This window comes from Arthrobacter sp. NPDC058130 (genome assembly GCF_042884475.1).
Lineage (GTDB): Bacteria > Actinomycetota > Actinomycetes > Actinomycetales > Micrococcaceae > Arthrobacter.
The window spans coordinates 213755-270735 of the sequence record NZ_JBHVTV010000002.1 but is presented as its reverse complement, the minus strand read 5'-3'; the positions used below and the strand labels follow the sequence as shown (position 1 = coordinate 270735).

General features: G+C 67.1%; 51 protein-coding genes (1 of these 51 cut by a window edge). 24 read left to right on the top strand and 27 right to left on the bottom strand.

Features of this window, described 5'->3' with window-relative positions:
• From ACFVTM_RS05385 to ACFVTM_RS05345, 9 genes are all read right to left on the bottom strand, one after another.
• Positions 1-155 carry the beginning of a dihydrofolate reductase family protein gene (locus ACFVTM_RS05385; protein ID WP_390202358.1) on the bottom strand. It extends 394 nt beyond the left edge of the window, so only the first 155 of its 549 coding nucleotides appear in the window; it begins with the start codon at positions 153-155; its stop codon lies beyond the left edge, outside the window.
• 73 nt (positions 156-228) lie between these two features.
• A complete protein-coding gene (locus ACFVTM_RS05380) occupies positions 229-450 on the bottom strand; it encodes a hypothetical protein (protein WP_390202357.1) in 222 nt (73 codons plus the stop codon).
• Positions 447-1652, bottom strand: a complete 1206-nt coding sequence (locus ACFVTM_RS05375; RefSeq protein WP_390202356.1) for an anion permease — start codon at positions 1650-1652, stop codon at positions 447-449. The genes ACFVTM_RS05380 and ACFVTM_RS05375 overlap by 4 nt, the downstream gene beginning before the upstream one ends.
• A gap of 300 nt (positions 1653-1952) precedes the next feature.
• Positions 1953-2639, bottom strand: a complete 687-nt coding sequence (locus ACFVTM_RS05370) for a hypothetical protein (RefSeq protein ID WP_390202355.1) — start codon at positions 2637-2639, stop codon at positions 1953-1955.
• Positions 2640-2785: 146 nt separating this feature from the next.
• Positions 2786-3655, bottom strand: coding sequence for a universal stress protein (locus ACFVTM_RS05365; RefSeq protein WP_390202354.1), 870 nt, complete (start codon positions 3653-3655; stop codon positions 2786-2788).
• A 34-nt stretch (positions 3656-3689) separates the two neighbouring features.
• On the bottom strand, positions 3690-5006 hold the full coding sequence (locus ACFVTM_RS05360; protein WP_390202353.1) for an erythromycin esterase family protein: 1317 nt from the start codon (positions 5004-5006) through the stop codon (positions 3690-3692).
• A gap of 251 nt (positions 5007-5257) precedes the next feature.
• Positions 5258-6106 (bottom strand): hypothetical protein, encoded by an 849-nt coding sequence (locus ACFVTM_RS05355; protein ID WP_390202352.1) that lies wholly within the window; start codon positions 6104-6106, stop codon positions 5258-5260.
• A gap of 1 nt (position 6107) precedes the next feature.
• Complete coding sequence (locus tag ACFVTM_RS05350; protein ID WP_390202351.1) at positions 6108-7811, bottom strand: multicopper oxidase family protein; 1704 nt, start codon at positions 7809-7811, stop codon at positions 6108-6110.
• Between the two features lie 118 nt (positions 7812-7929).
• A complete protein-coding gene (locus ACFVTM_RS05345; protein WP_390202350.1) occupies positions 7930-13305 on the bottom strand; it encodes a peroxidase family protein in 5376 nt (1791 codons plus the stop codon).
• Between the two features lie 578 nt (positions 13306-13883).
• Between ACFVTM_RS05345 and ACFVTM_RS05340 the strand changes: the two genes are divergently transcribed.
• Positions 13884-16232 carry an FdhF/YdeP family oxidoreductase gene (locus tag ACFVTM_RS05340; RefSeq protein ID WP_390202349.1) on the top strand — a complete coding sequence of 783 codons (2349 nt, stop codon included), beginning with the start codon at positions 13884-13886 and terminating at the stop codon, positions 16230-16232.
• A 224-nt stretch (positions 16233-16456) separates the two neighbouring features.
• On the opposite strand, the gene ACFVTM_RS05335 is transcribed toward ACFVTM_RS05340, so the two are convergent.
• Both ACFVTM_RS05335 and ACFVTM_RS05330 read right to left on the bottom strand, forming a co-directional pair.
• Positions 16457-16774, bottom strand: a complete 318-nt coding sequence (locus tag ACFVTM_RS05335) for a DUF6457 domain-containing protein (protein ID WP_390202348.1) — start codon at positions 16772-16774, stop codon at positions 16457-16459.
• Between the two features lie 138 nt (positions 16775-16912).
• On the bottom strand, positions 16913-17917 hold the full coding sequence (locus ACFVTM_RS05330) for a LysR family transcriptional regulator (RefSeq protein ID WP_390202804.1): 1005 nt from the start codon (positions 17915-17917) through the stop codon (positions 16913-16915).
• Positions 17918-18048: 131 nt separating this feature from the next.
• Here ACFVTM_RS05330 and ACFVTM_RS05325 point away from each other — a divergent pair, with 131 nt between their 5' ends.
• From ACFVTM_RS05325 to ACFVTM_RS05280, 10 genes are all read left to right on the top strand, one after another.
• Positions 18049-18927 carry an FAD binding domain-containing protein gene (locus tag ACFVTM_RS05325; protein WP_390202347.1) on the top strand — a complete coding sequence of 293 codons (879 nt, stop codon included), beginning with the start codon at positions 18049-18051 and terminating at the stop codon, positions 18925-18927.
• A gap of 5 nt (positions 18928-18932) precedes the next feature.
• The gene (locus tag ACFVTM_RS05320) at positions 18933-19505 is read left to right on the top strand and encodes a (2Fe-2S)-binding protein (protein ID WP_390202346.1); all 573 of its coding nucleotides are present in this window, start codon (positions 18933-18935) and stop codon (positions 19503-19505) included.
• The gene (locus ACFVTM_RS05315; RefSeq protein ID WP_390202345.1) at positions 19502-21895 is read left to right on the top strand and encodes an aerobic carbon-monoxide dehydrogenase large subunit; all 2394 of its coding nucleotides are present in this window, start codon (positions 19502-19504) and stop codon (positions 21893-21895) included. The genes ACFVTM_RS05320 and ACFVTM_RS05315 overlap by 4 nt, the downstream gene beginning before the upstream one ends.
• Positions 21895-22881 (top strand): XdhC family protein, encoded by a 987-nt coding sequence (locus ACFVTM_RS05310; RefSeq protein WP_390202344.1) that lies wholly within the window; start codon positions 21895-21897, stop codon positions 22879-22881. The genes ACFVTM_RS05315 and ACFVTM_RS05310 overlap by 1 nt, the downstream gene beginning before the upstream one ends.
• Positions 22865-23515 (top strand): NTP transferase domain-containing protein, encoded by a 651-nt coding sequence (locus ACFVTM_RS05305; protein ID WP_390202343.1) that lies wholly within the window; start codon positions 22865-22867, stop codon positions 23513-23515. The genes ACFVTM_RS05310 and ACFVTM_RS05305 overlap by 17 nt, the downstream gene beginning before the upstream one ends.
• Complete coding sequence (locus ACFVTM_RS05300; RefSeq protein WP_390202342.1) at positions 23512-24435, top strand: AAA family ATPase; 924 nt, start codon at positions 23512-23514, stop codon at positions 24433-24435. Before ACFVTM_RS05305 ends, ACFVTM_RS05300 begins: the two co-directional genes overlap by 4 nt.
• Positions 24428-25711: a VWA domain-containing protein gene (locus tag ACFVTM_RS05295; RefSeq protein ID WP_390202341.1), complete on the top strand. Its 1284-nt coding sequence runs from the start codon at positions 24428-24430 to the stop codon at positions 25709-25711. The genes ACFVTM_RS05300 and ACFVTM_RS05295 overlap by 8 nt, the downstream gene beginning before the upstream one ends.
• On the top strand, positions 25701-26501 hold the full coding sequence (locus ACFVTM_RS05290) for an SRPBCC family protein (RefSeq protein WP_390202340.1): 801 nt from the start codon (positions 25701-25703) through the stop codon (positions 26499-26501). The genes ACFVTM_RS05295 and ACFVTM_RS05290 overlap by 11 nt, the downstream gene beginning before the upstream one ends.
• A gap of 9 nt (positions 26502-26510) precedes the next feature.
• Positions 26511-27638 (top strand): XdhC family protein, encoded by a 1128-nt coding sequence (locus ACFVTM_RS05285; protein ID WP_390202339.1) that lies wholly within the window; start codon positions 26511-26513, stop codon positions 27636-27638.
• 115 nt (positions 27639-27753) lie between these two features.
• Positions 27754-28374 (top strand): L-threonylcarbamoyladenylate synthase, encoded by a 621-nt coding sequence (locus ACFVTM_RS05280; protein ID WP_390202338.1) that lies wholly within the window; start codon positions 27754-27756, stop codon positions 28372-28374.
• Positions 28375-28453: 79 nt separating this feature from the next.
• Here the strand turns inward: ACFVTM_RS05280 and ACFVTM_RS05275 are convergent, their stop codons facing one another.
• The 3 genes from ACFVTM_RS05275 to ACFVTM_RS05265 all read right to left on the bottom strand — a co-directional run bounded on the left by ACFVTM_RS05275 (position 28454) and on the right by ACFVTM_RS05265 (position 31349).
• Entirely contained in the window at positions 28454-28717 is a 264-nt protein-coding gene (locus ACFVTM_RS05275; RefSeq protein ID WP_390202337.1) for a hypothetical protein, read from the bottom strand.
• Between the two features lie 316 nt (positions 28718-29033).
• On the bottom strand, positions 29034-29876 hold the full coding sequence (locus tag ACFVTM_RS05270; RefSeq protein WP_390202803.1) for a BTAD domain-containing putative transcriptional regulator: 843 nt from the start codon (positions 29874-29876) through the stop codon (positions 29034-29036).
• A gap of 486 nt (positions 29877-30362) precedes the next feature.
• Positions 30363-31349: a S1C family serine protease gene (locus ACFVTM_RS05265; protein WP_390202336.1), complete on the bottom strand. Its 987-nt coding sequence runs from the start codon at positions 31347-31349 to the stop codon at positions 30363-30365.
• Positions 31350-31533: 184 nt separating this feature from the next.
• Here ACFVTM_RS05265 and ACFVTM_RS05260 point away from each other — a divergent pair, with 184 nt between their 5' ends.
• Positions 31534-32037, top strand: a complete 504-nt coding sequence (locus ACFVTM_RS05260) for an HtaA domain-containing protein (RefSeq protein ID WP_390202335.1) — start codon at positions 31534-31536, stop codon at positions 32035-32037.
• 23 nt (positions 32038-32060) lie between these two features.
• Here the strand turns inward: ACFVTM_RS05260 and ACFVTM_RS05255 are convergent, their stop codons facing one another.
• Complete coding sequence (locus ACFVTM_RS05255; RefSeq protein WP_390202334.1) at positions 32061-32810, bottom strand: ABC transporter permease; 750 nt, start codon at positions 32808-32810, stop codon at positions 32061-32063.
• Positions 32811-32968: 158 nt separating this feature from the next.
• Here ACFVTM_RS05255 and ACFVTM_RS05250 point away from each other — a divergent pair, with 158 nt between their 5' ends.
• Positions 32969-34894, top strand: coding sequence for an alpha-amylase family protein (locus tag ACFVTM_RS05250; protein ID WP_390202333.1), 1926 nt, complete (start codon positions 32969-32971; stop codon positions 34892-34894).
• 356 nt (positions 34895-35250) lie between these two features.
• A complete protein-coding gene (locus tag ACFVTM_RS05245) occupies positions 35251-36729 on the top strand; it encodes a sensor histidine kinase (protein WP_390202332.1) in 1479 nt (492 codons plus the stop codon).
• Here the strand turns inward: ACFVTM_RS05245 and ACFVTM_RS05240 are convergent.
• Both ACFVTM_RS05240 and ACFVTM_RS05235 read right to left on the bottom strand, forming a co-directional pair.
• A complete protein-coding gene (locus tag ACFVTM_RS05240; protein ID WP_390202331.1) occupies positions 36677-37387 on the bottom strand; it encodes a response regulator transcription factor in 711 nt (236 codons plus the stop codon). The two genes, ACFVTM_RS05245 and ACFVTM_RS05240, sit on opposite strands and share 53 nt — an antisense overlap.
• A gap of 97 nt (positions 37388-37484) precedes the next feature.
• Positions 37485-37730: a hypothetical protein gene (locus ACFVTM_RS05235; RefSeq protein WP_390202802.1), complete on the bottom strand. Its 246-nt coding sequence runs from the start codon at positions 37728-37730 to the stop codon at positions 37485-37487.
• A gap of 286 nt (positions 37731-38016) precedes the next feature.
• On the opposite strand from ACFVTM_RS05235, the gene ACFVTM_RS05230 reads away from it, so the two are divergent.
• Both ACFVTM_RS05230 and ACFVTM_RS05225 read left to right on the top strand, forming a co-directional pair.
• Positions 38017-38319 carry a DUF4193 domain-containing protein gene (locus ACFVTM_RS05230; protein ID WP_390202330.1) on the top strand — a complete coding sequence of 101 codons (303 nt, stop codon included), beginning with the start codon at positions 38017-38019 and terminating at the stop codon, positions 38317-38319.
• Positions 38320-38535: 216 nt separating this feature from the next.
• The gene (locus ACFVTM_RS05225) at positions 38536-40857 is read left to right on the top strand and encodes a putative bifunctional diguanylate cyclase/phosphodiesterase (protein ID WP_390202329.1); all 2322 of its coding nucleotides are present in this window, start codon (positions 38536-38538) and stop codon (positions 40855-40857) included.
• Between the two features lie 13 nt (positions 40858-40870).
• Here ACFVTM_RS05225 and ACFVTM_RS05220 read toward each other — a convergent pair whose 3' ends face one another.
• Positions 40871-41818 carry a cation diffusion facilitator family transporter gene (locus ACFVTM_RS05220; RefSeq protein ID WP_390202328.1) on the bottom strand — a complete coding sequence of 316 codons (948 nt, stop codon included), beginning with the start codon at positions 41816-41818 and terminating at the stop codon, positions 40871-40873.
• Between the two features lie 202 nt (positions 41819-42020).
• Between ACFVTM_RS05220 and ACFVTM_RS05215 the strand changes: the two genes are divergently transcribed.
• The 3 genes from ACFVTM_RS05215 to ACFVTM_RS05205 all read left to right on the top strand — a co-directional run bounded on the left by ACFVTM_RS05215 (position 42021) and on the right by ACFVTM_RS05205 (position 43816).
• The gene (locus ACFVTM_RS05215; RefSeq protein WP_390202327.1) at positions 42021-42383 is read left to right on the top strand and encodes a cupredoxin domain-containing protein; all 363 of its coding nucleotides are present in this window, start codon (positions 42021-42023) and stop codon (positions 42381-42383) included.
• Positions 42384-42445: 62 nt separating this feature from the next.
• On the top strand, positions 42446-42847 hold the full coding sequence (locus ACFVTM_RS05210) for a hypothetical protein (protein WP_390202326.1): 402 nt from the start codon (positions 42446-42448) through the stop codon (positions 42845-42847).
• A gap of 189 nt (positions 42848-43036) precedes the next feature.
• Positions 43037-43816, top strand: coding sequence for a CDP-alcohol phosphatidyltransferase family protein (locus tag ACFVTM_RS05205; protein ID WP_390202325.1), 780 nt, complete (start codon positions 43037-43039; stop codon positions 43814-43816).
• On the opposite strand, the gene ACFVTM_RS05200 is transcribed toward ACFVTM_RS05205, so the two are convergent.
• Positions 43708-45327 carry an FAD-dependent oxidoreductase gene (locus tag ACFVTM_RS05200; protein ID WP_390202324.1) on the bottom strand — a complete coding sequence of 540 codons (1620 nt, stop codon included), beginning with the start codon at positions 45325-45327 and terminating at the stop codon, positions 43708-43710. The genes ACFVTM_RS05205 and ACFVTM_RS05200 overlap by 109 nt on opposite strands.
• 30 nt (positions 45328-45357) lie before the next feature.
• Positions 45358-46794, bottom strand: coding sequence for a DUF2252 domain-containing protein (locus ACFVTM_RS05195; RefSeq protein ID WP_390202323.1), 1437 nt, complete (start codon positions 46792-46794; stop codon positions 45358-45360).
• Between the two features lie 274 nt (positions 46795-47068).
• Between ACFVTM_RS05195 and ACFVTM_RS05190 the strand changes: the two genes are divergently transcribed.
• Positions 47069-47404, top strand: a complete 336-nt coding sequence (locus ACFVTM_RS05190) for a carboxymuconolactone decarboxylase family protein (RefSeq protein ID WP_256336262.1) — start codon at positions 47069-47071, stop codon at positions 47402-47404.
• 167 nt (positions 47405-47571) lie between these two features.
• Positions 47572-48150 (top strand): TMEM175 family protein, encoded by a 579-nt coding sequence (locus ACFVTM_RS05185; RefSeq protein WP_390202322.1) that lies wholly within the window; start codon positions 47572-47574, stop codon positions 48148-48150.
• 27 nt (positions 48151-48177) lie between these two features.
• Here the strand turns inward: ACFVTM_RS05185 and ACFVTM_RS05180 are convergent, their stop codons facing one another.
• The 3 genes from ACFVTM_RS05180 to ACFVTM_RS05170 form a co-directional block, all read right to left on the bottom strand.
• Positions 48178-48525, bottom strand: a complete 348-nt coding sequence (locus ACFVTM_RS05180; protein WP_390202321.1) for a GNAT family N-acetyltransferase — start codon at positions 48523-48525, stop codon at positions 48178-48180.
• Positions 48526-48626: 101 nt separating this feature from the next.
• Positions 48627-49673 carry a pirin family protein gene (locus ACFVTM_RS05175; RefSeq protein WP_390202320.1) on the bottom strand — a complete coding sequence of 349 codons (1047 nt, stop codon included), beginning with the start codon at positions 49671-49673 and terminating at the stop codon, positions 48627-48629.
• 71 nt (positions 49674-49744) lie between these two features.
• Entirely contained in the window at positions 49745-51028 is a 1284-nt protein-coding gene (locus ACFVTM_RS05170; protein WP_390202319.1) for a class I SAM-dependent methyltransferase, read from the bottom strand.
• Positions 51029-51214: 186 nt separating this feature from the next.
• Here ACFVTM_RS05170 and ACFVTM_RS05165 point away from each other — a divergent pair, with 186 nt between their 5' ends.
• Together ACFVTM_RS05165 and ACFVTM_RS05160 are read left to right on the top strand one after the other, a co-directional pair.
• The gene (locus ACFVTM_RS05165; protein ID WP_390202318.1) at positions 51215-51559 is read left to right on the top strand and encodes a hypothetical protein; all 345 of its coding nucleotides are present in this window, start codon (positions 51215-51217) and stop codon (positions 51557-51559) included.
• Between the two features lie 111 nt (positions 51560-51670).
• The gene (locus ACFVTM_RS05160) at positions 51671-52036 is read left to right on the top strand and encodes a hypothetical protein (RefSeq protein WP_390202317.1); all 366 of its coding nucleotides are present in this window, start codon (positions 51671-51673) and stop codon (positions 52034-52036) included.
• Here ACFVTM_RS05160 and ACFVTM_RS05155 read toward each other — a convergent pair.
• The 3 genes from ACFVTM_RS05155 to ligD all read right to left on the bottom strand — a co-directional run bounded on the left by ACFVTM_RS05155 (position 52026) and on the right by ligD (position 54205).
• Positions 52026-52163, bottom strand: coding sequence for a hypothetical protein (locus ACFVTM_RS05155; RefSeq protein WP_390202316.1), 138 nt, complete (start codon positions 52161-52163; stop codon positions 52026-52028). The two genes, ACFVTM_RS05160 and ACFVTM_RS05155, sit on opposite strands and share 11 nt — an antisense overlap.
• Before the next feature lie 94 nt (positions 52164-52257).
• A complete protein-coding gene (locus ACFVTM_RS05150) occupies positions 52258-52860 on the bottom strand; it encodes a dTMP kinase (RefSeq protein ID WP_390202315.1) in 603 nt (200 codons plus the stop codon).
• A 322-nt stretch (positions 52861-53182) separates the two neighbouring features.
• Positions 53183-54205, bottom strand: a complete 1023-nt coding sequence (gene ligD, locus ACFVTM_RS05145) for a non-homologous end-joining DNA ligase (RefSeq protein WP_390202314.1) — start codon at positions 54203-54205, stop codon at positions 53183-53185.
• A 78-nt stretch (positions 54206-54283) separates the two neighbouring features.
• On the opposite strand from ligD, the gene ACFVTM_RS05140 reads away from it, so the two are divergent.
• Positions 54284-54958, top strand: coding sequence for an alpha/beta family hydrolase (locus ACFVTM_RS05140; protein WP_390202313.1), 675 nt, complete (start codon positions 54284-54286; stop codon positions 54956-54958).
• 34 nt (positions 54959-54992) lie between these two features.
• Here ACFVTM_RS05140 and ACFVTM_RS05135 read toward each other — a convergent pair whose 3' ends face one another.
• Positions 54993-56222, bottom strand: a complete 1230-nt coding sequence (locus ACFVTM_RS05135) for a macrolide family glycosyltransferase (RefSeq protein WP_390202312.1) — start codon at positions 56220-56222, stop codon at positions 54993-54995.
• Between the last annotated feature and the right edge of the window lie 759 nt (positions 56223-56981).

Sequence of the window (56981 nt, the reverse complement as noted above, 5' to 3'; positions counted from 1 at the left end):
CCCATGGCGATGCAGCCGACGTCGGCCATGAACGCGTCGTAGCTGTCCTGTCCGCCGTCAAATCCGTCGAACTGGAGCAGCCAGGCCAGGTTGTCCTCGGCCGTGGCGATGAAACCGTCGAGTGTGGATGCCACGAAGTACTGGAAGCTCGCCATGGCCCCAGCCTAGCCAATGCGGTGCCGGGTTCCCATCCCGCGAAGGCTCCGCGGGATGGCAGGCGGAAGCGGCCTATTTATGGAAGTAGGGAATGATCAGGTAGAGCCCGAAGAGCACGGCGGCGCCGCACACGGCAAAGCACGCGTAGGCCAGCGGCCGGGTCCACGACGCCGGAGAGTTCCGGATGTCACCGGCGATGGCCGTGAGCCGGACACCGAGGGAGTAGAGGACTACGACTGTCACTGCAGACAGGAGCGTGGCACCTGCCACGCTGAACAGTTCCAACCATTTCATCGCTGGACACGCCCGTTCTTCATCGCCTTGGCGGCTGACTTCTTCTTGCGGAACTGCACGGCCTGGCCGACTTCCTCGATCTCGACGGCATTGTGGTGGCCCACATGCGATTTCCGTGAATGGACGAACATGTAAGCCACTGCGGCGGTACCGGCGACGGCCGCGATGACCACGCCGATGACGCCGGTCTGCACGAGCATGGCCGTCAGCGCGCCGACGATTCCGGCCGCCGGCAGCGTGAACAGCCAGCCGATGGCAATCCGGCCTGCAGTTCCCCACCGCACTGTGGTGCCGCGGCGTCCCATGCCGGAGCCGATCACTGAGCCGGACGCCACCTGTGTGGTGGAGAGGGCGAAACCCAAATGCGACGAGGCCAGGATGGCAGTGGCGGTGCTGGTCTCGGCGGCGAAGCCCTGGGCGGGCTTTACCTCGGTGAGTCCCGCGCCCATGGTGCGGATGATCCGCCAGCCGCCGGAGTAGGTGCCGATCGCGATGGCGAGGGCACAGGCGGCAATGACCCAGAACTGCGGTCCGGAGCCGGCCGGCTGGGTGCCGGCTGAGATGAGGACCAGGGTGATGATGCCCATGGTCTTCTGGGCGTCGTTGGTTCCGTGCGCGAGGGCGACAAGGCTGGAGGTGAAGACCTGGCCGGTCCGGAATCCGCCGCGTTTCTGGGTGAGTTTGTCACCCGTCTCCGGGTCATGCCGGGAGGTGAGCGCGTAGGCGAGTTTGGTGCACAGGTACGCCACTGTGCCGGCGATGACCGGCGCGAAGATCGCGGGAAGTATGACCTTCTGCAGGATCGACTCGAAGTTGACGGAGTGGATGCCGATGCCGGCAATCGCAGCGCCAATCAGGCCGCCGAAGAGTGCGTGCGAGGAGCTCGACGGCAGGCCCTTCAGCCAGGTGATCATGTTCCAGAGGATGGCGCCCATCAGCCCGGCGAAGATAATGTCCGGGGTGATCTGGACGCCGTCCGTGCCTTCCTTGATGATGCCGCCCGAGACGGTCTTGGCGACTTCCGTGGACAGGAACGCTCCCACGAGGTTCAGCACCGCCGCGAGGGCGACCGCTGTTTTCGGTTTGATGGCACCTGTCGCGATGGGCGTAGCCATGGCGTTCGCGGTGTCATGAAACCCGTTGGTGAAGTCGAAGAACAGCGCCAGTAATATCACTAGCGCCACCATTACGGTGATTTCCACCTGTTGCCCAATCTGCAGTGTCCATGGTCAGCAGTTTCACGTCCCCGGTGCCGCATGGCCACAGGGTTCATCCGATGCCTGTCTGGATGAACTCGCGGGGGCCACTAAAGCAGCTTGAAACCTTATCGATGGTACGTGGGAAAGACGGCAGGGCAAAACATGCCAGAAGACCCTAAATTTCGGTCCCTGTGCTGTACGTGGCGTTCATGGTGGCGGTGCGATGCTTCTCACAGTGAACCGGGGCGCTCCGCCCGGCCCCGGTGCCCTTTTAACCGGCCCGGCTGCCCCCTATAAACCGTTTTAAACTGTCCGGCGGACGTCCGGCGCCGGACCGGCGTCGAGCATTGAAGCGATCTTGTCCTCGAGCGCCGCGAGGGTAGCCTCCGGCAGCACGATGAGCCCGTCCAGTTCCCGGCGGGCGCGCCGGTAGGCTGTCTGGCGCTCGGCCGGGGTCGCCGCGGCGTCCGATGCAATCCTTAAGAGCTTCCGGGCGGTCTCCAGCCGCTGCCGTTCCGGCCCGGTGAACTTGCTGTCCCTGATCCGCTTGGCCTCGCGCTCGGCGACGTCGAATGCGAGCTCAAAGCTGGTCACGGCCGCCCGGTATTCCGCAAGCCGAGTGGCCGTCCTGATATCCCCGGCGGCGGCGGGGCGCAGGCCGTCGGCCTCACGCTTGGCACGCAGGAACGCCACGGTCAGGGGCTCCCTGACGTCGGTCATGACCGGATAGTCGATCAGCTTGCCGACATCGAGTTCGTAGTCCAGCCAGCGCTTGTTGACGGTGTCGTGGGCCTTCATGAGGCCCAGCACTTCGGCTTGGCTGGCCTGCTCCGCCTGCGCGGACTGGTTCTTGAGCGTGTAGAGCTCCACCCGACGGCGGTGCCGGCGTTCAGCGGCTTTGGACCAGGTCCGCGCCCACCCGCCGATCAGGCCGCTCATCGGAAAGATGAGCCACCAAAAGTGAGTGACAAAATTGAAGAAGGGGTCCACGGCATCATCCTCCCATCCGATGGCTGCGGCGAAAAGCCCTCCCAGTCGGGGGCGTCCCCGCACTTCAAAGCCAACCTGCCGCCAGACTCAGGCCCATACCGCCGAGTCCCGGCGCAGCGCGGGAACCCCGGATTCCACGCGGGGCATCAGTCCCCGTGCTTGACCTTGTGCACCCGCGTGACGAGCGTGGGACACGGCACAGTCAACAGGACGGCGTGGGCCGTGGAGCCGAGCACCGTCCGGGAGAATCCGCCGCGTCCGCGGCTTCCTATCACCAGGAGCCGCGCTCCGTCGGCGATGTTGACGAGGGCCTTGGCGGGTTCGATGTTGGTTTCCAGCCGCTGATGAACTGTCAGGTCCGGGTATTGCCCGCCAAGCCCGGCCACCGACTCGGCGAGCACGATCCGGTTTTCTTCGACCAAGCTCTCGGCGAGGCCGCTGGACGGCAGCTGTTTCTCCACCCACCGGGCCGGGCTCTTGAACGCGAGGACCACGCTGAGATCGTCTCCGCCCCGGTCCGCCTCCGCGGCCGCGAAGGCGACGGCCTGCAGCGACTCCGCGGAGCCGTCCACGCCGACCACCACGCCCCGGTCCCCCGTGGCCCGTTTCACCGGGATGACAGCTACCGGGCATTCCGAGGCGGCGACAACCTGGAGGGCACGGTCGGTCATGGGGCCACCGTCCAGCCAGCGCTTGCCGTGCCCGCCGACCACCACAAGCGCTGCCTCGGTGGACACGTCCCGCAGCACCGAACCCCCGCTGCCGTGCCGCAGCTGGATGTCCACCTCGACGTCCGGGGCCTGCTCGCGGGCGCTTGCCTGCGCCTTTTGCAGCAGGTCCATTCCCGATTCGCGGATGATCTCGTGGTACTGGAACTCGGGGGACATCCAGCGGTCGTCCACCGCGTGGACGATGAGAACCGGAAGTTTGTCCCGGCGCGCCCGCTCAAGGGCCCAGGTCAGTGCGGCCTCGCTGCCCGCGGACCCGTTGATGCCGACGACGATTTCCTTGCTCATTTTTGGTTCCTGCCTTCGTTGAATCCACGCCGGCCTAGAACCCGGTGGGCTCTGTCTCGAACTCCGCTTCCCGGGGTGGTCCCTCATGGTGCACCGGCCGCAGGGCGGCGGTGTGTTCAAGCCAGATGAGGGCGTCGTAGCGCTCCCCCATCCGGGTCCGTACGTAGTTACCGGCTTCCCGTTCAGGGTTGTACACGACGCCGATCGCCCGGTGCCCGAGCGGTGTGGACAGCCAGGGCCCGGTCCTGTCGTCGCCGAACTCCAGGACGGACGGCACGCCGAGGGCCTGGTGCAGGAAGTCTTCGTGGCTGCCCGGACGGGCTTCGGGCACCGTGACGATGCGCTCGGGGCGTCCCCACCCGTCGGCGGCGATCACGGAACCGCGGTGGGCTGCGAAGCCGACCAGCAGCACCCCTTCCCCCGCGTGCCGGTCGCGCAGCAGCTGACCGACGTTCACCAGGCCATCCTGCGCCATGTCGGTGCCCCGGGCATCCCCGATGTGCGTGTTGTGCTCCCAGACCAGCCCCTTCGACGCCGGCCCGAGGTGCCGGCTGACCCGGTCGATGGTGTCCGCCATATGGTGGTCGCGGACGTTCCAGGACTGCCGGTCGCCGCGGACCATGACACGGTAATAGTGCTCCGCGTTCGCCGCGACTTCGGCGTTCTGGACAGCGTCGAAGGCGTCCTCGTCGTGCGGTCCCGGGCTGAAGACCCGGGCCCTGACCTCTGCCAGGAGGGCCACGACGTCGGGCTCGCAGGACTGCGGCACCAGCCGCGTGTTCCAGGCATACTCGTGAGGGTCTTCATGGTGGGGCAGGAAGCACTGCCAGGCGCGTTTGGCCGCGGGCACCGCGTCCGGAACGTTTCCCTCCAGCCAGCCGATGATTTCGCGCAGCGAATCCCAGAGCGAGTAGACGTCCAGTCCGTAGAAACCGACCCGCCTGCCCAGGGGCCGGCCCGCGTTCCAGCCGCGCAGCCAGTCCAGGAACGCCGCGACTTCCTCATTGGCCCACATCCACGTCGGCCAGCGTTCGAAGCTGGCCAGCAGTGCATGGACTCCCTGCTCTTTCCCCGCCAGGCCACGGACCCACTGGTTGATGCGCCAGCAGTCGGGCCAGTCCCCTTCGACCCCAATCCAGTTGTAGCCTTCCTCCGTGATGAGCCGGCGGCTGAGGGTGTCGCGCCAGGTGTAGAACTCGTGGGTGCCGTGGGACGCTTCGCCGACGGCGACAAAACGGCAATCGCCGGCGCTCCGCACGAGCCCGCTGAGATCGCGGTCGGTTTTCAGCGGCCGGGCGAGATCGTGGATCTCTTTCAGCACGGAGGTCCGGGTAACGGAGTCGGGGTTCATCGCGGATCCTCGATGTGCTGATGCTTCATGGCGCTCCCGTGGACCTTTTAATAGGTGTGGACCTGTGCAACCCGCGGACCGGTGAAATGCGCGGCCCCCTGTGAAGGTGCAGACCTGCGGCTCGCGGTGTACGCCCAGCTTCTGCCCGGGCCTGCCGGGCGCCAAGGGCCAAAAGTCACCTCCGGAACGCGTCGGACACACGTATGGCCGGCCGGTAGCGTTCCCCTTGCTCCGGCCGGCCACTGGTGCGGTCAGTGCCCGGACTCCTCAGGATCCGGCGTCGTCGCGGCGGTGTCATGCGAGTGCGTCCCGCTGTCTTCCGCCGTCGTCTCAGGGTCAGGTGCCGGTTCCGGCTCGAGGGACATGTCCACTCCCTCGCCCGTGGCCGAACGGGGAGCCAGCGTTACAGCTGCGGACTCGACGCCGGCGGCGCGGGCCATGCCGTTCCGCACGGATTCCACCAGCGCGTCGCTGAGCAGTGGTCCCGTGTAGCTGACCGTCAGGGCTCCCTTATCCAACGCCGTGGCGTAGTTGCCGAGCGCATCCGAGAGGATGCCTTCCTCGGCGATGGAACCGGCCACGGCTGCCGGATCCGCGGCGGCGACGGTGAACTTGAGATCGTGGACCAGGACTGAGGCGACGTGGACGTGCTCCACGCCGGGGTAACTGCCCTCAGCGCCGAAGGCGAGCTCAGCCAGCTTCTCCGCGTCCTCGGCGGTGCTTCCGGCCGGCAGCATCACGATCAGCTCCGGAGCCACATGCTCCAGGATCGCTGGTTCGAGCACGTCCGGAGGGATATCGGACAGGACGATGCCGCTGGCGGCGGCCGTCTGCTCGAGTCGTGCGCGGGGTGCGCCCGGCTCTGCGCCCTCGGTGGGGTGGACGGCGATGACCGCGCGGCGCCGCACCATCAGCCCGTCATTGCTCACGGCCGGCCGGCCGTTGCCGACGTCGGTCCCGGTTTCCAGCGAGACGGGCGCGGCGCTTGGCGCAGCCCCGGCGGTCGGCGACGCAGGTGCTGGTGAGGGCGTTCCGCCGGTACAGGCGCTCAACGCCAGCACCAGCAGGGCCGCCGCGCCCAGTTGACCCAGGCGGCGCACGTCAGGTTCCCGCCGGGAATCCAGGCCGGTACACCGGCGGGAACGCGTCAGGCGCTTCGGGGTCCAGAACCGGCGGATCCGTGGTGATGGGGTCGTTGGTCCGCAGATCGCCCACGGAGAACTGCACCATCATGTCGTGGTCCTCGTGGACCAGGTTGTGGCAGTGGATCATGTAGCGTCCGCCATCGTTGCCGGCGCCGAGGTCGAACTGCATGAGCGCCGTGACGGACTCGTTCTCACCCGCATAGAAGACGTCTTTCGGGCCCTTTTCCCAGGCAAACGGCTGGCCGCCGTTGGTGTTCCTGGCAATGATTTTGGCGTCAATGAGGTGGATGTGCACTGGATGGAACCAGCCGCCGGACGCATTGATGATGGTCCATTGCTCGACGTCGAAAGGCTGGGGATTGCCGAACAGCTTGGTGAACCCGGATTTCTCCACATCGGCCCAGGTGACACCGTTGACGGTCCATTGCCCGTGGTCACGGAAGAACCTCAGTTCGCGTTTCGCCTTGGCCATCGCCGGGGTGAGGCTCATGGTGGGGATGCCGCCATAGGCTGCGTTGACGGAGCCGCCGTCGTCCAGGGTGGTCGGGATACTGGAAATGGAGCCAGCCCCCGACCCGGAGTCCGCGACCACCTGAAAGCGCATGATCTTGTTGGTGTTGGCGAAGTCGATGTTGTTCTTGTTGCTGAGGTTGCGCAGTTCGATCAGCTGCCCGGTCCGGTATTTGCGGAAGTCGATGAGCACCTCGTAGCGTTCGGCTGTGCCCTGCCGCCAGGACTTGACCGCCTGGACTTTCGGCGTCATGCCGGCGTCGGTTGCGACCACGTAGACGGGGTCTCCGGTGGAGAGCGTGGGCCGGTAGGAGCGCGAAATAGAGGCATCGAGCACCCGGAAGCGGTAGATCCGGGGCTTGACCTTCATGGTGGGCCACGGCACGCCGTTGACCATGATGATGTCCCCCCACAGGCCCTTTACGTCGTTGTCGTTGTACGCGAGGGACCCGTCCGCCTTGAACATGGCGTCGGAGATCATCAGGGGCACGTCGAATTCCCCCTGTGGCAGTTGGGCACGCTCGTACTTGTCGGACAGGGGGTAGAAGGCCGCGAGTCCTGAATAGACGTTCTGGGCGGTGATGTGATGCTTGTGGTCGTGGTACCAGAGCGTCCGGGCCGTCTGCCAGTTGGGGTAGTGGTAGTTCTTGAAGTTCCCGGGGATGGTGATGTCGTTGGCGTAGCCGTCGTATTGTGGCAGCGACGCGGAGCCGTGCAGGTGGGTGACGGTATCAAAGCGGGCGGGCTGCAGGAGCCCGACCGGGGGCAGGTCGTTGCGGATCCGCACCTCGATCCGGGTGCCCTGCCGGGCCCGGATGGTGGGGCCGGGAAAGATGCCGTTATAGCCGGCGACGGTGGTGTTGAGCCCGGGCACGAACTGGGCCTGGCCGAGCTTCTGGGTAAGGGCGTACCGGGCGAACGGACGAGCCGGGTCGCCGCCGTCAAAGCCCGTCGCGAAGGGGACGAGCTCCGGCGGGCGGCGGAAAACGCCGGCGTAGGGAACCGGCATGTTCTGGGGTGCAAGTTGGCTGGCGGTGATGAGCGGTGTGCTCGGCCCAGTAGTGGAAACGCCGTCGTCGCCGCCTTTGAATCCCGCCAGTCCGAGGGCGCCGACGGCGCCCAGTTTGAAGATTTCACGTCGTGTTGTCATGGCCCCTCCAAGTGGGCAGTAGAGCTGAATGCAGTATCGAAAAGTGATTTTCGAAGAATTGAGGAAGCCGGCTGGCGGGCCGTTGCAGGTCCGCCAGCCGGCGATCTCGTGCTGGTTGTTACAGTCCCGCGCCCGTAGTGAACGTCCAGATACGGGTTGTCAGCGGGTTACCCGCCAGGTCGCGGACGCCCGTGGTGCCACCGGTGACGGTGACGCGGTACTGGGTGTTCGCGAGGAGGCTGGCTCCGGGGTTGATCGTCAGCACCCGGGTGGTGGTGTTGAACGTGACCGCCGAGGCGACCTGGGCTCCGGTGGAGACCCGTTCAATCCGGACCTTGCCGGCAACCGTGAAGCCGGTGATGGCCTCACTGAACGTGGCTGTCACGTTGCTGTTGCGCAGCACCCCAGTGGCTCCCGCGACGGGAGTCGTGGCGCTGATGGTCGGGTTGGGGCCCGTGGTGAACGACCACGTGCTCGTCGCCATGGTGTTGCCCGCGAGGTCACGGATCCCCGAGAGAGTCGCCGTGTACACGCGGTCCGCCGTCAGCGTGGCGTTCGGGTTCAGTGTGGCAACCCGGGTGAGCGTGTTGTAGGACACGACGGCGGGGACCAGCGTGGTGCCGAGCCGCAGCTGGAACGTGGTTCCGCTGACTCCCGTCACCGCCTCGCTGAACGTTGCCGTCAGGTTCGCCGTCTGGCTCACGGAGAGAGCAGCCGATGCCGGCGTCCGCGCAGTCACGGTGGGAGCCACGAACTCGGTCCGTGGTGTCACCGCTGCCGTGCGGCCCGAGAACCCGCTCGTGCCGACCGCGTTGACCGCGGCGACGTCGAACGTGTACGCCGTCCCGTTGGTAAGGCCCGTGACGACGACGGTTCCGACGTTGCCGGTGACCGCCTGGGTGCGTGCCAGGACAGTTCCGGCGAAGGCCCTCACTGTGTAGCCCGTGATGGCGGATCCGCCATTGTTCGCCGGCGCGGTCCAGGTCAGGGTTGCCGAGGCGTTCCCGGCCGTGGCCGTTCCGATGGTCGGCGCTCCCGGTGCGGTGGCCGTCGTCGGGCTCACCGTGTTGGAGAGCGCCGAGAACGGGCTGTCACCGAGGGCGTTGGTTGCCAGTACCTGGAACTTGTACTGGGATCCGTTCGTCAGTCCGGTCACCACCAGGCTGGTGGCGCCTGCCGGGGCGGTGCGCAGGGCACCGACCTGGACGCCGGCCGGGTTGGTGGTCACGTCGAGCACCTTCACCGAGAAGACGTCGGCGACGCCGACCGTCGGGGCCGTCCAGCGAACCGTGGCCTGCCCGGCGCCGGCGCTTGCCGTGCCGATGACCGGAGCGTTGGGCAGAACGGTGTCGGAGAACTGCAGGAACTCGATGTTGCGGATCGTGTCCGTCCCGTCGATGCCTACGTTGTCCACCACCGTGGTGGTCGAGCCTGCCGAGCCGATCGTGCCGTTCCCACCGGTGGTGGTGACGGTGTAGTTGGCCCGCGGTCCGGAGAAGATCGCGACGTCCCGGTTGCCCGTAGTTTCAAGGGCTGTGGGGGTCACGAGTTCCCGGACAGCCACCAGGTTGCCGGGGTTGACGACGCCGGCCGCTACTGCAGCCGCCAGGGTCAGCGGGTTGCCGGTCTGGTACTGGTGCTCCATGAGATCGGTGGTGCCGATCTCCACACCTGCGTCGTCCCGCACACTGATGCGGATCTTCAGGTACCGGTCGCCGTCGATGACGTCGTTGCCGCCGCGACCCTCGATCTTGTCGCTGCCGAGGCCGCCGACGAGGATGTTGCCGTCGCCCCAGACCGGACCGGTCAGCGGGCAGACACCCATCGGTGAGAGTGCTTCGACCGGTGCGAGCGGGGTGGTCGGTGCCGGAAGGATGGCCTGCAGGCCGGCGATCCGGTCGATGCCCGTCTGGTCGAGGACGTCACAGCCACTGAAGCCTGCACCACCTACGGTGCTGGGCACTGCGTCGTCGCCGCGGATGACGTCGTCGAACTTGGAACCGGAGTTGGCTTCCACTTCCTGCCACCGGTCGCGGTTGACCACGACGGGAAGCGGGAGTCCGATGAGGTTGTTGTTGATCTTCATGTCGTCATCGGCGCCCACCGTGTCGTACTGGTGCGTGGCCCAGTCGAAGCCGGCAGCACCGGCGAACCGGTCGATGGCGGCGTTGCTGGACATGATGTCGTCGCCACCTTCGGCGTCGTAGTCGTTCTCACCGACCTGGCCGACGAAGATGTCGTTGCCGGGCTTCGTCTGGGCCGGATCATCGAAGAACGGGGCGCCGTGGTCGCCGATCAGCAGGTCCTGGCCGGAACCACCCTGGATCCAGTCGTCACCGCCGTCGCCGAACGTCGCATCCGCACCGTCACCGGACTGCACGAAGTCGTTTCCTTCGCCGGAGAAGGTTTCGTTGTCGTTGGCGCCGCCGTTCATGAAGTCCTGGCCGTCGCCGCCCATGTTGATGTCGTCGCCGATGCCGGCGTTGAGGTAGTCATTGCCCGGACCGCCCTTGAGGACGTCGGCGCCGGACAGATCGGTGATCCTGTCGTTGCCGTCGCCGCCGAGTGCGATATCGTCGCCGCCCTGGCCTTCAATGACGTCGTTACCTTCGTTGCCGAGGAACGTGTCGTTGTCGTTGCCGCCGGTGACGCGGTCAGCATTGGCTGTGCCGTTGTAAACGGACTGGCCGTTGATGCCGCTGGGATCGACTGCGTTCTTCTCCTTGTACTGGATGGTGCCGTCCGGCTTGCGCAGGAGCACCAGATCCTCACGGCATTCCGACGACGTGTCGTCCGCGACCGTGGCCCCGGATGCCGCGTAGCCTGCCGGAGTACCGGCCAGGTTGCCGAGCTGGAACTTGCAGTCGGCAGTGCCGAATGCGTCAGCCTTGAGTGAGTGCGCGTTGGTGTTGCGCATGATCATCTCGGCAAAGGAGTTGCTCTCCAGCTGTGAGCGCAGGTTCATGCCCGGCGTGCGCGCCAGGTAGTACAGGCGGTCACCGTTCTGGAGATCGGTCAGCTGGTTCTCGAACACGTAGTTGAACGTGCTGCCCAGGAGGCCACCGAAGAGGTTGGTCTTCTCAGCGAGGCCGCCCACCCAGAGGTCGACCCTGTTCAGGCCGGTCTCCTGCGTCGCCCACGGTCCGGCACTGTTCATGAAGTCCGTCATGTCAGCCGTGGGAGGAGGCGCCAGGGTGCCCGGATCAACGATTGCCTTGGCCGCTGCCCGCTTGCCCGCCAGCGTGGTTTCGCTGGTGATGGTCGGGTAGGTGCCGTAGGCGGCCACAAAGTTGATCAGCGATTCCGGGTGCTTCAGGTTCTGCCCGAAGTCCGCCCAGCTGGTGTACGGGGCCAGCTGCGCGTCGCCCGTGTCAGCGTTGATCTGGCGGCGCAGCTCGTTGAGCGGCGGGACGCCTTCGGAACGTGCACGGGTCATGTTGATCGTCGGCAGGTCCAGGGGAAGACCCAGCAGGTTGTTGCGCAGGGTTCCGGTCACGAACTCATCGAGTTCGTTGCCGACCTGGTCGCTCATACCCATGACAAGGCTGCCGGCGGCCTCTTCCGAGGTCAGGGGCCCTGCCGATCCGCCGTTGGTGTACTCGGGCGGGTTCAGGAAACCGTGCAGCAGGGAGATCGAGTTGTCGCTGCCGTCCGCGTTGGTCCGGGCAATCGTCTCGGTCAGCATGGAGTGGCCGAACCGGTAGACGGCGTGGGCGAACTCCGCCCGGACGGCCGCGTTGGTGTCCGAGTGGTACACGTGGAAGGGCTGGATCGCCGGCTGGATCTTGCGGGCGAACTCCTCGAAGACGAGGTGCTGGTATTCCATTTCCGTGACGAACCGGGCCGCCTGGAACAGGCGCTCACCGTTCCACCCGTTGGCACCCGCCGCCAGCTTCCACTCGGCCAGCGCGGCAACGCCCTTGGTCGAAGTGTCGTTGGTGAGGGTGTTCTGGATGTCCGCGACGAGGCGGTCATGCTCGGAGTGGAACACCTGGTGGATAGTGGTCAGGCCGATGTTCTCGTTGACGCGGCCGTCACCGGCACAGAAGTGCGCGTTGAGCATCTCGTCGTCGTAGGTCCCGGCGGGCTGGCTGGCAAAATCTGCCGAGGCCGTGTTGTCAGCGTCCGGAACGGGCGCAACGGGCGGCGTGGCAGGGTTGTGGTCCGTGTCCTGCGGCGAGGGATCGGCGTTGTGCGCGATGTCGGTCAGGAACGGGGTATCGAAGTACCGGACGTTTGCCGGCACCGGAACGGGGTTTGCCGTGTCGCCCTCGACCAGGCCGGTCAGGGTGACGTACTGCGGCAGCCCGCGCGCGGGTCCGGGGATGAACTTGCCGTAGGGGTCCGCGGCGATCATCGGGATGTTGGTGACATCCTTGTCCTCGAGCTTGAGGCCCAGGAAGATCTCGGCCTGGGACTTGACCGTGGCCCACGTGGCCATGCCATTCGCGGTGGGACCTGCGACGCCGCCGAGCAGCTTACCGGTCGAAACCGGCTTGCCGTCGGTGTTGTTGATGTACTCCCGCAGGAACACCTGGTGGGAGGGGTGGGACGTGTAGGTCTGGGACTGGTCCACGTAGGGCGAGTCCGTGTTGGTCGCATCCTGCACGTCATCGGCAGTCCCGAGGATGCCGTCCTGGCCGGGCTGGTTCTGGCCCCGGGTGAGGACCATGAAGGCGTTCGGGCTGTTGGGGGCCACTTCGTCGCCCGTGTTGGGCTTGCCGTCGGGGCCTACCGTGATCAGCGGGTCGTCGGCCTTGAGCGGAACGAACACCGTTCCGCCGCCCTTGACGGTCTGGTCAACGCCGTGGTCGAAGAACTGCCCGAACAGGGTGAACAGCGAGTTGTACGGTGGAGAGAGGCCGACGTCGGTGGTGACGTTGGGGATGAACAGCGTGCCCCCGGTGGGGACGCAGCCGGCCGGCACAGCCTCGACCGGCGGAGTCGCCAAGGGGTCAGGATCGGTGGTGCAGGGGAAAAGCCCCGGATTGCCCTGGGTCCGGACCGGGAACCCTGCAGCGGCGACGGCGGCCGGATTTGTGGCCGTCTGGTCCACGATCAAGTTGCTGATCTCACGTGGCTGGGCGTCGAAGACGTTGCCCGACTTTTGTGTGTAGGAGGTCGAGCCTCCACCAAATGCCGCCGGAGCAGCATCAGCGCTCTTGAATACCGGGGTCGTGTGACGCGGGAAAACCTGATCGGCGGCCCCGAAAGTTTCACGGCCCTTGATCAGGTTGTTGCAGGAGCCGTCAACCGTGCGGAGGCCGTACGACGTGAGGGCGTCGGGAATCTGGTTGGGGCCCGGTCCTACGAGCGCGCCGCACGGGCCGGTGGCCGAGGTCGTATTGGCGACATGGGCTTCGGCGATCTTGATCTGTTTGAGGATAAAGGCCAGGTCGGCCGCGGTAACGGTGAAGCCTGCGCCGACGGGCGCCGGCGCGGCGCTGGCGCCAAGCGCCGTTGTGGTGAGTCCGATGAAACTAAGCAAGGTCATAGCTGTCCCTGCGGCTACTGCGCGGGTTGGCCGGCTAAAGCGTCTTTGGCCGCCGACCTTCCTGCATGCGAACAAATTCATTGCACACCTGCCTCTTAGAGTGAGTGATGGTGCAAGAGTGCTGGGTGATCCCTTGGGGAAAACTGGAACGGGTGAGTAGCTTACGATCCGGACCACAGTCCGGGGATTTTTGGGGCTTCCAGCCACCGGGATCGGAGGCTATTAGTACGCGTACTGGCGCGTTGGGGTACTCGCCCGCACATCGACGGCGGCAGCGTAGCTACCCGGGAACTACTGCGCCGGAGTTCGGTCGGCGGATTACAGACGGGTAACGGCTACCCCTCGAAGACCCGAATATTTGGCCGCTGCTACCTGCGGCTGTCGTTCAGCAGGTTCTCAGCTTGCCCCAAGGTGGCGGTTGTAGAAGGGGTTCATACGGCGTCCAGACGATGCAAAGGCATGCCCCCGGGCCGGTTGCTTGCGGCCCTCCGATCAAGCTGATAGGCCTGACAGTAGGTGCAGAGTGGCAGATGAGCGCGCCGTCCAAACCGGACGGTAGTTGCGGAAGGGAAGTTCACGTGACCCGCAAAACCCCTCAGATCGAGGAACCGTCCGAGAATGAACTGGCCGTCGGAGACGGGCCGAAGAGCTGGGCCGCCGGCGTCCCAGGTGTGTACCACTCCATGAAACCGGCCATCGAGCAGATGGGGCTGAACCGGACCCGTAGGACTGTCATGGCCATGAACCAGAAGGACGGCTTCGACTGCCCGAGCTGTGCGTGGCCGGATCCACACCATCGCAAGGCCTTCGAGTTCTGCGAAAACGGGGCCAAGGCTGTGACCTGGGAGGCAACCCCAGTGGTGATCCCCGAGAGTTTCTGGGCCGAGAATTCCGTCAGCGAGCTGCGCAACCGGTCCGAGTACTGGCTTGGCATGCAGGGCCGGCTGACGGAGCCGGTCTACAAGCCGGCCGGCGAGGACCACTACAAGGCGGTCAGCTGGGACGAAGCGCTCCGGATTGTGGCCGACAAGCTCAAGGGCCTGAACTCCCCCGACCAGGCGGCTTTCTACACGAGCGGCAGGACGTCGAACGAGGCGGCTTTCCTCTACCAGCTGCTGGTCCGCGGCTACGGTACCAACAACCTGCCGGACTGCTCCAACATGTGCCACGAATCCTCGGGCTGGGCAATGGGCCAGACCATCGGCATCGGCAAGGCGACAGTCAGCTTCGACGACTACGCCGAAGCCGACCTCATTATCGTCATGGGCCAGAACCCGGGCACCAACCACCCCCGGATGATGACCGAGCTTGAGGCGTGCAAGAACCGCGGCGGCCAGATCGTGGCGGTCAACCCCCTTCCCGAGGCCGGCCTGCGGCGCTATAAGAACCCGCAGGAGGTCAAAGGCGTGATCGGCCACGGCACCCAGATCGCGGACCAGTTCCTCCAGATCCGGATCGGCGGCGACATGGCGCTGCTGCAGGCGGTGTCCAAGCGCGTCCTCGACGCCGAGGCCAAGAACCCCGGAACGGTCCTGGACCACGCCTTCCTGGCCGAACACTGCGAGGGCCTCGCGGAGCTCAAGGAACACCTGGCCCGGCTGGATGAGCGCGCCGTGCTCGAAGCCACGGGCCTGCGCAGCGAGGACATCGACGAACTCGCCGACCGCTACCTCAAGGCTGAGAAGGTCATCATCACCTGGGCCATGGGCATCACGCAGCAGAGAAAGGGTGTTGCCACCATCAAGGAGATCATTAATCTCCTGCTCCTCCGTGGCAATATCGGCAAGCGCGGCGCAGGCGCCTCTCCCATCCGCGGACACAGCAATGTCCAGGGCGACCGCACCATGGGCATCTGGGAGCAGATGCCGCAGTCCTTCATGGAGGCCCTCGGCAAGGAGTTCGACTTCGAGCCGCCCCGCGAACACGGCACGGACGCCGTCGAGACCATCAACAGTATGCGTACCGGCGAGATCAAGGTTTTCGTCGCCCTGGGCGGCAACCTTGTGTCAGCCATCTCGGACACGAATGCCGCCGTGGCGGCAATGGAAAACACGGAGATGTCGGTCCAGATCTCCACCAAGCTCAACCGCTCGCATACTGTGACCGGCCATGAGGCGCTGATCCTCCCCACGATGGGCCGGACCGAAATCGACATCCAGGAATCCGGTCCCCAGTTCGTTTCCGTAGAAGATACTGTCTGCGCCGTGCACCCGTCCTGGGGCAGCGTTGAACCGGTGTCCCATCATCTGCTCTCTGAGCCGGCCATCGTGAGCCGGCTGGGCAAACTCCTGGTGGGCGAGAAGATCAAGGCCGACTGGGACGGCTATGAGAAAAACTACGACCTCATCCGCGATCACATTTCCCGGGTCGTGGGCGGTTGCAAGGACTACAACCAGCGGATCCGGCAGGAAGGCGGGTTCGTCCTCGCGCACGGTCCCCGCGATTCCCGCACCTTCCCCACGCCCACGGGCAAGGCCGTGCTCACGGTCAACGACCTCGAACTCATCGACCGGCCGGAGGGCACCCTGATCCTGCAGAGCATGCGCTCCCACGACCAGTTCAACACGACCATCTACACGTTCAACGACCGCTACCGGGGTATCAAGAAGGGCCGCCACGTGGTGTTCGTGAACCCTGACGACATCGCCGAACTCGGCCTTGCCGACGGCCAGTTCGTGGACATCCGCGGCGTGTACGACGACGGCGAGGAACGCGTGGTCCGCAAGTTCCGTGTGGTGTCGTATCCCACGGCACGCGGCTGTGCGGCGGCCTACTACCCCGAGGCCAACGTGCTGGTGCCGCTGAACCACACGGCCGAGGGCAGCAACACGCCGGTATCGAAGGCGGTGATCGTCCGGTTCGAGCCGAGCCGGGACCAGACGCCCGACGCGACGGCATCAGCCTCTGCCGGGGTGGCCTCGCCCTAGTCGCAGGTTGCCCAGGCCGGGGCCAGGAGGACATGCCCAGCCCCGGCGCGGGCCACTGGACATAACACCCACCGGCCCATCCCTGCACCCCACCAATGAGCATGTCCCGTGCTGCGCGCTCAGCTTTCCCTCCGGCGCACGCGTTTGCCTGCGACGTCCCGCGACCGGCGCACAAGCGGCCCGCGACCTGCCCGTCCGCGACCTGCCCGCCCGCAACGGCCCCGCTACTGGGCCCTCTTGACCCAGCCTTCCTCGTCCGGGCCGCCGGACTCGCCGTGCTCGCAGAGCCCAATGACTTTGTTCGACGCCGCATGCACGGCCTCCTGCGTGCCCTTGCGGCCCTTGGTGGACGCGGTGCCCGCGGCGTAGCCCACAATGAACGCGCTGATGGCGTCCGCATGCGGCCCGACGGCTTTGACCGATTCTTCAGCGACCTGGACGATCTTCTCGTGGTCGACCTCCAGATCAAGGATCTGCAGTGCCTGGATCAGTCGGCCGCTCCAATGCCGCAGCGAGCTGTCTTCGTCTCTGGACAACGTCATTGTTTCTCCTTCTCGCAGGGTGAATGGATCGTCTAACCCTCAAGGGTTAGCACCCGCCCCGGCAGTGTGCAATGCGATTTGTGCACCGAGACGTGTGAAATGCGCCGTCTTGTGCCCGGCGACCCATCGGCAGGCGCTTTAGCTCCAGAGCGCCACATGGAACTTGGACCCGCGCCGTTCCAACCCGCGTGAACCGCCGGGAGCAACCATGGCCGCGGTGGCGTCGGCGGTGCCGGCAAACCGTTGCAGGGTTCGCGCCATGGTGGTCGCCCGCCGGCGGTCCAGGGTGCTGGCCCACCACAGTCCGGAGATCGGCGTTCCGGCCACTGGGACACGGACCAGGGCGCCGCTGCGGATTTCAGCCCGGACTATATGGCCCAGCGCCAGCATGGTTCCTTCGCCCGCCCTGACGGCGGCGAGTGCCTCGGTTTCACTGCTGAGCCGGACGATCTCCGGAGCCACTGCCTGGGAAGCCAGCCAGCGGCCCTCCTCGCTGACCGCCTGGATGCCGGCGGGCCCGGCAAACCATGGCCGGCGCAGCAGTTCGGCGAGCGCCACGGGTCCGTGGAGCGCGGCGAGGGGATGACTGGCCGCCGCCACGACGATCCGCTGGTACCGCAGGAACGGGACGGAGTCGATGCCGACGTCGCCCGTGCCGTTTGGGAGGGTACCGTTGGGGAGGGAACCGTTGGCACCGGGGGGCCGGGCACCCAACGCGATGTCATAGACGCGCTCCAGCATCAGCGATGCAATATCCTCAGCCTCTTCCACCACCACATCGACGGAGGCGCCGGGAACACGCCGGGTGAAGAGGTCCAGCAGGCGCCCGGCCGCGTGCTCGGCAAACGGCGCCGTCGCCACGATTTTCAGCCGCCCGGTCTCGGTCTGGGCATGTGCCACCTCCCAGCGGGCCCGGTCCGCCAGTCCCACGATGTCCTGGGCGTGTTCGGCGAGGGCCCGGCCGCCGGGGGTCAGTGCTATCCCGCCGTGGGCCCGCACAAAGAGCGGGTCGCCAAGATCCTGCCGGAGCGCAGCCAGGGCCGTCGAAACGGCCGGTTCGCTGACTCCGAGGTGGACTGCGGCAGCGTGAAGTGAGCCCAGCTTGGCCACCAGGGCGAACGTCCGCAACTGTCCCAATGTCATCGCCACGGCTTCATAACCTTTCGCTTATGACGATATTGACAGCCCCGTCAGGCCGGGGCAAGACTGACCTCAATCCGGCGCCATGCAGCCGCACCATCACGCCGCCGGCCAATCGGAGTGAGGTAGGGACTATGCAGATTCCGGCTCCATTTGACTATGTGCGCGCCACTACCGTGGACAACGCCTTGGAACTACTGGCCCGGTATGGCCCGGAATCCCGGGTGGTGGCCGGCGGCCACAGCCTCCTGCCGATGATGAAGCTGCGTCTGTCCCGGCCCGAGTGGCTGATTGACATTAATGACCTCTACGAGCTGGACTTCATCCTCCGGGACGGCAACAAACTGCGGGTTGGCGCCCTGACCCGCCACACCACGTTGTTGGAATCGGGCGAGATCGCCGCGCTGTTCCCCATTGTGCGGGACGCCGAGCTGGTGATCGCCGACCCCGTGGTGCGCAACCGCGGCACCATTGGCGGTTCGCTCTGCCAGGCGGACCCTGCCGAGGACCTTTCCACCGTGTGTGATGTCCTGGCCGCCGAGGCTGTAATCCGCGGGCCGCACGGCGAGCGCATCCTGTCCATGTCCGAGTTTCACCGCGGACCGTATGAAACTGCCGTCGGGCAGGATGAGCTGCTCTGCGAACTCAGGTTCGGCATCCGCCCCCGCACGGGCAGCGCCTATGAAAAGGTCGAACGCCGGGTCGGGGACTGGGCAGTCGGCGCCGCTGGCGCCGCCGTCTCCCTCGCGGCGGACGGAACCGTTAACGAGGCCGCCGTCGGGCTCACCGCGCTGGGCCTGGACCACCCGCTTGCTGAGGCCGCCGCCCTGCTCCGCGGCAAGCGTCCGGAAGAGGAGCTGTTCGCCGAGGCCGGCAGGCTGGCAGCGGCAGCCTGCGACCCGGTAGCCGACCAGCGCGGCCCGGTTGATTACAAACGGCACCTCGCCGATGAGCTCACCCGACGGGTGCTGCGGCGGGCCTGCGCCCGCGCCGCCCAGATGCAGGAAGGCTGAAGCCGATGCAGATCAGCATGACCGTTAACGGCACCGACGTCACGAGCGAGATCGAGCCCCGGGTGCTCCTGGTCCATTACATCCGCGAGGTCCTGGGCCTCACCGGTACGCACTGGGGATGCGACACGAGCAACTGCGGGACGTGTGTGGTCCTGATGGACGGCCAGCCCGTGAAGTCCTGCACCGTCCTGGCCGCCATGGCCGCGGGACATGACATACGCACGGTCGAGGGCCTGGCCACCGGCGGCACCCTCGACCCTGTCCAGCAGGGCTTCATGGAGGAGCACGGGCTGCAGTGCGGTTTCTGCACCCCGGGGATGATGCTCACGGCCCGCGCGCTCCTGGACAAGAATCCGCACCCCGACGACGCCGAGATCCGGCAGGCGATATCCGGGCAGATCTGCAGGTGCACGGGCTACGCCACGATCGTCCGGTCGGTGCAGTGGGCGGCCGCCCATCCTGCCGGTACCGGCCTGGATGAAACACCGGCCGCCGACGAAGTGCTGGACGGCACCGATACGGCAGTCCCGGACGTCGCTGCAGAGACAGCGGAATCAGACACGGAGGTGAAGGCATGACCGTCATCCATGACCGGCCGTCAAACCCGGCCGCCGGCGACGAGGACCGCCCGATCGGTTATGGCCGTATCCAGCGGAAGGAAGACCCGCGCTTCGTGCGCGGCCAGGGCCACTACTTGGACGACATTGTGCTGCCCGGGATGCTGCACGGTGCCATCCTGCGGGCTCCGGTGGCACACGCCCGGCTCGTGTCCATCGATACCACCAACGCCCTGGCGCATCCGAAGGTGGTCGCAGTCATCACCGGCAAGGACCTCCTGGGTCTGAAGCTCGCGTGGGCACCGACACTCTCCGCCGACGTCCAGGCCGTGCTGGTCACGGACAAGGTCCGCTTCCAGGGGCAGGAAGTCGCGTTCGTCGTGGCCGAGGACCGCTACGCAGCCCGCGACGCCCTGGAACTGATCGACGTCGAATACGATGTGCTTCCCCCGCTGGTGGACGCCCGCAAGGCGCTCGCACCGGACGCTCCGGTGATCCGGGACGAGATCGAGGGCCGGACGGACAACCGGATCTTCGACTGGGAGATCGGCGACAAAGCCGAAACCGATGCGGTGTTCGCCAGCGCGGATGTTGTGGTCAGCCAGGAGGTCGTGTACCCCCGGGTCCATCCCGCACCGATGGAGACATGCGGCGCCGTCGCGGATTTCGACGCCGTCAACGGCAAGCTGACGCTCTATGAGACCACCCAGGCCCCACACGCGCACCGCACCCTGTTCGCGATCGTGGCCGGTATCCCCGAGCATAAGATCCGGATCGTCTCCCCCGATATCGGCGGCGGCTTCGGCAACAAGGTCGGGATCTATCCCGGCTACGTCCTCGCCGTCGTCGGCTCAATCGTCTCCGGCCGCCCGGTCAAGTGGGTGGAGGACCGCTCCGAGAACCTGATGTCGACGTCGTTCGCCCGGGACTACATCATGCAGGGCGAAATCGCGGCCACGAAGGACGGCAAGATCCTTGGCCTGCGCACGCACGTGCTGGCCGACCACGGCGCGTTCAACGCCACTGCGCAGCCCACCAAGAACCCGGCCGGCTTCTTCTCCATCTTCACCGGCAGTTACGACCTCAAGGCGGCCTACTGCTCCGTCACCGGCGTTTACACCAACAAGGCGCCCGGCGGCGTGGCCTATGCGTGTTCGTTCCGCGTCACCGAGGCCGTCTACCTGGTGGAGCGGATGGTGGACGTCCTTGCCCGCAAGCTGAACATGGACCCGGCGGAGCTGCGGCTCAAGAACTTCATCAAACCGGAGCAGTTCCCCTATGCGAACAAGACCGGCTGGGTCTACGACTCGGGCGACTACGAGGCCGCCATGCGCCTCTCGATGGAACTGGCCGGGTACGAGGATCTCCGCCGCGAGCAGGCCGAAAAGCGCGAACGCGGAGAACTCATGGGCATCGGGGTCGCCTTCTTCACGGAAGTCGTGGGAGCCGGCCCGCGGAAGCACTTCGACATTGTGGGCCTGGGAATGGCCGACGGCGCCGAACTGCGCGTCCACCCCACCGGCAAGGCCGTGGTCCGCATCTCCGTGCAAAGCCAGGGCCAGGGCCACGAGACCACCTTTGCCCAGATCGTGGCCGAGGAACTCGGCATCCCGCCGGAGGACATCGAGGTGGTGCACGGGGACACTGACCAGACTCCGTTCGGATTGGGCACGTACGGCAGCCGTTCGACGCCGGTCAGCGGCGGCGCCGTGGCCCTCGTTGCACGGAAGGTGCGCGAGAAGGCGAAACTGATCGCCGGGGCCATGCTCGAGACCCGCCCCGAGGACCTCGAATGGGAAAAGGGCCGCTGGTTCGTCAAGGGCGACCCCAGCGTCGGAAAGACCATCGCCGAGATCGCCATGGGCGCCCACGGCACCGTTGCCCTGCCCGAGGGCGTGGACGGCAACCTCGACGCCGAGGTCACCTATGACCCGCCGAACCTCACGTTCCCGTTTGGCGCCTACATCTGCGTCGTCGACGTCGACTCCGGCACGGGACAGGTCAAGGTGCGGCGCTTCATCGCGGTGGATGACTGCGGGACAAGGATCAACCCGATGATCATCGAAGGCCAGGTGCACGGTGGCCTGACGGACGGCGTCGGCATGGCCCTGATGGAGATCATCGAGTTCGACGAGGCCGGCAACTGCCTCGCCGGGTCCTTCATGGACTATCTGATCCCCACGGCCATGGAGGTGCCGGACTGGGAGACGGGGTTCACGGTCACACCCTCCCCGCACCACCCGATCGGGGCGAAGGGCATTGGCGAGTCCGCGACAGTCGGCTCCCCGCCGGCAATCGTCAACGCGGTCGTCGACGCCCTGGCACCGTTCGGCGTCACGCACGTGGACATGCCGTGCACGCCGGCCCGCGTCTGGGCCGCCATGCAGGGCCAGGCCCGGCCGCCGATCTGATGCCCACCGCCGCAGGGACCCTGGCCGCCAGGGCGGATGAACTCGCCAGCCGCCGCGAGCCGTTCGTCCACGCCACGGTGGTCCGCGCCCAGCGTCCCACGAGCGCCCATGCCGGGGACACGGCCCTGGTGCTGCCCACCGGGGAGATCCAGGGCTTCGTGGGCGGGAACTGCGTGGAGGCCTCGGTGCGGGAGTACAGCCTGCAGGTACTGGCGTCCCAGGAACCCCTCCTGCTGCGGGTGCTGCCCGGCGAACCGTCCCGTACGGCCGAGGAAGGCGCCGTCGAAGTCTCCAACCCGTGCCTCAGCGGCGGGGCGATCGAGATCTTCCTCCAGCCGCGGATTCCGGCGCCCCGGGTCCTGGTGGTGGGCACGTCGCCGGTGGCCCAGGCACTGGCGACGCTCGGCTCCGGCGTCGGCCTCGAGGTAGAACTCGCGGACGGCGAATCCGCCGACCCCCAAGGCGATGACGCGGCATTGATTGTCGCCTCGCATGGAAGAGCGGAGGAGGGCGCCCTGGAGGCGGCGCTGCGCGCGGGCGTCCCCTACGTTGCCCTCGTGGCCAGCAAAACCCGCGGCGCCGCCGTCCTGGAATCCCTCGACGTGGACGACGCCCTGCGGCGGCGGGTTTTCACCCCCGCCGGGCTGCAACTCGGTGCCCGGACCCCCGGCGAGATCGCGCTGTCCATCCTGGCCCAGCTGGTGGGGGAACGGTCCAAGGCGCGGCGCACTGCCCCGCCCGTGGCGCCTGCCGCGGCTGCCGTGTCCACGGGCTCGGAATCAGCGCCGGCGGAATCACGGGACTCGGAGTCAGGGACTTTGGGATCAGGGCCGGCGAGCGCGATTGACCCGGTGTGCGGCATGTCCGTCCCGGCCATTGAGTCGTCCCTGCATGTGGACCACAACGGCGTCACCGTCTACTTCTGTTCTCCCGGCTGCCGGGTCGCCTTCCGCAAAGATCCGGAGCGCTATGCCCTCGCCATCTGAACAGCTGCCGGACAGCGCCGCACCCCGTATCGCGGGAATCATCCTGGCGGCGGGAGCCTCCCGACGCCTCGGCCGGCCCAAGCAGCTCCTGCCCTATGGCTCCGGAGTCCTGCTCGATGCCGTCCTGGCGACCGCCCGGGACTGCGGGTTCGGCCAGACGGTGCTGGCCCTGGGCGGAGCGGCATCCGAGGTAGGGCGCACCGTCGGCACCAGCGGCTGCGATGTGGTGCTCAACCCGGACTACGGCGACGGGTGCGCGTCCTCAATCGCCACCGCGCTCGCTGCCGTGCATCCGGATACCGACGTCGTGGTGCTGTTGCTCGGCGATCAGCCGGAAGTCCGGGCTTCGAGTGTCCTTGCTGTGATCGGCGCCCTCCAGCAGGCAGGCGGACGGGCCGGCCAGGCCGGGATCGCGGTGTGCCGCTACGACGACGGCGTGGGCCACCCTCTGGCGTTTGCCCGGCGCCTGCTTCCGGACCTGGCAGCCCTGCACGGGGATAAAGCAGTGTGGAAGCTCCTCGAGCAGCGGGCGGACGACGTCGTCGAGGTCCGCACGTGCGGGACCGTCCCCCTGGATGTGGACACAGAGGACGATTACCGGCGCCTCCTTGACGGACTGCAGGGGGCCCTGTGAGTACGCCGGCGCGGGCCGGGGCGGAAGAAGACGTGCGGCGCCGGGTCCCGGATGTCGGGTCACTGATGGACGCGCTGGACGGCACCAACTATCTGGCCGACGCGGGGTTGGCGACGGCGCTGTTCCTGGCCGTGCGCCTGCCGCAGCCCATCCTGCTCGAAGGCGAGGCGGGAGTCGGGAAAACGGAGGCCGCAAAGGCGCTGGCCGGGCTCCTGGACACCCCGCTGTACCGGTTGCAGTGCTACGAGGGCATCGATGCCGGAGAGGCGCTCTACGAATGGAACCACCAGCGCCAGCTGCTTGGCATCCGACTGGCCGAAGTCCGCGACACGCAGGTCACCGAGACTGATCTCTTCGCTTCCCAATACCTGCTGCGGCGGCCCCTCCTGCAGGCGCTGGAACATCCTGGCCCGCGGCCTGCGGTGCTGCTGCTGGACGAGATCGACCGCGCCGACGCCGAATTCGAGGCCTTCACGTTTGAACTTCTGGCCGAATCCGCCGTCACCATCCCGGAGCTCGGCACCATCCGCGCCACCCATCCCCCGATCGTGATCCTGACGTCCAACCGGACACGGGACCTTCATGACGCCCTGACCCGCCGCTGCCTCTACCACTGGATCGACTATCCCGGACCTGCCCGGATCGCCGAGATCGTGCGCCGCCGGGTGCCCGCCAGCAGCGGCCCGTTGGCCCTTCAGGCCGCTGCCGTCATCACCCGGCTGCGCACCCTGGACCTCGCCAAGCCGCCCGGCATATCCGAGGCAATCGACTGGGTCTCGGCCCTGGCCGTGCTGGGCGTGGAACGGATCGACCCCGGCACAGCCGAACAAACGTGGGGCTCCGTCGTCAAGAACCGCGATGACCTCGAACTCGTCGGCTCCCGCGGGGCGGCCTGGCTCGTGGAGGGCACCGATGGCTGACACCAATAGGGCCGTACCCGGTCTGCCGCCGCGGGTCGAGGCAGCCGCCCTGTCCGGCGCGTTCGTCACGGCCATCCGGAGGGCCGGCCTGTCGACGTCGCCGGACCGGGCGGCGCGGCTGGCCGAGGCGCTCCACCTGATCCCGCCGACCGATCTTGAGCAGCTGTACTGGACCTGCCGTGTTGTGCTCGTGTCCGCCCACGAACAGCTGCCCCTCTTTGACGCCGTCTTCGCAGCCGTGTTCGGCGGGAAGGCAGCCGCCCAGCCGCCCCGTACTGCGCGCCCGGCTGTGCCGCCGCCTCCCGCCCCGGACGCGCCGACCAGGCCCGCAGCGCCGGATGCGCGGCAGGCGGACACGGTCACCGGCAGGCCGCAGGATCGGCGGGTGGCCTCCCCGGACCGGGACAGCGCAGCGGCGGCCGACCGGGCTAACCGGGAGGCCGTCCTGGCCATGGTTTCCGCCGACGAACACCTGCACGGGACCTCCTTCGCCGAACTGTCCGCCGACGAAATCGGGGACGTGCGTCGGCTGGCAGCCGCGATGCAGCTGGCCACCCCGCTCCGCCTGAGCCGCCGCACCCGCACGTCCGCCCACAGCACTGCCAGCCTGGACGTCCGGGCGACGGTGCGCGCCGCCCGGCGTTCCGGAACAGACGCGCCGCTGCTGCTGTACGCCCGCCGCCGCGAACAGCGCCGCAAACTGGTGCTGCTGTGCGATGTGTCCGGATCGATGGAACCCTACTCGCGCGTTTTCGTGTCCCTGCTGCAGGGCGCTGTGAGCGGCGCCGGGGCCGAAGCCTTCGTCTTCGCCACGCGGCTGACCCGGCTTACGCGGCAACTCGCCCTGCGCGATCCGGACCAGGCGCTCGCCGGAGCCGCTACCTCCGCGCCGGACTGGGCCAGCGGAACCCGGATTGCCGAATGCCTGCGGCACTTCGTCGACCAGCACGGCCGCCGCGGACTGGCGCGCGGCGCGGTGGTGGTGGTGTTTTCTGACGGCTGGGCCTACGAGGATCCGGAACAGGTCGCCGCACAGATGGCCCGCCTGCGCCGGCTCGCCCACAGGATCGTCTGGGTGAATCCGCGCAAGGCGGCTCCGCAGTACCAGCCCCTCGTGGGCGGCATGGCAGCAGCACTCCCCTATTGCGACGCCTTCGTCAGCGGCCACAGCTACACAGCCCTGGCGGAGATGGCCGCCGCCATTCGCGGCGACGGCCCGCTGGCAGTCGCTGGACAACGACGAGCGAGAGGCAAGGAACCAGCCCATGCAAATTGACACCACGTTCTCGGTGGTCGCACCCATCAGCCGGGTGTGGGACACGCTGATGGACTTTGAAAGAGTGGCCGGTTGCCTTCCCGGTGCCAAGATCCTGAACAAGCTCTCGGACGACGCCTACCAAGTGGGCATGACGGTAAAGCTCGGCCCGGTCACGATGCAATACAAGGGCCTGCTGAACGTCATTGAACGTAAGGCCTCAGAACACCGCGCCGTCCTTGGCGGCAAAGCCCAGGAGACCCGCGGACAAGGCACGGCCGAGGCCACCGTCACACTGACCCTGGCCGAAGACGGCGCCGCGACACGAGGGTCCGTCAGCGCAGACCTCGCCCTGTCGGGAAAGGCCGCGGCCATGGGCAAAGGCGTGATCGGAAGCGTCACGGAGCAGATGATGTCCCTCTTCGCGGACAACCTGCAGGCCATGCTCGCAGAGGCGGCGCCCACGGAGTCGGAGGCATTCACGGAGCCGGGGGCGGAACGAGCGGCGGAACCGGAGCCAGTGCCGGAGCCGGTTCCCGAGTCCGTTCCGGAACCGGTCTCGGCGTCGGCTGCGGTTTCCGGCCCCGAACCGGCAGGCGCTAGTCGTTTGGGAGCTGCGCCGTCGGCAGCACGGCGGGAAGCCGAGCCGGCGGGTAGCCTGGATGCCCTGAGCCTGGCCAAGGGCATCGCGGCGGATCAGCTGTCCAGCCCGGTGAAAGTCCTCGGCGCCCTCGCCATCGTGGCGTGCATCGCCTACTGGGCCGGCCGGCGTGCGGCGTTCCGCACGCTCCGGCTGTGCGGCAAGCTCTGAGGAGCACCGATGCGCGATGTCCTCGCAGCCCTGTTGGCTGACTGGCAGAGCGGCGCCACGGCGGGCCTGGCCACCGTCGTGAGCACCTTCAAATCTGCGCCACGGCTCCCGGGTGCGGCCATGCTGGTGACGGCCGGCGGTGACGTCGTCGGCTCCGTCTCCGGCGGCTGCGTCGAGGGTGCCGTGTACGAGCTGGCCACCCAGGTCAAGGACGACGGCGAGCCTGCCCTCGTCCGCTACGGCATCAGCGACGACGACGCCTTCGCCGTGGGACTGACCTGCGGCGGAATCATTGACATCTTCGTTGAACCCGTCTCCCGGCGCCGCTTTGCCGAGCTCGACGCCGTCGCGCAGGACATCGCCGCCGGGCGCCGAGTGGGGGTCGCCACTGTCATCGAACACCCGGATGCCGATCGCGTGGGGCGGCACCTCATCGTCAGGCCGGAAGGATTCGAGGGCGACCTCGGCTCGGACCGGACCAACCGTGCCGTGGGCGATGACACCCAGGGCCTCCTCGCCGCCGGCCGCACGGGCATCCTGCACTACGGCATTGACGGCGAGCGGCTAGATACCGGCATGCGCGTCTTCTTCGCCAGCTATGCCCCGCCGCCACGCATGATCGTCTTCGGGGCCATCGATTTCGCCGCGGCGCTGGCGCGGCTGGGCGCGTTCCTGGGGTACCGGGTGACCGTCTGCGATGCGCGGTCCATTTTCGCCACACCGGCGAGATTTCCCGACGCCGCCGAGGTGGTCAACACCTGGCCGCACCGGTATCTGAGCGACCAGTTCGCCCAAGGACTGCTCGACGCCCGGTCCGTGCTGTGCGTGCTGACCCACGACCCGAAGTTCGACATCCCCGTCCTTGAAGTAGCACTGCGCGGCGGCCCCGTGGCCTTTATCGGCGCCATGGGATCCCGGCGCACGCACGGGGACAGGTTGGCACGGCTGCGCGAGGCGGGACTGAGTGAGGCCGAATTGTCCAGGCTCCACAGTCCTGTGGGCCTCGACCTTGGCGCCCGCACGCCCGAAGAAACGGCCGTCTCCATCGCAGCGGAGTTCATCGCCCAGCAGTGGAGCGGCAGCGGGGAGCCGCTGCGGCAACTCGGCGAACGGATCCATCATGACGAGCAGCTGTGACTGCGCAGGAATGAACAGCCGGCCATGATTGCGGGCGAGACCGTGCGCTGGACGCTGGCGGTGCGCAGGGCGGGGCGCCAGCGTGCCGTCCCCCGTCCGGCGTAAGCTTCATGGCATGGCGAGATACTTCGATGTGCACCCCGAGAACCCCCAGCCGCGTTCCATTCTCCAAGCAGTGGAGATCGTGCGCTCAGGCGGTCTGATCGCCTACCCCACTGATTCCTGCTATGCGTTGGGCGCGCAACTGGGAAACCGGGATGCCCTGGACAGGATCCGCACCATACGCCAGTTGGACAGCAAGCATCACTTCACGCTCGTCTGCAAGGACTTCGCGCAGTTGGGCCAGTTCGTCCAGATCGACAACGACGTTTTCCGCAGCATCAAGGCGGTCACGCCGGGCAGCTACACGTTTATCCTCCCCGCCACCAGGGAAGTCCCCAAGCGGCTGTTGCACCCGAAGAAGAAAACCGTCGGCGTGCGCATCCCGGACAACCACGTGGTCCAGGCACTCCTTGCGGAGCTCGGCGAACCGCTGCTGTCCAGCACATTGTTGCTGCCCGATGAGGAGGATCCTCTCACGCAGGGCTGGGAGATCAAGGAGCGTCTGGACCACGTAGTGGATGCCGTGATCGATTCCGGCGACTGCGGTGCCGAGCCAACAACGGTGATCGACTACTCAAGCGGTGTCGCGGAAATCGTCCGGCGGGGTATGGGCGACCCTTCCCGTTTCGAGTAGCGGAATACGCCTGGGGCCCAATGGCGCCGCGTTTGCGCGGGCACGGCTCGGGCCGGCGCCGGCTCGGCGTCGGTCCGGGCTAGGCGGATTCCGCGGCGCGCGCCTGCCGGTTCCGCAGCCAGCGACGGACGAGGTCGACCGCGGCGACCAGCCCGGCAAGGGGCGACAGCACGGCCGCGGCATAGACGAACATCAGCCAGGTCAGGGTGGTCACGGGGGTCTGGCGGGTGCTCAGGAGGGACAGTCCGCCGAAGAGGCCAAGGACCCAGAACAGGACGACTCCGGACAGCACAGCAGCTGCCGGGAAGTACTCATTCGTGACGACTTTCTTCAAGGTTTCCATGGGCCCTCCTCACGCCCGGCGGGAGGACTGCCCGCCAGGGTCTTTCCAAGTATGAGGCCCGGCAGGGCCGAATTTCCGGAGAAAACCGGCCACGTGACGAAGCTAACTCTTCGCCCGGCGGCGCCGGCCATTTCTGCGTTCAGTTTGGGCGCGGCCGCCCCCGCCAGAGCCGGTCACTAACGGTGCGCGCAAGCACCACGAAGGGTGGCGCCGCCGGTTGGGACCGGCCAGGGATGATGCGTGAGCGTTCACGCGCCAAAGCGTCCGAACGTGCCGTGTCAGGCCGTGCCGTGTCCGGCCGGGTCAGACTGCCGAGTCAGACTGCGGCCCGGACACGCTGCAGGAAGGAATCCAGGACCCTTCCGGCGTTCTCATGCATGCGACGCGACTCTGCAGCGGGCAGCTGCCGGTTCTTGGGCGAGTTCAACCGCTCCCCCAGATACAGCAGAGCCGCCAGCACCTCGGAGAGTTCGGAGTTGCTCTCCGCACGCTGCCGCAGGAGCCTCAGATGGGCCTCTTGCAGGGCCGGACCCGGCGCGCAGCCAAGGTCGCGGTCAAAGAGCCGGCGGCAACGGTCATACGCCGCCAGCCCTTCGGCCGGCAGACCGGCCTGTTCGTAGGCTGTCACCAGTACGGTCCATGCCCGTTCGTTCAGGGGCTCGGCCCGAATGGCAGCCTGGACCAGGTTGACGGCTTCGTCCGGCTTGTCCAGCAGTGCCGCCGTTTCGGCCGCGAGGATCTGCAGCGCCACCCTTTCGGCTGCATGGCGTGCACGCGCCTCCTCCGCCCAGTCAGAGGCAAGTTCGAAGCCGAGCAGCGGCTCGGCCGAGATCTCAAGGGCCTCGAGCATGACCGGGTAGGCCTCAACCGCAGGCAGCTCGCCGGCTTCGCGGACCAGCCCCCGGAACCGGAACAGGTCCAGATCCACGAGCGTGGGGTCCAGGACGTAACCGCTGTTGGCCGTCCGGAGCGGGCCGGTTTTGGTCTGCCCGGGCTGGATGGCGCGGCGGATGCCGCTGATGTAGCTCTCGAGCGTCGCCACGGAGCCGTCACTGGCTCCGGCGCCCCAGAGCAGATCGATCATCCGGGTCTTTGACACAGGCGTGCCAAGGTTCAGCAGAAGAATTTCCAAAATGTGCCGGGGTTTGCATCCCCCCATGTCGGCGGCGGTGAGTGACACGCCGTCCCGGCGCACTTCGAATGATCCGAACAAGCGGACCGAAATGGAGGGTGTAGTTCCCGTTTGGCTATCCACGATGTTCTCCGATTTCCCCAGGTAAAACGAACTCAATCGTCTGCGAAAAGCCGGATCAACATCGAAACCAGGCCGTACTGAGACACTGTTCCCTCCGGCTTTCCAATGTCACCGTTACACGCCGGACAGGGCGCAACAAGGCATGCCGCTACGCGACTTTTCGCCCAAAGAAAGACGCGTACAGGCGTCAGTACCGTTGAGTAAGGACGTGAAGCGGCGGGCAAGTACTTGTGGCGCCAAACGAGTAATTCTTCGCCCACCCCGCATGCGGAATCCAAGTAGTCCTGGGCGGGCCTGAGAATGGGCCCGCCGGGACAATTCCATCGAGTGGAACACCGTGCAGCGCTGGATTCTCCGTGCTGCTGGAGGGCTCCTGCTGCTGGATTTTGGCTATTGGTTGTCGGTCATCTCCGCCGGAACAGCTACCAGCCGCAGGTCCGCTCCGTCGCGGAGCACTGCGAGCTCCAGGGGTTCCCCGATCGCCTCGGCGAACAGCAGTTTCTGCAGGCTCTCGGCGTTGGACACATACATCTGGCCGACCTTCAGGAGGATGTCACCGGCCCGGAGCCCGGCGCGCTCGGCGGGCGACCCAGGGAGGACTTCGACTACCAACAGGCCCTCCCTGCGGCCCGTCCGGACGACGGCGCTCGGCTGCAGCTGGATCGGCGTGTTCACCAGGCCCAGATAGGCGCGGCGGACCCGGCCGTCCTTGAGCAGCGAGGCGATGATCCGCCGGGAGGTGGCGTTGATGGGGACGGCCAGGCCAAGGCCGACTCCTGCCACCGCCGTGTTGATGCCAACGATCCGCCCGTGCGCGTCGGCCAGCGCGCCTCCGGAACTGCCGGGGTTCAGGGCCGCGTCGGTTTGAATGACGTCCTCGATCACGCGCCGGTTCCGACCGGACCAGACGGGGATGGACCGGCCCAGCCCGCTCACCACTCCGGCTGTGACGGACCCTGCGAGCCCCAGCGGGTTGCCCACCGCGATGACCAGCTGGCCTACCCGGAGGGATTCGGCGTCGCCCAATTCCGCCGGTGCCGCCGTGGGTGCTTTGCCGTGGACCACGGCAAGGTCGGAGAGCGGGTCCGCGCCCACCACATCCACGGCCGTGGTGGTGCCGTCGGCGAAGACCGCACGGCCGGACTGGGCTCCACCCACCACGTGGGCGTTCGTGAGCAGATATCCGTCAGTGGTGAACAGAACGGCCGAGCCCGCCCCCATCCTGACCAGCCTGCCGTTGCGCCCGTTGCCTGTCATTTCGAGCGCCGCGACGTGCTGGGTGACAGCCTCGGCCACACGGATGACGGTCGCGGAATAGGAGTCCAGCGGGTCTTCAGAGACCTCGGATCCGGGCGCCCTGCTGATGGATGCGGCCACAATGCACCTCCTGCTAACCGGTATTCATCCAAGTCAACCACCGCCGCCCCGGCAGTAGTCCCGCAGTGCCTACGCCGTCAGAGAAATACGCCGGATGAAGCGGCTGCCGTGCAACAGTTCAGCCGGGCGCGGATCCGCGGCTAGGCTCGGATGTAGATCCGTCCGACGGCCCAGGAGAACCTACGTGACACCAGCGTCCGCTTCCCCCGCTCCGCTGCCCCCTGCGGGCCTGACCTGGGGCATCAAGCGCAGTTTCATGGAGTACATTTCGGGACTCCCGGACGGTGCCGTTTCCGCCGGCGGCGGCGCCACGGTGACCGCCTCCGGGGAGTTTTGCTTCGCCAACGCCGGCTCCGAGTACGATCCCGCCACCGGCACGGGCGTGCTGCGGTTTCACGGCGACGTCCGTGTTGCCGGCCACCACGGAATGATGTTCGTCCGGCTGCTGGACCCCTGGGTCGAGTTCACGGCCGGGCACGGGGTCCTGTCCATCAGCACTGGCGACGGCGGCGGCACGGACCGTTCGGACGTCGGCACCCTGCGCACTGCCGCGCCCCGCAACATGGAAGGCTCGCTGGTCTGGGAGCGCGTCGAGGTGGCCGTGTCCCAGGCGGGTTCGGACCTGTTCGACGGCCAATACGCCGACGGGCAGGCGATGGACCCCCTCATCATCCGGGTGCCAGCCTAGGCAGGAGCGCCTTGGAGCCGGGCCTAGCGTGGGCGCGCGGGACGCACCTTTACCGGCGCGATGATCCAGATCAGGGCGACGGCGGTCATGGCACCCGCCGCCATGATCGAGGCAAGCACGACGATCTGGAAGCGGCCCGCTTCCAAGGGTGGGAGTCCACCGAAGATCGCACCCACGAACGCCCCCGGAAGGGTGACAAGGCCCGTCGTCTTGGTCTGGTCGGTGGAAGGGATGAGGGCGGCATAAACGGCGCGCCGGGCCAGCTCCAACGTCGATTGACGTCGCGTCGCACCCAAGGCAAGCCACGCCTCAACTTCTTCCCAGTGTTGATTCACCGACTCGGCGAAGTGCCGGCCGGCCAGCGTCGCGATCGTCATCGCGTTTCCTATGACGATCCCTCCGATGGCCAGCGCATAGCGGGGCGTAAAGGCGATCGCGCCAGTGCCGAAGACAATCGCCAGGGTCACCAGGATGCCCGCCGCCATGGAGCCACCCACCACGGCCAGGCGGCCCCACGCCCACCCCAGTCGCCGCGTGGCCGTCACGGCCGCCACCGAGAACATCACGAGCAGTGCGGCGCCGACCCAGAGCGGACTGGTGATGACACTGCCCAATATCAGGCTAATGACAGCCAGCTGCGCCGCTCCGCGAAGGATGGCCAGCGCCGGCGCGGTTCTGTGCGGGATCCGGAAAACCGCGAGCAGAGCCACGGTAACCACCATCAGAAGCCCGACGCACAGCAACGTGGGCAGGAGATCAGCGGAACCGGTCATGACGCCAGCCTATAGACCCTCCCGCTGACAGCACCTCCCGCCGGCAAACCTTCGCTCAGCGAAACACGGCCCGGCGTTGGGCACGGGTCCGTGGGTCTGCAAGGATATGAACTGTCGTGGCGCCGTCGTGGGCCGAAGTTCGTCGAAGGAGACGCTCCATGGTTGAACCCTCCCTTGTTGATGACGGTGTGCTCGATGGGGCCCGCCGGCACGTCCTCCGGGCCCTGGCGTCGGGCGCGGGAATCGGGTGGGACGGGCCGGACCGGGCCGTCTTCGAAGAGCGCTTCGACCGCCACTTCCCGGTTCTGTTCCGGCTTTTCCACGACCTTTACGGCGCACGGCACGACTGGCTGGATCAACTCACGGACCTCGCGCTGGAGTCCGCCCGCTCGTGGGCCGAGAGGCCGGCGGGGCTCAAGCGCCTCGACGCGGAACGCGAGCACAGCAGCGGCTGGTTCCAGGCCAACACCATGCTCGGCGGCGTCTGCTATGTCGACCGCTACGCCGCGGACCTGGAGGGTGTCCGCGCCCGGATCCCCTATTTCAAGGAACTGGGACTCACGTATCTGCATCTCATGCCCCTGTTCCTGGCCCCCGAGCCGCACTCCGACGGCGGCTATGCCGTCTCCAGCTACCGGGACGTCAAACCTGGGCTGGGCAGCATGCAGCAGCTGCGTGAGCTTGCCGCCGAGCTGCGGGCCAACGGCATCAGCCTCGTCGTCGATTTCATCTTCAACCACACCTCCGACGAACACGAGTGGGCCCGGAAGGCGGCCGCGGGTGACCCGGCGTACAGCGACTACTACTGGATCTTCCCGGACCGGTTCATGCCGGACGCGTTCGAGCAAACCGTCCGCGAAATCTTCCCGGACGACCACCCCGGATCGTTCGTCGAAATGCCGGACGGCCGCTGGGTCTGGACCACCTTCCACACGTTCCAGTGGGACCTGAACTACTCCAACCCGGACGTCTTCCGGGCCATGGCCGGCGAGATGCTCTTCCTGGCCAACCAGGGCGTGGAAATCCTCCGGATGGACGCCGTCGCCTTCATTTGGAAGCAGCTGGGGACGCCCTGCGAGAACCTGCCCGAAGCCCACACGCTGCTGCAGGCGTTCAATGCCGTGTGCCGGCTGGCCGCGCCGTCGCTGCTGTTCAAATCCGAGGCGATCGTCCACCCCGATGAGGTGGCCCGCTACATCGACCCCGCCGAGTGCCAGCTCTCCTACAACCCCCTGCAGATGGCGCTGATTTGGGAGGCCATGGCCACCCGCGACGTCTCCCTGCTCACCCAGGCCCTGGAGCGGCGCCACAACATTCCGGACGGCACGTCCTGGGTGAACTATGTCCGCAGCCACGACGACATCGGCTGGACGTTCGCGGACGAGGACGCCGCCGAGCTCGGCATCAATGCCTTCGAACACCGGCGGTTCCTCAATTCCTTCTACGTCAACCGGTTCCCGGGAAGCTTTGCCCGCGGGGTGCCCTTCCAGGACAACCCCCGCACCGGGGACTGCCGGATTTCCGGCACGACGGCGTCGCTGTGCGGGGTGGAAGACGACCCGGCCGCGGCGGTGGACCGGATCCTGCTGGCCCATTCGGTGGCCTTCAGCACCGGAGGCATCCCGTTGCTGTACCTCGGTGACGAGGTGGGCCAGGCCAATGACTACCAATACGCCCTTGAGGAAGGTCACGGAACGGACAGCCGCTGGGTTCACCGTCCGCACTACCCTGCTGAAGGCTACGCACGGCGCTGGGACCAGGACACCGCCGCCGGCGCGGTCTACACCGGGATGCGGCGGATGATTTCCGTGCGGTCCTCGACGCCCGAACTGGCCGGCACCCGGCTGGTCGGGTTCGCCACGAACAACCCCGGCGTCCTGGGGTACCAGCGTCCGGGAGACGGAACGATGATCCTCGCGCTGGCCAACTTCAGCGACGGCCCGCAGGAAGTGCAGGCGGTGACGCTGTCCGGCTTCGAAGGAGACGCCCTGGACCTCCTGACCGGAACCCGCATTCGCCTTGACGCGGGAATCGAACTGAACGCCCGGCAGTTCGTCTGGCTCCGGGTGACACCCAGGCCCTGATGCCTTGCCGGCGCCTCGAAGACACGGGCGGGCCGGGAAGAAGGAGGGGTTTGCGGCTGCCGATTGCCCTGCCGGGAACAGAAGCCTTGGAGTAAGAGTCGTGCCCGGCCGCACGCTGGTTGAGGAGAGCGTGCGACCGGAATCTGTGGTCTACCGGCCCCGGGTCGGCCGGCTTTCTAATCCTGTTTCCACTGTCCCGCATCCCGCTGAGAAGAGTCTGAGAGTTGCCTCTCCGCATGGCCGGTGCACATCTCCGGGCAGCGCCGGCACTGGCCCGGGGATGGGGCCGGCGGTGAGGCGGCGGAATTGCGGCCGCGGTGGTTGTCCGGATCCCCGCGTTGCCGCATTCTTGGAGCATGGCACTGGGCAAACGAGCCACACATGGCAGCCCCGGCAGGGGCGCTGCTGACTGGGGCGTGCGGAAGCGCTCGACGGCGGTCGCCGTCGGCGTCGTGGCCGTGGCGCTGCTCCTCGGCGGCGTGGTCCTGCTCGTCCTGCTCCAGGCATCCCTGGCCAGGTCAAGCGATTCGGCAGCACGGCAGAAGGCTCTGGACGTGGTCGCGGAAATGGAGGACATGGACGTCGCGGATGCCCGCGCCTACATCATCGATACAGCCCATGCGGGCCAGTTCGTCCAGGTGCTGGATGCCGCAGGGTACGTACTGGCCAGTTCGGATCCTGAGGTCGCGAACGCCCCGTTGTCAGCCCAGCGGCCCGCCCCGGGCCAGACCATGACCCAGGACGTCTCGGGCCTGCCGAGCATCGGGGACAACGACGACTACCACATCGTCACCGTGGGAGCGCGGACTGGAACCTTGAGTTATACGGTGGTGGTGGCCCAGGCATCGCAGATACAGGCTGACACCATCGCCACGGTCGCATGGTTCATGCTGGGAGCCACGCCACTGCTGCTGGCCACGGTGGCGGTGTCCGTGTGGCTCCTGGTGGGGAGATCCCTCCGCCAGGTGGAGCGAATCCGGGGGCAGGTGGCCCGGATCAATGCCGAGCAGCTGGACGGGCGCGTTGATGTGCCGGCCACCAACGATGAAATCCAGGCGCTGGCACAGACCATGAACACGATGCTGGACCGGCTGCAGGCCTCGGACAGCGAACAGCGCAGGTTCGTCTCGGACGCCAGCCACGAACTGCGCAGCCCGCTGGCCACGCTGAGGGCCGGAATCGAAATCGCGGCCGCAGATCCGACAGGGGCGATGTGGCTGCAGATGAAGGACGTCCTCACCGACGAGACAGCCCGCATGAGCTTCCTGGTCGAGGATCTGCTGACACTGGCCAAGGGCAACGACGGCGGCCTGAAGGTAGAGGCGAAAGACGTCGATCTTGACGACGTGCTGGACCAGGAAATCCGCAGGCTGCGGTCCACGAGCAAGAACCAGATCTCAGCGGACCTCGTCCCTGCACGGATCAGCGGCGACGCCCGCCGGCTGACACAGGTCCTGCGGAACGTCCTGGACAATGCCGACCGCCACGCCCTGTCCCGGATCGCCGTGGACCTGCGCACCGCCGGGGACCAGGTCATTATCACGGTCGACAACGACGGCGACCCCATCCCGGAGGCGGACCGGGAACGGATCTTCGAACGATTTGTCCGGCTCGACGGCAGCCGCTCCCGGGAAGGCGGCGGCAGCGGACTGGGCCTGGCCATCGCAGCTGGTATCGTGGCCGCCCATCACGGGACAATCCGGCCGACGGACGGGCCAGCAGGTCATTGCCGGTTTGAGATCGCTTTTCCCTGTCCGCAGGTGGCGGAAGAACCGGAGGACATCAGCCCTCGCGAATCTCGACGGCATGGGGCTCAGGGATCGGGTCGGCGCTGAGCAGATAGCCCATGCCACGCACGGTGGTCAGGCTATGGAGACCAAAAGGGCCATCGATCTTGCGCCGAAGGTAGCCGATGTAGACCTCCACGACGTTGTTGGCGCCCTCGAAGGCCGGGTCCCAGACGTTTTGCAGGATCTCCGTCTTTGAGACGATCTGGTCGTGCCTGCGCATCAGGTAATGCAGAAGCCCGTACTCCCTGGCCGTGAGGCTGATTAGCTTATCTCCGCGGCGGACACTGTGGCTGACGGGGTCCAGCGACAGCGTGCCCAGTGTCATGATGACGGGCCTGGCTGGCGCTCCGCGACGGATCAGCGCCCGGATCCGGGCCACCAGCACCAGGAAGCTGAACGGCTTGGTCAGATAGTCATCCGCGCCCAGGTCGAACGCATCCGTCTGGTCGTACTCGCCGTCCTTGGCCGTAAGCATCAGCACCGGAGTCCAGACTTTCCGGTTCCGCAATTCCCTCAAGACGTCGTAGCCGTTCATCCGCGGCAGCATGAGGTCCAGGAGGATGGCATCGTACGCGTTCTCGAGCGCCGCCGAGAGTCCCCGGACGCCGTCGTGGGCAACGTCGACGACGAACCCCTCATTCTTCAGCCCGCGGCGCACTGTTTCCGCCAGGGCGTGCTCATCTTCCACCATCAGAATGCGCAATCCAGCCCCCTCCCTTTGAGCCAGTATGGCCCTTACTGGGCCGGGCCGGAAGGAAGGTGGCGTGTCCATGTGGGCGGAAAAGGGTCGCCGCCTCCGGCTAGGCCTGCTGGACCGGCCCGAACAGCCATCCCGAGACGTCACTGCGCAGGACCACATGGGGTCCGCCGGTGGAACTGACGTTCCCGTTGGGGACGTAGTAGCCGCGTCCGGCCCCGGGGCCGCCGGCCGCGCGGTCGAGGGCGTCCGTGAGGCGCCGGTTCAGGTGCCCGCTGGGGCCCAGGGACCGCAGTTCATTGAGTTCCTCCGGCGTCAGCCGTCCCAGCACTGCAGCGATATCGGCCATGGTGAATCCCTCCCGGCGGATGGTGGTGCGCATGGTGCACGATCCCTAAAGAATCAGGCTAGGACACCCAAATTAACGGCGGGTGACACCCCGGTGACCACTGGCGAACGAAGTCTAAAGGCCCGCGCCGCGGACCTCCGCCACGAAGTGTCACGAGTGTCACTGCCGTGAGTGCCCAAGTCCCCAGCTTTTACCCGGCGCCATGCTGTACCGTTCAATCCCGGAGAGCCGGAAATCCGGACAGAAACTGAATCACACACCCAGCAACGGAAATGAGTACCACCAGGTGGCAACCGATTATGACGAAGTACGCTCCGACGTCGCGGAATCACGCAACGCTTCCCTGGAGGCCCTCCGTTCGGCGAACGCGCCTGACGCCCGCAGCGTGGTCCGCGAGCTCGACGAGGCCGATACTTCCGAGGGTGTGGAGCTTCCGGGGGCAGACTTGTCCGGCGAGGAACTGACCGTCACCGTCGTCCCGCAAAAAGAAGACGAGTTCACCTGCTACTCCTGCTTCCTGGTGCGGCACCGGTCCCAGCTGGCCAAGGAGAAGGCCGGCCACGCGTACTGCGCGGACTGCCTCAGCTAGGTCCCGGCCCGGCCCTTCAGCCCCGGCTGGAGACGTTCAGCCCGGCACAGGAAGTCTCGCACCCGTCCTCGACGGCGTCAGTCACGCGCCGAGTACACTGCTGTCACATGCTTCACAATAGTTTCGGGAAGCCGCCGGACATGACCCGCACGGGCCTCTTCGGCTACGCTCCTGTTGACGATGCGGCGAGTGCCGGCACGAGGCCGGAGGCAGACCATGCGTAACCCCGACAATAAGTTGGTGGACCCGGCCGCTGTGTCGCCGTCCACCCCCGCCACTGCCCCGGGACGTCCCGACGGCCGGAACGCCGGGCCGGCCGCGGACGTGACCGGGCTGCAGACGCGCACCGGGGCACCCATACGTACCGGCAGCTTGCAACGTGAATGGTCCAGGGCGTTCGTGCTGGTGCTCGTGGCGCTGCTGGTGGGGGTCGTGGCAACCGTGATCGGCGTCCGCGTGGTCACGGATCAAATCCAGCACGCCGCCGTACAGCACCGCCTCGAGTCGGAGGCTGTCGCCGAAATACGGGCCGACCTGGATGACCACGAACAAGCCGGACTGCAGCTGCTCGCCGAAGTGCCCATCGACACATCGGCCTTCTTACAGCAGCAAAAGGACATTTCCGCCCAGTTCGACGCAGCCGCCGGGATCCTGCCGGACACGTACGGCATGCGCGCCACACTCCGGGAAGCCCGGACCGCGTGGCAGGACGGCCTGTCCGCGCACGGGCTCTGGGACAGCCAGGTGGCCGGCCTCCACGGCAACCGCGTGACGGAGACCCCGGCGTTCGCCGCCTCCGGTGCGAGGTCGCGCGCGTTGCTGGCCAACATCCGGCGCGCCTCGCTCGACGCGCTCGACGACGGTGTCGCATACGGCGTAGAACTCCAGCAGATGGTTTCGATCGGCCGCACAGGCCTCTTTGCAGTGGCGGTGGGCGGCGTTTTCTTTTTCCGCCGGCGGATGACCAAGTACCTGATGCGACCCGTGGAGGGGCTCTACCGGGGAGTCCTGAAGCTGCAATCCGGCGACTACAGCCACAGGATCAACGTTGTCCGCAATGACGAACTGGGGCAACTGGCCGAGGCTTTCAATTCAATGGCCGCCACCGTGCATGACAACCATCTGGAGCTGACCTTCCGCGCCACGCACGATCCCCTCACGGGACTGGCCAACCGGGTGGTCCTCACCGAACGCCTCGCGTCAGTCTTTATCGACGACGGCGCCGTCGCGGGCCCCGCGGACCGCCCGGACCGCAGGCCCGCCGGCAGCCGGCCCACCGGCAGCGGGCCCAGCGACCGGCGCGAGGGCCTCGTGATCATCGACGTCGACGACTTCAAGGACGTCAACGACTCGCTGGGCCACAATGGCGGCGATGTGCTGCTCGTTCAGCTGGCCCAACGCCTGCGCGGCTGCGTGCGCGAGCATGACCTCGTCGCCCGGCTGGGTGGGGATGAATTCGCGATCGTGGTGATGAATGACGGTGGCACGGCAACCGACGACGTCGCGGGCCGTATCCAGGACGCGCTGCGCGACCCATTCAGCATCGACGACGTCCGTCTCAAGGTAACCGTCAGCATGGGCGCCGCCCAGCGCAGCGCCGAAACGGCTGATCCGGCCGAGCTGATGCGTCAGGCTGACTTCGCAATGTACATGGCCAAACACAATGGCAAAGGCCGCTACCAGCTCTTCGATGCCCGGGGCTACGACAAAATGACCTACCGTGCCGCGCTCCGGGCGGACCTCGCCACGGCCGTGCAGGCAGGCCAGTTGCGCCTCGACTATCAACCCGTGGTTGAACTGCGCACGGGTGAGATCGCCGGGGTGGAGGCCCTGGTCCGTTGGGAACACCCCACGCTGGGCCGGCTTGGACCGACGGAATTCATCCCCCTTGCCGAGGAAACCGGCGACATTGGTCCCATCGGCTGCTGGGTGCTCGACACCGCAAGCCGTCACGTCGCCGCCTGGCGCCGATCCTCTGGCACCGCCGGCGACCTCTGGGTCTCGGTGAACCTCAGCACGGTTCAGTTGTCCAGCGACCGCAATCTTGCCGCCCTCGAGCGCATTCTGGCCGACCCCGCCTCGCAGGCTGACAAGGTGATCCTGGAAGTCACGGAGTCGGCCCTGGCCACGAGCTCCGATGGTGGAGTTGCCGCCCTTAACCGGCTCAAGAGCTTCGGCGTCCGGATCGCAATCGATGACTTCGGGACCGGGTTCTCTTCGCTCAGCACACTCGCCGTGCTGCCCGCGGACATTCTCAAGATCGACCGATCCTTCCTGTCCGGGGTGCCCGGAGACGCCCCGGCCGCGGCGATGCTGGAGGGCATCCTGGAAGTGGCCAGGAAACTGAACCTTGGTGTCATCGCCGAAGGCATCGAGGACACCGGACAGTTGGATCTCCTGCGCTCGCTTGGCTGCGACATGGGACAGGGCTTCCTGCTGGCCGGTCCCAGCCCCTCCCCGGTCCTCGGGGCGCTGCTGGCCTCAGTGTCGCACTTGTTGCCACCGGCCGGCAGCGACGCGCCAGCGGACGGGGCTTGAGGCGGGGCTCGCCTCAGGCGGCGGGGAAGTCCAGCGAAGGCTCGTCCGCGGTGGCGAGGGTCAGGACGGCCTCCTCGACAGTCTCATGGTCCTCGAGTTCGCGTTCAACGCGGCGCAAGGCCACGGCGACGTCATGCTCCAGGCGGTCCCCCACAATGTCCACCGCCGCCACGACGTAAAGTTTGCGCGGGCCGACGAACTCGAGATGCAGGTAAGTGATGCGCTCGATCTCCGGGTGCTCGAGGATGCGGCGGGCCATGGAACCCTCGATGTCGCTGGTCACCGCTTGCCCCACAAGGAAGCGACGGTTCCGATCGATCAGCACGACGGCGACAACGGCCAGCAGGATGCCCACCAGAATTGACCCCACGGCGTCCGGCACGGAGGATCCCGTGACCTGGTGCAGGAAGATTCCGGCGAAGGCGATGAGCAGCCCGATCAGCGCTGCCCCGTCCTCGGCAAAGACGGCGCGCAGCGTGGGATCGGAGCTCTTGAGGACCTGTTCCAGCGTGTTCCGGTCCAGCTCGCGTGCCGCCCTCCGGCTCTGCCGGAACGCCTGGGTGAAGGACACACCCTCAAGGACGAAGGCGACCGCCAGGACCACATAGGCGATCGCGTAGTCGGCCGCCGGCTCCGGCGTGAGCAGCTGCTGGATACCGTGCGTCACTGACACCACCGCCCCGGCGGTAAACAGGCCAAATGCGGCGATCATGGACCACGCGTACGCCTCGCGCCCATAGCCCATGGGATGGGCCTTGTCCCGTTTCCTGGCAGCTTTGCGTTCGGCGATGAGCAGGAAGACCTGGTTGCCGGTATCGGCCCACGAGTGGGCCGCCTCAGCCGCCATGGACGCCGAGCCGGTGATGAGCGCGGCCACGGTTTTGGCCGCCGCGACGAGAACGTTCGCCGCGAAGGCAATGAGCACTGTGAGCGACGCGAACGCGGACTTGTCACCCTTCACGCAGTCTTCCCTCCCGCGGCCGTGGAATGGATGCCATGGCCTACGCTATCTCCCCGGCCCGACGACTGGCATCACGCCGCGGGGGCGTAACTAAGAAACGGGTTCCATTTGTGCCGGGCAGGCGCACAATGAATCTATTAACTTCATTCGCTCTTTGTCCCACAAGCCGCTTGGGGTGTGCGCCATGAATGCTCGCCGGAAGTTGTCAACGCTCTTGCTGCTGCTGATCTTGTTCGGGACGGGCGGGTGCGCCAGCGGAACCGGCGTGCCGGCGTCGACGTCGGCGCCCCCTTCCGGGGTCAGCCCAACAGCGGGAACAGCCGCCACGATCACGATCAAGGACTTCGCCTACGGCGACCCGCTCACCGTGGCGCCCGGCGCGGTGGTCACAGTGACCAACATGGATACCGCTCCACATACGGTCACGGCTGACGAGGGCCCGGCGTTCGATGCGGATGTCAAAGGCGGCGGCACCGCCACCTTCACGGCGCCCACAAAGCCCGGTTCCTATGCCTATCACTGCACTTACCACCCGAACATGCACGGAACGCTGGTGGTCAAATGAGCGATCGTCAGATGAGCGCCCCAAGCCGCCCCGGACGGTCCGAGGGGGCCCACCGAAGCGGCATGACCCTGCGCATCCTCACGGCTGCGGCCTTGTTCATTGACGCCGGCGTCCACATCCATCTGGCTCCGGGCTACCAGGCGGCGAGCCCGGGGGGGATCGGTCAAGGGAACCTCTTCCTGCTGGAGTCGGCAGTGGCTGTGCTGGCCGGGTTGTGGGTGCTGCTGCGCGGCAGCAGGGCCGCCTACGCGGCCGCGTTTGTCGTTGCCCTGAGCGCCTTCATCTGCGTGGTCGCATACCGCTACGTGGACATTCCCGCGATCGGACCATTTCCGGCCATGTATGAGCCCGTCTGGTACTTCGAGAAGTCCCTCAGCGCAGTGGCCGAGGGCGCCGGAGCCATCCTGGCGGCCGTGGGCTTCGCCCGGGCGGGACGGCGATCCGCGAGTACCGCCCAGTCCTGACACCGCACCGGCTGGCCCTGCACCGGCTGGCCCTGCACCGACTGGCCCTGCACCGACTGACACCGCACCGGCCGGCATTGCCGGAGATCCGGCCCCCGCGTTGCTAGCATGTGGGCGGGGTGGTTCAGGCTGAAGACATTTGCACAGGTCACGAAAAAAGAGCGCACTAGACAACAGAGCCCGAAACAAGTGGGCCCGGCACCAGCCCGCGCCCGCCGTGCCGTGGCGGATGCCGGGGCCGCTGCCGCAGCCTACCTGGTGGCCTGGGCTTGGCTCGGCATGGAGGTCCTCGCCGATCCTGTGCTCTGGTTCTGGGCCCTGGCGGCGGGCGCCGCGGTGATCCTGCGGGCCACTGGCTGCGTGCTGAGCCGGAACCCCAAGTTTTCGACCCCCGGGGACCGCGTCACCCTGGGCCGGGCCGTCATCGTGGCCTGCTGTGCCGCCATGACAGTCGTCGGCTTGATCGCCGGAACCGAAGCCGGAGCAAAGGCCGTGGTGGTCCTTCTGGGCACCACAGCGTTCCTGCTCGATGCCGTGGACGGACGGGTGGCCCGCTTCACAGGGTCAGCGACGGCCGAGGGTTCGCGGCTGGATTCAGACACGGACGCCGCCCTGGTTCTGGTGTTGTCCTGCGCGGCGGCGGGAACGTTCGGCCCGTGGCCCCTGGGCATCGGCCTGATGTACTACGCCTTTCTCGCGGCAGCCTGCTTCCGGCCCTCGCTGAAGACGCCGCTGCGCTCCAGCACTGTCCGCAAGCTCATCGGAGCCGCCCAGCCCGCGGCCCTGTTGTTTGCCCTGTTGCCCGGTGTCCCTCAGTGGCTCGGGATCGTGGTGCTCGGCGCGGCGCTTGGGTTGCTGGCCTATTCGTTCGGGCGCGACGCGGTCGAGCTGGAACGGCTCCGCCGGGCAAACCCCGGCGTAGTGTCCGGCTCCCCCGCGCCCTGCGCCGGAACCCCGGCGGGCCGATGACGCGGTAAGGGCCTCGGCGCGAGGTTCTCGGCCGCCGGGCCCTGGATGACCACGCCGTTCGCGGCGAACCGCGAGCCGTGGCAGGGACAGTCCCACGTTGAGTCGTCGGCGTTGAACCCGACAGTGCAACCCAGATGCGTGCAGATAGCCGACACGGCGACCAGGCCACCGGCAGGGTCCGCGTAGACCGCCGTCTTTTCGCCGTCGATTTCCACCACTGTGCCCTCGCCAGGACGAAGCTCCGCGACGCTCTGCTGTTCCTGCTGTTCCTGGCCTTCTGGTTGCTGGGATTGGGGCGGTTGAACGTTCTTCGCGCCGGCCCGGCCGGCCGGCGCCGCCCGGTTGGTATCGAAAACCGCCGCCCAGGGATTGTGTCGCCCGGACAGGGTGTCGGCCAGGACCAGCGCCGCGGCGGTGCCATTGGTCAGCCCCCACTTGCGCAGGCCGGTAATCACGTGGAGGTGCGCCGCCGTCGGGGTCAGAGGCCCGGCATAGGGCAGCCCGTCGACCGGCATGTTGTCCTGCGTGGACCAGCGGAAGCTGGTCCGACCGGTGCCGAGGCGTTCCCGGGAGAATTCTTGGAGGCGGCGGTACCGGACGGCGGCATCGCCGGGTTCGGTGGCCCGGTGGCCCTCGCCGCCGGTGAGAACGTAACGGGAACCGTCGACGTCGATTGCCAGGATGGAACGCATCGGCTCATCGACGCTGATGAACGTCCCGTCCAGGGACGCGTCGGGTGCCAGGCAGGCAACGAGGTAGGAGCGGTGCAGGTAGCAGCGGTCGGCAAACAGACCGCCGTCGCCGACAGGAACGTTGGTGGCAACGATCACCTCGCGAGCCCGGACCGTGCCGTGCGCGGTTTCGACGACGACGGGCGTACCATCGCGGACCGAGGTGACGCGCGCGTCCTCCAGCACGTGGCTTCCGCTGCCGTCCACGGCGCGGGCGAGGCCCTGCAGGTACTTCACCGCGTGCAGCTGCGCCTGGCCGTCAAACCGGACTGCGCCCCGGACAGCGAATGGCAGCGGCACGTCGGAGGCAAGGACCGCGGGCAGCCCGAGCCGTGCGGCCAGCGCCGCCTCGTCGCGGACCAGGGCCAGGGCCTCGTCGGATTCTGCGTACGTGTAGTTGGATACCCGGCTGAAGTCGCAGTCGATGCCCTCCTCCGCCACAACACGCGCTATGTGCTCGATTGCGGCCTGGTTTGCCTCCCCGTAGGTCCCGGCGACGTCCTGTCCGTGCCGGTCCGCAAGTTCGGTGTAGACCAGCCGGTGCAGGGAAGTGACCTTCCCGGTGGTGTGACCCGTGACGCCGGTGCCGATCTGTGCCGCCTCAAGGACCGCGACGGTGTGCCCGGCACGTTTGAGGGCCAGCGCCGCAGTCAGGCCGGCGATCCCTCCCCCGACCACGGCCACATCCACTTCGAGATCGGAGTCCAGGGGCGGATAGCCGGTGGCACCGGCCGTGGCGACCCAGAGCGAGACCTGTCGCCCTTCGAGCCGTTCACTCACGGTGCCGCCTTCCGCCGAACCGGCACACCCTCAGAGGCCTTCAACGGCTTCCAGCCGGCCCGATCGGATCGCGTCGGCGAAGGCCTGGTAGTCCTTGTCGTTCTGGTCCGCGTAGCGCTCGGAGAAGTCGGTGATCGAAAGGTCGAACTTGTCACTCTTGCCGAGGTAGGCCGCGATCGCGATCGGGTCGCCGGACCGGGCGTGCGCCCGTGCCAGCGTCCAGCCGCAGGCGGCGGCATAGAAATTCATGCCGAGCGGCTGCATCGCCTCCACGATGGCTGAGCCCTTCATGTCCCGCAGTTGGCGCCAATACAAGTACCGGTTGTCCTGCACACCCTTCGTCCACCCCAAAAAGATGTCGCTCGCTGCCTGCATCATCCGCTGCCCCCGCACCACACGCTCGCCCGGCTGCTTGAACTTGCTCTTGGGCAAGTGGTCCTCGAGCACCGATCTCGTGGCCTCCTTGACCTGGAGGAACAGCGGATCCTGTTGGTCGCGCCCCTGGAGCAGTGCGATGAACGCCCGCGTGCCCACACTGCCGACGCCCACTACCTTGCGGGCGACGTCGATGACTTCGAATTGTTCGAGCAGGTGACGCCGGTCATCTGGCAGTGTGGCCCGGTAGGACCGGAGCTGTTCGCGGATCGCGTGCGCAACGTCATCCCCAGACATGCCGTACGCATCTCCCAGTTCCCGGACGGGAATGACAATGGGTGGCTGACTGACAATCCGGTACTTCCCGTCAACGCGCTCGGCGAGCTTGGACAGTGCCTGCAGGCTGTCCCGGGTGTGGGCCTTTTCGACGTTCCTTAGCGCCTCCTTTTCCATGCCCTTGGCAGCCTTTTTGAGGGCCTTTCCCTTCTGGGTTGCCACGGCCAGGTTGATCGCTTCCATCAGCTGTTCCTCGGACAGGCGGGCATACCAGATGTCCAGGGTGCGCATCTGCGCGAACTGGGCCATCGCCTCGCGGTAGGCCCGAACCGCCGCCAGAGTCGCGTCGCGCGTTTCCTCTTTGGTGAACGCGTTGTTCCGCGCCGCGATCGTGAAACTCGCGGCCATCCGCTTGACGTCATATTCAAACGGCCCCGGAAGCGTCTCATCGAAGTCGTTCAGGTCGAACAGCAAGTTCCGCTCTGGCGAGGCGAATACTCCGAAATTGGACAGGTGGGCGTCGCCGCACAGCTGGACGCGCAGGCCGGCCCGCGGTGTGTCCTTCAGGTCGGCGGCCATGATCTTGGCAGCACCCCGGTAAAACGTAAATGGTGAGGCCAGCATCCGGCCGTGGCGCACCGGTACGAGGTCCTGTTCCCGGGTGAGGTTCTGTTCCTCGAGGAGTGCCACCGGATCGGGCCGGTCGGAAGCGGGCTTCCACCCTGTGTGGCTCGGGACAGGGGTCTTCTCGCGGCAGCCCTTGCCCTTTGACTCACGTTCCCCGACGCTTGGATGTTTGACTTTCTTCTCTGCCATGACCGGCGACCTCCCTGTGACGTCAGGAACCGCCACCGGCACTGATTGCCTGGGTCAGTCCTGCTGAGCTTGGGTCGAGTTAATGCGATTGTGGCCTCGAAGCAGCGCCTCGTCAACGCGCTGCCGAGGGATCCTGCCCCAGCCGGATTGATCGCCGTCGGCTCATCCCGTTCGGGTGATGACTTCCGTCGCCGTGGCGGTTTACGTTGCAAGTTGAGTGGGGCAACCGCACTCGTCGCCGACTCGGCACACAACACCGCAACCAGATGGAGACATGACCATGGCCGAAGAAGAAGCTCCCGTCCTCGCCGCCCTCGCCGACATCACCGCCGTGTCGCTCGAACGCTCCACCCTTGAGCCTCGCGAACTGATGCTGGCCCGGATCGCGGCCCTCGCTGCCGTCGACGCCCCGGTTGCCTCCTACCTGTTCAACGCCGGTACCGCAGTGGACGTCGGCATCACGTTGGAGGATGTCCGGGGCGTCCTCATCGCCGTTGCTCCGATTGTCGGGACGCCCCGGATCGTGGCGGCGGCCAGCAGCCTTGCCAGCGCACTGGGCTTCGCACTCGAAATGGCCGAGGCGGAACTTGAAGCAGAGGCCGAGGGCTGAGCAATCCTGACGACGCCGCTGTGGCGGCCGCACCCGTCTTCGCGGCCCGCCCGGCGTGGGTCCTCGCCGAACGTTGGGCGTGACGGTACCGTTTTCTAGGAACCGCGCGCCACGGCGTCGGCAGTCCCTCGCTGCATCGGTCACGATGCCCTGACCTAAGGCGGCCCATGAACAAGAACAGGCTGGAGGCCTTCAGCGACGGGGTGCTGGCGATCGTGATCACCATCATGGTGCTGGAGCTTCATGTCCCGGCCGAACCCACGTGGCCGGCGCTGCTTCACGAGCTTCCAACGCTGCTCAGCTACTTGTTGAGCTTCGTCTATGTCGGGATCTACTGGAATAACCACCACCACATGCTCCATCTGGCCGGGAGAATCAACGGCGCAGTTCTCTGGGCAAACCTCCATCTGCTGTTCTGGCTGTCCCTCGTCCCCTTCACCACACGGTGGATGAATGACGCGGGCCTGGCGGAGGTTCCCGTCCTCGTCTACGGGCTGAACTTGCTGCTCGCCGCTATTGCCTACTACATCCTCAAGTCGACCCTGATCCGCCAGCAGGGGCGCGGTGGCGCGCTGGATGAGGCCATGGGGCAGGACTGGAAGGGCAAGGGTTCCCCGGCGCTGTACATCGCCGGGATGGGGCTCAGCCTGATCAACCCGCTCTTTGGGATCGCCGCCTACGCCCTTGTTGCCGCAATCTGGCTCATTCCCGACCGACGTGTGGAGCGGTTTATCGCCCATACCTGAGCGGCATGAGCGATCCGGCACGACCGCTTACTGTCGGACGCGTTGGGCCAGCGAGGCCCTCACGATTTCCAGATGGGCAGGGGTTGGCGCGAGCACGTTAGCCGCATAACCGGGGTGCTTGGCCAAGTACTTCTTGATGTACGGGCACACTGGAACGATCATGAGGCCCGCGGCTACCGTCTCATCCAGTGCCTGTGCGGCCAGCACCCCGGCCAGCCCCCGTCCGCCATATTCCTCGCTGATCTCAGTGTGGTAGAAAATCCGCTGGGCCGCACCGACATCGTCCACGTAGGCGGCCTTGCCGATCACGGCGTCGGCGTCGGCGTCGAACAATTCGAAACGGCCGCGTTCCGGGTTACTCCTGATGGTGATCATATTCGGCGTGGTCTCCTGGGCTTGGGCGCGTTTGCGCGGTGGGGTGGCTTGGGTGTTGGTCTTGGTGGGCGGTTTGCGGTTTGGGCTGGTTTGAGCACGGTCTAGCCGCGTGGCCGGATGCGGGCATTCGGCAGCGCCGGGGCCGGGAGGGCGGCAGGACCACCGGGCGGAAACGGGCCGAACCGCAGGCCGGCGCCTCCGCCGGCCTGCGGCGTCGCCGTCGGCCCGGAACCGTACCCAGCACCGGACCCGGCGCCGTTCTCCGTACTGTCCCCGGCACCGATCTCGGCCTGCCACTGGGCCCTGTACGCGACAATCTCCTCGTGGCTGCGGCCCACGAAGTTCCACCACATCACGATCTTTTCGCCCAGCGGCTCACCGCCGATCAGGAGGACACGGGCCCCGTCCGGACCCGCGGCCAGCGCCAGAGTTCCGCTACCGGCCGGCACGTACGCGAGATGATCCTTGGGCACGGGATGTCCGTCCAGGAAGAGGGCACCGGAATCCACCAGCAGGCCATGTTCGAACGACGTCTCTGTTTCGAGGGTCAATTCGGCCCCCGCCTCGAGGAGGATCTCCGAGCCCAGCAGGGGCGTGTGGGTGGCGACCGGCGAAGCGGACCCGCCGAGCGTGCCCAGGAAGACACGCAGGGTCCAGCCGGGTCCGCTGACCGGTTCGGGGCGATAGTGCTCGAACGTGGGTGCCATGTGGCGTGCCGCGTCCGGCAGCGCCACCCACAGTTGCGCACCGTGCAGCACTGTTGTGTCCGGGGTGGAAAATTCTGAGTGGCTGATGCCGCGGCCGGCCGTCATGAGATTCACTTCGCCCGGGCGCACGGCAGCGTGGAAGCCTGCTGAGTCCTGGTGTTCGATCTCCCCCGTGAACAGCCAGCTGACAGTCTGCAGCCCCGTGTGGGGGTGTCGCGGTACTTTCATGCCGCCGGAATCGCCGACGCTGTCCGGGCCATAGTGGTCCAGGAAGCACCACGCCCCAATGAGGCTGCGCTGGCGCTGCGGAAGCGTGCGCCGCACGTCCATCGCGCGCGGGCCGCCCAGCGGGACCTGCCGCGGTGCCAGCAGTTCGACGCCGGCAGGCCTCCTCTCCGTTTCACAGAGGATTTCCTGGGGCGCAACTTCGGTATTGCTCATGATGACAGCCTAGCTTCGTGCGGTCCGCGGGTCAGCCTCCGGCACGCGGCCGGACCGTGCCGGGACCGGGCTTAGATCCAGGCCGAGCGTCGCAAGGGGGGTTCCTCGCCGCCCGGGCGCTGGACCAGAACCTGGTTCACGCCCGTGATGCCGGCCTCGAAACCGAGCGCGCTCGCTGCCATGTAGAGCCGCCACACCCGGGCCCGGCCCACGCCGGCCAGGCGCACGGCCTCGTCCCAGTGTTCCTCCAGGTTCCGCACCCAGGCCCGGAGCGTCAGGGCATAATGGCGCCGCAGCGCCTCAACGTCCAGGACCTCCAGGTGCGCCGATTCGAGCGCAGTGACCATGTCGGAGAGGCTGAGCATCTCGCCGTCCGGGAAGACATAGCGGGGAATGAAGGAGTCCGGGTCCGGTGCGGTCGGTCCGGCGTTCCAGGAGATCGCGTGGTTGAGCAGCCGGCCGCCCGGGCGGAGCAACCCGTACAGCTGGGAGGCATAGTGCTGGATCTGCTCGCGCCCGACGTGCTCTGACATGCCGATTGAGCTGATCGCGTCGAACGGCCCGTCGTCCACATCGCGGTAGTCCTGCACCCGGATATCCACCCTGTCCGTCAGCCCGGCGTCCGCGGCCCGTTTGCGGGCCATGGCCGCCTGCTCGACCGAGAGCGTTACACCCACGACGTCGGCCCCGAAGTGTTGGGCGGCGTGCAGCGCGAAACTGCCCCAGCCGCATCCCACGTCCAGCACGCGCATGCCCGGCTTGAGTCCCAGCTTGCGGCAGACGAGGTCGAGCTTGGCGGCCTGCGCGGCTTCTAGCCCGGCGCCGTCCGGCTCCCAGACGGCGCAGGAGTAGACCATGGACGGGCCCAGGACGAGGGCGTAGAAGTCATTCCCGACGTCGTAGTGGTGGGAGATGGCCGCGGCGTCGCGCCCCTTGGAATGGGGCCGGCCGTACCGGTCCACGCGGGCTTCCTCCGGCGGCGGCACGGGGTTCGGTCCCAGCGCCCCGAGCCGGACGGCAGTCTTCAGCAACGCGAACAGCTCGCGGGGAGTTGGCGGCCGGAACGGTCCGGGCTCGGCGAATTTTCCGGCCGAGCTGAGTGCGGCGAAGGCGGCGAAGATGTCGCCAGGTGCGTCGATTTCGCCGGCCACGTAGGCGCGGCTCAGTCCGAGCTGACCGGGTGACCACAGCATCCGGCGAAGCGCCCGCCGGGACCGGAACACCACAACGGGGGCGCCCTCCGGCCCGGCTTCCGAGCCGTCCCAGGCCCGCAGCCGCAGGGGACTCCCATCGGTGCCAAGGATGATCGCCAATGCGTCGGCCAGCCGTGAAGCCGCATTCGTGGATGTCGCCATATCCAGTGCCTCGATTCCCGTGACTCGTCTCCAGCGCCGTGGGCTGCGCCCCGGCAGTTTCCAAATCTAAGGGCTACACACGGCCCTCAACCAGAGCTTAGGTCCCCATTGCCTCCCTGCCGCTCTTTTCCCACCGTGGCGGAACGGCTCTGGCGCATGCGGGTGCGGTTGCCTATCGTGTGAGCTATGTCTGAGTCTTTCTCATCCCTCGTGGACACGTTCAAGAATGTGGGTGTTTCCCGGGCATATGGCCCCGCCATGAACATCGCAGGGGAAGAGGTCATCCCCGTCGCGGTGGTTTCTTTCGGCTTCGGCGGAGGCAGCAGCACCGAAGACGCCCAGACCGGCGGCGGAAGTGGCGGCGGGGGCGGCGGCTTCGTGATGCCTTTGGGCGTCTATGCCAAGAGCCCCGAGGGCCACATGACGTTCCGGCCCAACACCGTGGTGGTGCTCGTGGCGCTGGCCCCGCTGGTGCTCGCCGTCGGCGTTTCGATCCGCGGCATTCTTCGCACCGTCCGCCCGCGCCGCTAGCACTGGGGCCCGGGGCCAAGGATTCCCCAAGCCGTGCAGGGCATCGTTTGGTTCGGGCAGCCTGGGTCTCGGGCGGCTCCAAGGACGGGCGTCGGACGGACATGATCGACGATGAATATCTTCAGAACTGCATGCGCAGCAACCTTGGGCGGGGCGCTCCTGATGACGGGATGCGCTGCGCCGCCGGCCACGCCGGGTCCCACGACCACGGTGACGGCGACTCCCCCGCCGTCGGTGGTGGTCTTTGATCCGCAGACCAGCGGCAAGGTCCTGGCGGAGCGGATCAAGGCCAGGGCCAAACCCAAGGAGGCTGGCATCACAATTTCCGAAGTGGAGTGCAAGAACTTCCCGGACATCAAGGTGAACACTCACACGGACTGCCAGATGGTGGTCAACGGGGTTAAGCGCGGGTACCGGGCCACGTTCACCCAGCGGGACGGTCACTACGAAATCAAGGCCCAGGACCTTACCTGGTAGGCGACGCGGAATACGACATGGAGGGCTCCCGGTCGTCGTCGGCGTCGATCCAGGCCGCGAAGTCCTTCAGCGACATGAAGCAGTAGTAATCGCAATACCGCAGGTTCTTCTTCTCCGTCTTGCTCATGCCGGTAATTCGATGCGGGCCCGCACAAGGATGGGGTGGCGACGACGGTCAGCCCGCGACCGGCCCGTTCGGGTGGCGCGCAGCCGCGCCGGCTCTATCCGGTCGGCACCGGCCCATCGCCCTGGCGCTTGGCGGCGTCGGCGATGGCGAGCGAAAGTTTGGAGGCCACATCCTCTGGAGTACCGGATGCCGCCAGCTCGGTGAAGTCCGCGTATTCGGGCATCGCCTGGTAGGCGGCCCTCAACGTGTCGAGCTCCTCGAGCGTTTCCGTGTCCGTGCCGCGCGCCATCACCCGTTGGTGCGCCTGGTGAGGGTCGATGACGAGGTGGAGCACGACGTCTGGTTTTGGAAACTTTGCCAGGAGGAACGGCAGAAGCCGGCCCCGGGGAAGGCCCCGTGCCTGGCGCAGCGCAAGCTGGCAGTGCAGGTGGCGGTCCATGATGACCAGGCCCGGATGCCGGTGCGCCCTGGCATGGGAAACCACGACATTCGCCGTGCGGATAGCTGTCTCCACGGCATCGGCCACCCGTGGGTGAAGTTGCACCCCGAACTGTGTGCTCAGCAGGGACATCCTGCGCCGGCCTGCGTAGTTCCTGAGCAGGAGCGCGTTCTGGCCGGCCCGGCGTGCGGCCTTCACCGTGGCCTGTGCGGCTGTTGTTTTCCCAGATCCGTCAATTCCCGTCAAGACAATCAGCAATCGGACTCCTTCTCATCGTGTCTGCGTGCTCATCGTGTCTGCGTGCCCGGCATCCGACTTTCGCCTACTACTACCAACGGTAGAGGCCGCGGAATCGTCCCCCGACGGCTATACGGAGCAACCCCGGGCAGCCAGATTGCCGCGGATCACCACAGTAAAGCGAGGTTATGCATTGTGCGCCGTGGGAGCATTCCGAGCACATCTGCCGGGTCCCGGACCAGTCATCGAGGCCGAGTCGCGTTCGGTTCAGCGCGCCGGTGCGAGGGTAGGATCCACCCTCAGCTCAACGGACAGACCATATTCAGAAAGCCCGCCGGTCCACTCAGCCTTTGCTGCGCGCCCGGCTGGGCTGCACCCGGGGCGGTTCCCCGGGCATCTTCGGGAAGTCCGGCGGGAACGGCAGCTCACCCAGCCCCGCCTCGAGGTCCCTGTTCCACCATTCCAGGAGGAGGTCGACGGCGCCAGGGTTCGCATGCATGCCGGCCCACGGATCGCCGGTGGCTTTGAGACGGTCCGGCACGGTGACGATGGTGAAGGCAGTTGGGTCGGCCGATTCGAGTTCTTCCCAGCGGATCGGGCACGACACCGTCGCGTTGGCGAGTGCGCGCGGGCTGTAGGCCCCCGCAATCGTGCGGTCGCGGTTCGCCTGGTTGAAGTCAACGAAGATGCGGGCGCCGCGTTCCTCCTTCCACCAGGCGGTGGTCACTTGCTCCGGCAGGCGCCGCTCGAGTTCGCGGGCTGCCGCGATGACCGCATGGCGCACGTCCAGGAACTCCCGGGTCGGTTCGATCGGGGCAAAGACGTGTAGCCCCCGATTTCCTGAGGTCTTGATGAAGGCCTCCAGCCCGGCCTCGGCGAGGACGCGCCGCAATTCCCAGGCGACCGGAACAGCCTCCGCGAACCCGGTGCCGGGCTGCGGGTCGAGGTCGATCCGCAGTTGGTCCGGGTTGTCCGGATTGCCGGCCCGGGAGGCCCAGGGGTGGAACACCACCGTATTCATCTGCACCGCCCACACCGCCGCGGCGACTTCGTCAATGACCAGCTGGGGATGCGACCGACCGCTGGGATAGGCGACGTCGACCGAACGGATGAAATCCGGGGCACCCTTGGGCGGGTTCTTGGAGAAGAACTGTTCGCCGTCCACCGTGTCCTTGAACCGTTGAAGCGTCACCGGCCGGTCCCCGTTGGCCGCCAGGAAGGCGTCCCCGACGTCCACCATGTACCGGGCCAGGTCCAGCTTGGTGAGTCCCAAACCGGGCCAGACGACCCTGCCCGGGCTAGACACCCGCATCTCCCGGTCGCCGTGCGGACCGCTGACAGTGAGGTGCGCTTCTTCCCTGGCCATGGGGACAACCTACCGCGACCGCGTGGACAGTTGAAGTGCCCAGCGAGCGGACCGCCCCTGACCCGGCATGATGGACACATGACAACACCCGAATTCCCCATCACCCTTGACGTCGGCGACGCCACAGTCTCAGGCGTCTTTGCCGACCCCGACGGCTCGTTCGCGACCCTGGTTGTTGCCCACGGCGCCGGGGCGGGAATGGACCATCCGTTCCTCGCGGGCTTTACCCGCGCCCTGAACGGTTTGGGTGTCGCCACACTGCGTTTCAACTTCCCCTACCGCGAGGCAGGGCGGAAATTCCCTGATAGGCCGCCGGCGGCAATCGCTGCCTGGCGGGTGGCCATGGACGCCGCCGCAGCCCGGTCCGCCGGCCGGCCGCTGTGGGCCGCCGGGAAATCCTTCGGCGGACGCATGGCCTCCATGGCGGTGTCGGAAGGCATGCCGGCTGCCGGGCTGGTCTACCTCGGCTATCCGCTGCACCCGCCGGGCAAGCCGGAAAAGCTCCGCGATGAGCACCTCTACGGGCTGACACTGCCGATGCTGTTCCTGCAGGGCACGCGGGACACGTTTGCCACGCCGGACCTGCTGGAGGCGGTCGCGGCCAGGATCGGGCCGTCCGCGACCGTGGAGTGGCGGGAGGGCGGGGACCACTCCTTTGCCGTTGCCGGCGCCAAGCGGAGTGCCGACGAAGTAGGGGCATCGCTGGCGCTCACGGTCGCAGAGTTCCTCAAAGCGCACGGCGAACATCCCTGAACGCAGTCCCCGAGCCGCCCCTGACCAACGGGCGCTAATCGATCGTTCCGAACCGGCCCGCCCCGTGATGCACATGCGCTTCAATGGCGGTGGCGGCGGCCGCGGCTCCTCCCGCCCCGCGGACAGTCTCGCTCATGGCGGCCACGTTCCGCCGCACCTGCGCGTCGGCGTGGAGCGCGGCGACTGCAACCCTGAGCGCGTCCGGACCAACGTCCTCGGCCGCAAGGTGCCGGCCAAGGCCCAGTTCTTCGAGCCGTCTGGCGGTGGCCTCCTGCTCCGGTTGCTGCGGCACCGCCAGCAGCGGGACGGCGAAATAGAGGGCCTCCATGGTCGAGTTCATGCCGGCATGGGTAATGAAGACATTGGTTTGGCGCAATACCTGCAACTGCGGGAGGAAGGCCCGGACCCGGACGTTTGGCGCAATCGTCCCGAGATCGGCCAGGCTGGTCTGGTCCCCGATGGCCATGGCGACGTCCCAGTCGCTCCCGCCGAAGGCGTCCAGGCACGTCCGGAAGAAGTCCGGCCGGCGGTTCAGTGGCGTGGTCCCCAGCGAAATGAACAGCAACGGAGCCGTTCCCTCGCGCACCCATTCACCGTCACTGTCACGGCCGCCCACGCTTGGCCCCACGAACCGGAACCGGTCATCGAATGTCTCCCCCCGGGGCTGGAACTCGCGGGGCAGGAACACGATGTTGAACGGCGCCGGCGGGCCGTCGAACATCCGTGGCGTCCGCACGCCTTGTTCGGCCGCGAACTCGGCCAGCAGCCGGCCCATGGCCATGGCGACCTTGGCCATCTCATCGGCGGCTCCCGGCGGCGGGGCCGGCATCAGCGATCGCAGCGAGAAATGTTCGTTGGTGGCATAGGTGGGCATGAGGGCAATGGCCGGGGCGCCGATCTTCTCTGCGGCCATACTGCCGCTGAGCGTCATCGCGTCAAAGCAGACGGCGTCGGGCGGGTCCTGGCGCAGGTGCTCCACCAGGGCCGGGAAGCTGGCGCGGATGTCCTCGAACACACGGTTCATGATCGGCAGCATCAGGTGCGCCTGTGCCCGTTGCCCCGGGGCCAGGGCAGGCATTGATGCCATCCAGTTCCCGCCGGACGCGGAAAAAGCCGCACCGGCGTTGCGGATCCGCGGTCCGAAGTCGGCCGATGTGAAGTATGTGACCCTATGCCCCCGGCCCACAAGCTCGGCCACCAGCGGCAGGGTCGGGTTGACGTGTCCGTAGGCGGGAATGGAGACGAACGCAAGATGCATGGCCATCACTCTTCATCGCTTGGCTGCGGTCCCAGTGGACCGGGCTGGTTGCCCGGCGTCCCGCGGGCCGGGCGATCCGCCGGCGTCGTGCTCCTTCATCATGCCCCTGTTGCCGGTGCGGCGCGAGCACCGGGCCTGAGAGCATGTCCAGTGGCGGGCTGGGTTGTGGGACATGTCCCGTAGCGGGTTGGCTTCTGGGACATGTCCAGCGGCCGAGGGACGCAAAAAGCGACACGCCCAGCCGCGCATGCCCACCGCGGAACATGTCCAACCGCGGGCCGGCTCGAAGGAACATGTCCAGTGGCGGGCCGGCTCAACGATGGACATGCCCATTCCTGGGCGCGATCAACGGGCACATTGGCATCCTGCCCACTCATCGTCGCCGCAGCGGGACATGTCCAGTGGCCGAGGGGCGCAAAAAGCGACACGCCCGGCCGCGCATGTCACCGCGGAACATGTCCAACCGCGGGCCGGCTCGGAGGAACATGTCCAACCGCGGGCCGGCTCAACGATGGACATGCCCATTCCTAGGCGCGATCAACGGGCACATTGGCATCCTGCCCACTCATCGTCGGCTCGGAGGAACATGTCCAGTGGCGGGCCGGCTCAACGATGGACATGCCCATTCCTAGGCGCGATCAACGGGCACATTGGCATCCTGCCCACTCTTCGTCGGCTCGGAGGAACATGTCCAGTGGCGGGCCGGCTCAACGATGGACATGCCCATTCCTAGGCGCGATCAACGGGCACATTGGCATCCTGCCC

What these genes read in the sequence shown, in the direction of transcription:
- ACFVTM_RS05250 (WP_390202333.1), top strand. Translation starts at nt 32,969, where the DNA reads ATGGTTGAACCCTCCCTTGTTGATGACGGTGTGCTCGATGGGGCCCGC.
- ACFVTM_RS05165 (WP_390202318.1), top strand. Translation starts at nt 51,215, where the DNA reads ATGTCTGAGTCTTTCTCATCCCTCGTGGACACGTTCAAGAATGTGGGT.
- ligD (WP_390202314.1), bottom strand. Translation starts at nt 54,205, where the DNA reads ATGGCCAGGGAAGAAGCGCACCTCACTGTCAGCGGTCCGCACGGCGAC.
- ACFVTM_RS05320 (WP_390202346.1), top strand. Translation starts at nt 18,933, where the DNA reads ATGCAGATCAGCATGACCGTTAACGGCACCGACGTCACGAGCGAGATC.
- ACFVTM_RS05290 (WP_390202340.1), top strand. Translation starts at nt 25,701, where the DNA reads ATGCAAATTGACACCACGTTCTCGGTGGTCGCACCCATCAGCCGGGTG.
- ACFVTM_RS05380 (WP_390202357.1), bottom strand. Translation starts at nt 450, where the DNA reads ATGAAATGGTTGGAACTGTTCAGCGTGGCAGGTGCCACGCTCCTGTCT.
- ACFVTM_RS05225 (WP_390202329.1), top strand. Translation starts at nt 38,536, where the DNA reads ATGCGTAACCCCGACAATAAGTTGGTGGACCCGGCCGCTGTGTCGCCG.
- ACFVTM_RS05315 (WP_390202345.1), top strand. Translation starts at nt 19,502, where the DNA reads ATGACCGTCATCCATGACCGGCCGTCAAACCCGGCCGCCGGCGACGAG.
- ACFVTM_RS05180 (WP_390202321.1), bottom strand. Translation starts at nt 48,525, where the DNA reads ATGATCACCATCAGGAGTAACCCGGAACGCGGCCGTTTCGAATTGTTC.
- ACFVTM_RS05335 (WP_390202348.1), bottom strand. Translation starts at nt 16,774, where the DNA reads ATGACGTTGTCCAGAGACGAAGACAGCTCGCTGCGGCATTGGAGCGGC.
- ACFVTM_RS05190 (WP_256336262.1), top strand. Translation starts at nt 47,069, where the DNA reads ATGACCATGGCCGAAGAAGAAGCTCCCGTCCTCGCCGCCCTCGCCGAC.
- ACFVTM_RS05280 (WP_390202338.1), top strand. Translation starts at nt 27,754, where the DNA reads ATGGCGAGATACTTCGATGTGCACCCCGAGAACCCCCAGCCGCGTTCC.
- ACFVTM_RS05175 (WP_390202320.1), bottom strand. Translation starts at nt 49,673, where the DNA reads ATGAGCAATACCGAAGTTGCGCCCCAGGAAATCCTCTGTGAAACGGAG.
- ACFVTM_RS05185 (WP_390202322.1), top strand. Translation starts at nt 47,572, where the DNA reads ATGAACAAGAACAGGCTGGAGGCCTTCAGCGACGGGGTGCTGGCGATC.
- ACFVTM_RS05135 (WP_390202312.1), bottom strand. Translation starts at nt 56,222, where the DNA reads ATGGCCATGCATCTTGCGTTCGTCTCCATTCCCGCCTACGGACACGTC.
- ACFVTM_RS05330 (WP_390202804.1), bottom strand. Translation starts at nt 17,917, where the DNA reads ATGACATTGGGACAGTTGCGGACGTTCGCCCTGGTGGCCAAGCTGGGC.
- ACFVTM_RS05345 (WP_390202350.1), bottom strand. Translation starts at nt 13,305, where the DNA reads ATGACCTTGCTTAGTTTCATCGGACTCACCACAACGGCGCTTGGCGCC.
- ACFVTM_RS05275 (WP_390202337.1), bottom strand. Translation starts at nt 28,717, where the DNA reads ATGGAAACCTTGAAGAAAGTCGTCACGAATGAGTACTTCCCGGCAGCT.
- ACFVTM_RS05245 (WP_390202332.1), top strand. Translation starts at nt 35,251, where the DNA reads ATGGCACTGGGCAAACGAGCCACACATGGCAGCCCCGGCAGGGGCGCT.
- ACFVTM_RS05170 (WP_390202319.1), bottom strand. Translation starts at nt 51,028, where the DNA reads ATGGCGACATCCACGAATGCGGCTTCACGGCTGGCCGACGCATTGGCG.
- ACFVTM_RS05140 (WP_390202313.1), top strand. Translation starts at nt 54,284, where the DNA reads ATGACAACACCCGAATTCCCCATCACCCTTGACGTCGGCGACGCCACA.
- ACFVTM_RS05155 (WP_390202316.1), bottom strand. Translation starts at nt 52,163, where the DNA reads ATGAGCAAGACGGAGAAGAAGAACCTGCGGTATTGCGATTACTACTGC.
- ACFVTM_RS05360 (WP_390202353.1), bottom strand. Translation starts at nt 5,006, where the DNA reads ATGAACCCCGACTCCGTTACCCGGACCTCCGTGCTGAAAGAGATCCAC.
- ACFVTM_RS05325 (WP_390202347.1), top strand. Translation starts at nt 18,049, where the DNA reads ATGCAGATTCCGGCTCCATTTGACTATGTGCGCGCCACTACCGTGGAC.
- ACFVTM_RS05235 (WP_390202802.1), bottom strand. Translation starts at nt 37,730, where the DNA reads ATGGCCGATATCGCTGCAGTGCTGGGACGGCTGACGCCGGAGGAACTC.
- ACFVTM_RS05195 (WP_390202323.1), bottom strand. Translation starts at nt 46,794, where the DNA reads ATGGCAGAGAAGAAAGTCAAACATCCAAGCGTCGGGGAACGTGAGTCA.
- ACFVTM_RS05255 (WP_390202334.1), bottom strand. Translation starts at nt 32,810, where the DNA reads ATGACCGGTTCCGCTGATCTCCTGCCCACGTTGCTGTGCGTCGGGCTT.
- ACFVTM_RS05310 (WP_390202344.1), top strand. Translation starts at nt 21,895, where the DNA reads ATGCCCACCGCCGCAGGGACCCTGGCCGCCAGGGCGGATGAACTCGCC.
- ACFVTM_RS05305 (WP_390202343.1), top strand. Translation starts at nt 22,865, where the DNA reads ATGCCCTCGCCATCTGAACAGCTGCCGGACAGCGCCGCACCCCGTATC.
- ACFVTM_RS05270 (WP_390202803.1), bottom strand. Translation starts at nt 29,876, where the DNA reads ATGGGGGGATGCAAACCCCGGCACATTTTGGAAATTCTTCTGCTGAAC.
- ACFVTM_RS05295 (WP_390202341.1), top strand. Translation starts at nt 24,428, where the DNA reads ATGGCTGACACCAATAGGGCCGTACCCGGTCTGCCGCCGCGGGTCGAG.
- ACFVTM_RS05210 (WP_390202326.1), top strand. Translation starts at nt 42,446, where the DNA reads ATGACCCTGCGCATCCTCACGGCTGCGGCCTTGTTCATTGACGCCGGC.
- ACFVTM_RS05285 (WP_390202339.1), top strand. Translation starts at nt 26,511, where the DNA reads ATGCGCGATGTCCTCGCAGCCCTGTTGGCTGACTGGCAGAGCGGCGCC.
- ACFVTM_RS05365 (WP_390202354.1), bottom strand. Translation starts at nt 3,655, where the DNA reads ATGAGCAAGGAAATCGTCGTCGGCATCAACGGGTCCGCGGGCAGCGAG.
- ACFVTM_RS05160 (WP_390202317.1), top strand. Translation starts at nt 51,671, where the DNA reads ATGAATATCTTCAGAACTGCATGCGCAGCAACCTTGGGCGGGGCGCTC.
- ACFVTM_RS05350 (WP_390202351.1), bottom strand. Translation starts at nt 7,811, where the DNA reads ATGACAACACGACGTGAAATCTTCAAACTGGGCGCCGTCGGCGCCCTC.